Here is a 55,554-nt window from a genome sequence, read left to right as displayed (position 1 = left end):
CGAGCGCGGGGACGCCGGTCGCTGGCGCTGCTCTCGATGATCGCCGTGGCGGTCGCCGGGTTCACCCTGCTGACGGGGGCCGCGGTGACGTCGCGGCTGGAGGCGGTCGGCACGGTACAGGCCAATTTCCGGCCCGCCTACGACGTGCTGGTCCGGCCCGGGAACTCGGTGCTGCCACTGGAGCAACAGCGCAACCTGGTGCAGTCCGGGCAACTGGCCGGGATGCGCGGCGGGATCACCGGCGAGCAGTGGCGACAGATCCGGGACATGCCCGACGTGTCGGTGGCCGCACCGGTCTCGATGATCGGGTACGTGATGCGCACCGTGCCGATCACCGTGGACCTGGCCGATGTGCTCGACCCCGCCGGCGAGCGCCAGCTGCTGCGGATCCAGCCGACCTGGCTGACCGACACGGGGCTGACCCGGATCCCGGACGGTGCGCAGTACCTCTACACCACCCGGAACGTCATCGAGACGCCGCGCACCGACATACCGGGCACCGCCGGATCCGGTCGCGACCTGCGCCCCGAAGAGATCGACCGGAACGGGCGCCGCACCCCGATCTGCCCCGGTGTGCCGAGTCTGGGCCAGAAGGAGCTGCTGGCCCCGACCGACACCCGCAGCCGGTCGTCGCTGACCTGCACCGGAGGCGCCGGGTCCACCGATGCCTCCGGCCGGCCGACGACCAGCAAGATCACGATCCCGTGGCCGATCCCGTTCCTGTTCGCGGCGGTGGACCCGGAGGAGGAGGCGGCACTGGCCGGGCTCGACCGGGCCGTCACCGGGGGCCGCTACTTCCAGCCGGCGGAGCGGGCCGCCCCGCATCGCCTGGAGGAGATGGCGTACCCGTACTCGATGCTCCCGATTCTGCTCGCCGATCGCCCGCAGACCGATGTGACGCTGGAGCTGGACATCCAGCGGATGGACGCGGCGGCGGTGGCCATGGTCCGCCGGACGTCCGACGACGACCGGTCCCTGCGGGAACAGCTCGGCAGACGCCCGGGCCGGCAGGTGCGGCAGAACACGATCAAAATCGATGTGCCGTACGGGAAACTCCTGAGCCACATGCGGAACCCGTCCACCGGTGGCACCACCCTGGACGGGCTGGACGGGTTCGGGCAGACGCTCTGGCTGGACCGGTTCTGGACCGTCGGCGCGGTCAACGCGGTGCCCGACGGCGACGGCACCCGGGCCGAGAAGGTGACCAACGACCTCAGGATCTGGGGCGTGGGCGGTCAGGAGGGACTGTTCAACATGGTCCCGATGGAGTTCGCCGACACCGCGGTGCGCGACGGCATCGGCTCGCACCACAACGATGTCAGCGAACACGGTGAGGGGCCGGGCGTCGGCATGCCGGACATGGCGCTCAACGCCGTCGGCACGTTCGACCCGGCCAGGGTGCAACTGGGCAGCACGCTGTCGGCGGTACCGATGGACACCTACTACCAGCCCGGCGTGCCCGGTGCCGACGAGTCCTCCCGGCGGGCCCTCGGCGGGCGCGAGCTGGAACCCAACGCCAACGTCACCGGGCTGCTCAGCCAGCCGCCGCTGATGCTGACGACGATGGCGGCCGCCGAGGAGATCTTCGGCCCGGCCGGCTTCCGGACCGACCCGCCCTACCCGGAACTCGATCTCAACCGGGCCGCCCCGATCAGCATGATCCGGGTACGGCTGACCGGTGACGTCGGCATCGACGCCACCTCCCGCGAACGGGTCCGCGTCATCGCCGAGCAGATCGCCGGGCGTACCGGGTTGCAGGTCGACATCACCCTCGGCTCCTCACCGACGCCGGTACCGGTCCGCTACCCGGCCGGCGAGTTCGGCCGCCCCGGCCTGCTGCTCGGCGAACCATGGGTGAAGAAGGGCGTCGCCGCCGTCCTCGTCAGTGCCGCCGACCGCAAGAGCGTCCTGCTGTCCACCCTGGTCCTGGCCGTCTGTGCGCTCGCCGTGCTGAACGCCAACCGGGCAGCGGTCCGCTCCCGGCGTACCGAGCTCGGCATCCTCGCCTGCGTCGGCTGGACGCGGCGGCATCTCGTCACGCTCCTGGCCGTCGAGACGGCGGCGGTCGGACTCGCCGCCGGTGTGGCCGGCACGCTCGTGGCCGTACCGCTGGCCTGGGCCTTCGATCTGACCCTCAGCTGGGACCGGCTGCTGCTGACCGTGCCGGTGGCGGTGCTGCTCGCCCTGTTCGCCGGGGCCGGGCCCGCCTGGCGCGCCGCCCGTCCGGACCCCGCCGCGATCGTCCGGCCCGCAGTTTCCGCCCGGGCCGTGCGCATGCGCACCCCGCGCCGGGTGACCGGCCTGGCCCTGGCCAACCTGACGCGCACACCCGGCCGGACCCTGCTCGGCGCGGCCAGCCTGCTGATCGGCGTGGCAGCGCTGACGATGCTGCTCGCGATCACCTTCGCGTTCCGGGGCGCGGTCACCGGGACCCTGCTCGGCGAGGCGATCACACTGCAGGCACGCACGGTCGACCACCTGGCCGTCGCCGTCACCATCGTGCTCGGCATCGCCTCGGTCGCCGACGTGCTGTACCTCAACATCTCCGAACGTGCCGGCCAGCTGGCCCTGTTCACCGCCGTCGGCTGGCCCGACCGGATCCTGCACCGGCTGGTCCTCACCGAGGCCGCCGGTATGGGCGTCCTCGGTGGAGTGCTCGGCTCCGCGGCCGGCCTGGCCGGGGCGTCGATCTTCGCCGGCGGGGTCACCACGCCGCTGCTGTGGTGCGCGGTGGCCGCCTGCCTGACCGGCATCGCGCTGGCGGCCGTCGCCGTGGTCGTGCCGATCCTGATGCTGCGCCGCCTTCCGACCGCCCAGCTCCTCGCCCAGGAATAGGACGGGATCATCGATGACACTCGTGCGGGTCACCGAGGCGAACAAGACGTTCCCGCTGCCCGACGGCGGCAGGCTGGCCGCCGTCGACGGCGTCAGCCTGGACATCGACGCCGGCACGGCGGTGTCGCTGACCGGGCCGAGCGGTTCCGGCAAGTCGACGCTACTGCACCTGATCGGCGCCATCGAACGACTCGACTCCGGCTCCGTCGTGGTCGCCGGGCAGGAGATCGGCACGCTGTCCCGTAACGCGCTGGCCGCCTACCGGCGCACGGTGGGCTTCGTGTTCCAGCGGTTCCACCTGCTGCCGGCGATGACCGCGCTGGACAACGTGCTGGCCCCGGTCTTGCCGTTCCGGACCGGTTTCGACAAACGGCGCCGCGCGCTGGAACTCCTCGAGGTGGTCGGGCTGGCCGATCGCGCGGGCGCCCTGCCGTCCCAGCTGTCCGGTGGTCAGCAGCAGCGGGTGGCCATCGCCCGGGCCCTGATCAACGAACCCGGTCTGTTACTTGCCGACGAGCCGACCGGCAATCTCGACTCCCGCAACGGAACCGCGATCGTCGACCTCCTGCTATCCCTGCGTGACTCGCACGGCACCACCGTCGTCGTCGCCACCCACGACCCGGCCATCGCCGCCCGCTGCGACACCGCCCTGCACCTGCACGACGGCCGCCTCACCCCGCCACGCGGCTAGGCCGTGTTTCGTAGCGCCGTCGATGTTGCGGCGTGGCGGTGATCGATAACTGAAGAGGTCTCCGGTAGTTGGTTCAAGCGACCAAGCCAGAACTTCACACCGGAGACCTCGTGCCGAGCGTAACGGCCCCCCACGTGCCGTCGGCCGGGACGTCCACCTGACCGGCCGACCCGGATGCCCTGACCGCGGCGCCGGAAACGATCGAGGTTCCGGCCAGAGTCATCACCGTGGCGATTCGGCCCCATCGTCGTCCAACAGCCGTCATGGCCGCCTCCGTGTGGTCCACCTACACGCCAGCTCGATACCGTAATATTTCGTATTTGACACGATTGTACGGAAATCCGGGAAGTGCTCGCGAAGGCGGCTGGACGCCTCGGACGCTGCCGTGACCTCGCCGTGACCAGGTGAACTCTTACCGCGGTCCCTCGACCCGGCCGGGGCGGGGTTCTACTGTTGACGGCTGAAGAGAACGCCGGGTTACGGAGGGTTGTCCGATGACCGTCGCAACGGTCGACGTCAATACCACTCCCGACGGCACGCTCGTCATCGAGCTGCACGGCACCCTGGACGCGGAGGCCGCGGTCGGGCTCCGGCACGCCCTGGTCGACGCCGTCCGCCACACCCGGCCGCTGCGCCTGGTCATGGATCTGGCCGAGGTGGAGGATCTCGACCCGATCAGTCTGGCCACGCTCGCCGCCGCCTGCGGGTTCGGCGACGATCATCAGGTCGCCGTCTTCCTCGATCACCCATCGGCGGCGATCGCGGCATCGCTCACCGAGGCCGGCATACCCCGGCACCGGCTTCGCTTCGTGGGTTCCCAGCGGGTCAGCCGGTCCATTTGATGAAGCGCTCGAACGTCTCCACCGCGGGCGTCGGCGGCAGGCCGCGGACCGCCTCCTCGAGTTGCTCCCACATGTAGGTGGCGAGCCGGACCGTGTCCATCTCGGTCATCAGTTCCTCGCGGGCCGGATCGCAGGGCCAGGGCTCCGCGCAGGCGAGGCAGTCCCACGAGGACCGGTGCGGGACGTGTGCGCTCACCGCGGCCGGCTGCGCCATTGCCCGGTCTCGGTCGGCAGCTGTCGCTCGTTGCCCTGGCGGGGGCTGTGGAACGCGGTGGCGCCGTTGCGCCTCGGGTCCGGCCGCCGGACGCGCAGCGACTCGGCTACCGGTGGCGGCGCGATGATTACGGTGTCGGGGCACGGGTACCAGGCGCAGCCGCAGACGCATCGCTGACGCCAGGGTGTGAACCAGATCCGCACCGGATGGTGCCTGCGCATGGCTTGCCTCCCCTGTCACAACGCGGTGGTGACCTGCCCACGGTGGCACCGCGGGCTGAAACCCGCAACATGCGGATTTCACGATCGGGTGAAAGCAATTTGCGAATACGAGTCGTGTTGTCCGCGAGTGACCGGGAACGGAAGGATGCAGCGCGTGACTCAACGTCAGACCCCCACCGTCCGGCGGCGGCGTCTCGCCCTCACGCTGAAGCAACTCCGGGCCCGTGCCGGGCTGTCCGCCGCCGACGCCGCGCGGCGTGTGGACCATGACGCGAGCTGGCTGTCCCGGATCGAGAATGCCGAGGTCCGGCCGCATCCCAACGACGTGCGGGCACTGCTCGGCGTGTACGGCGTGAACGGCGACCAGGCCGAGGCGGTCATCGCGGTGGCCCGGCAGGCCAAGCAGCGCGGCTGGTGGCAGCGATACAGCGACGTCCTGCCCGACTGGTTCTCGACCTACGTCGGCATGGAGTCTGAGGCTTCGGTCATCCGGACGTACGAGTGCCAGATGGTTCCCGGACTACTCCAAACGGAGGAATATGCGCGGGCCGCGTTCGAGGGCGCGCCCGTCCCGATGCGCCGCGACGAGGTGGACCGGCAGGTTTCCCTCCGGCTGGAACGTCAGACGATCTTGCTGTCGGACGAGCCGCCGCTGCTCCGGGTGGTCATCGACGAGGGCGCGGTGCGACGCCTGATCGGCGGACCGGCCGTGATGAAAGCGCAGATCGAGCGCCTTGTCGAGGTCTCCAGGCAGGCCAACATCCAGATCTTGATGCTTCCGTACGCCGCCGGTGTGGGCTTCGACGGGAGCTTCGTGATCCTCGATTTCCCGCCGTTGCCCGAGCCGTATCCCGACGCCGCGGAGGACCGGATGGTCTACGTGGACACGCTGACGGGTGCGCTATACCTGGAGCGGCCGAGCGAGGTGTCCACCTACGCGGCAGCCTACGAGCAGTTGCAAGCACTGTCGCTCGGCCCACCCGAGACACGGGCTACTCTCAGCAAGATCGCCGCCGATCTGGCGATATAGAAGGAGGATGCGGGCACATGAACCCGTCTCATGCGAAGTGGCGTAAAAGTAGCCGGTCGGGCTCGTCCGGGAACTGCGTCGAGGTCGCCGACAATCTGCCCGGAGTCGTGGCGGTCCGCGACTCCAAGGACCCCGGCGGCCCGGCTCTCACCTTCAGCCCGGCCGTCTGGCAGGCCTTCCTCAACGATGCCAAGGCTGGAGAATTCGGTCTCTGACGGCTGAGCGCCGTGGGGTGTGGTGATCGCGGCAACCACACCCCTCCGCGACGCTGTGCCCCGCCGGGGACGGCGAGGACTTCGCCGGCCGTGTCGATCCGCGGAACATCCGTTCGACGTGAGGGTACGAGAGCCGGGAAGCGGCTCTCCGAGCGAGGAGAACGCGATGCCGAAGTACCTGCTGATCATGCGGGGCACCGATGAGTCGAACGCCGCGATGATGGCCGACATCGAGGAGATGATGGCCACGACCCGGCAGTTCATCGAGGAGATGGTCAAGGCCGGTGTGCTCCTCGCCGCGGAGGGGCTGGACGATCCCCGTCAGGGCGTCGTGGTGGACTTCAGCGGCGAGACCCCGGTGGTCACCGACGGGCCGTACGGCGAGACCAAGGAACTGTTCGGGGGCTTCTTCATGCTCGACGTCGCCTCGAAGCAGGAGGCCGTCGAGTGGGCCAAGCGGGTCCCGGCCGCCCGGGGCGCCAAGATCGAGATTCGCCGGGTGCCCGGCATCGACGAGGTCCCGCAGGCCGGCGAGTGATCGCCGCGAACCGGATCTGATGAGCGCGGCCGAGGTCGAGGCGGCGTGGCGGATCGAGTCCGCCCGTATCGTCGCCGCGCTGACCCGGTTCACCGGCGATTTCGGGCTGGCCGAGGACGCGGCCCAGGAGGCGGTCGCCGAGGCGCTGGTGTCGTGGCCGCTCGCCGCCCCGGCGAACCCCGCCGCCTGGCTGATGGCCACGGCCCGGCGGCGGGCGATCGACATGATCCGTCGCCGGGCCGCACTCCAGGACCGATACGCCCTGCTGGCGGCCGGCGAGATGACCGGCCCGTCCGACACGGGCGAGATCGACCCGGACCGGATCGACGACGACGTGCTGGCACTGATGTTCATCAGCTGCCACCCGGTGCTCTCCGCCGAGGCACGGGTGGCGCTCACCCTGCGGGTGGTCGCCGGCCTGTCCAGCGAGGAGATCGCTCGCGCCTTCCTGGTGCCGGTGCCGACCGTGCAGGCCCGGATCACCCGGGGCAAGAAGACGATCGCGGCGGCCGGGGTGCCGTTCGAGTTGCCCGCCCCGGACGAGCGCCGGAGCGGCTGGGTGGCGTGCTCAGCGTCCTTTACGTGATCTTCACCGAGGGGTCGACGGCCACGTCGGGTGATCGGCTGCTGCGCCCCGGGCTGGCCTACGAGGCGATCCGGCTGGCCCGGAAGCTGGCCGCGCTGCAGCCGCACGAGCCCGAGGTGCACGGTCTGCTCGCGCTCTGCGAGCTGACGGCCGCGCGCTTCCCGGCCCGTACCGGCCCGGACGGCTCGCCGGTGCTTCTCGAGGACCAAGACCGGCGGTTGTGGGACGTCGCGGCGATCCGCCGGGGGCTGGCCGCGCTGACCAGGGCGTCGGTCCGGGGTCTCGGACCCTACGGTCTGCAGGCCGCGATCGCCGCCACCCACACGGCGGCGTCCTCGGTCGAGACGACCGACTGGGACCGGATCGTCGTGCTGTACGAGGCGCTCGGCCGGGTCGCCCCGTCACCGGTGATCGAGCTCAACCGGGCGGTCGCCGTAGCCATGGCCTCGGGCCCGGACGAGGGCCTGGTCATCGTGGACGAGCTGATCGCCACCGGCCGGCTGCCCGGCTCGCACCTGGTCCCGACCGTGCGCGGTGAGCTCCTGACCCGTCTCGGCCGGCACCCGGAGGCCCGCGCCGAACTGGAACTGGCCGCCCGGTTGTGCGCCAACCGGCGGGAACGTTCGGTACTGCTGCGAAAGGCGGCCGGGCTGGGCTGACCCCGCCACCCGGCGAACAGGCGCTAGGGGCGGGGTCCGGACATCGCGCCGCAGTCCACGAACGTGGCGTGCAGCGCCGCCGGGTCGACGCCGGGCAGGCGGCCGGCCGCCAGCCAGGCTGCGCCGGCCGCCGGGTCACCGCTCGTCAGCGGCGCCAGTCCGCGTTCCCGCAGGGCCGCGCGGACGCCGTCGCGGATCGGGGTGGCGGCGGTCAGCAGGCTGCCGCCGAGGACGATCGGGCCGTCGGTGGCCACCTCGTCGAGGGTGGCGGTCAGGTGACCGACCGCCTCGGCGACGATCGCCCGGGCCTGCGGATCGCCGCCTCGCGCCGCCTCGCACACGACCGGTGCCAGGGCGGCGATCCGGCCGTGCGGCAACCGCTGGGCCCAGGAGATCAGCCGGTCACGGTCGGTGGCGCCGGTCCGGGTGGCGATCCGGGCGGCGAAGGGCGAGGGCCAGGAGTGTACGGCCGAACGCAGCGCGCGCATGCCGAGCCAGTGGCCGGACCCTTCGTCGCCGAGCAGCCAGCCGAGCCCGTCCGCCGTACGTACGATCGCATGGTCCTTGATCTCCGCGGCGACCGCACCGGTGCCCGCGATGAGGACCGCGCCGGAGGGTTCGCCGGTGCCGGCCGCGAAGGCGGTGACCGCGTCACCGACGACCTCGTAGGGACAGGTCAGACCGGCTGCGGCCCAGCCCTGGTCGAGTGCCGCGGTGATTGCCGGGTCCACGCAGGCGCCGGTGCCGGCGAGGCCGAGCACACCACCGGTGACCGTCGCGGGATCCTGGCCGGCCAGCGCCTGCCGTAACGCGTCGGTGATCGCGCCGGCGGCGGCCGGCCCGGCGGCGAACGGGTTGCCGGGGCCGGCTCGTCCGCGGCCGGTCACCTGCCCGGCCACCGTGGCGACGACCGCGCGGGAGGCGGTTCCGCCGGCGTCGACTCCCACCACCAGATCCATGCCAGGGATCGAAACACAGAAATTCATTGTTGACTAGTTGCGCAGGCGGTCGTAATTTTCATCGTCACAAGCAAGTGATGAAAAGGATGACCACGGATGACGGGTGAGAGCGGCGGGCTGCTGGGGCGGCTGCGCATCGAGGGACCGCAGATGCCGGAGGCGCTGAGCCGGATCGCCGAGACGATCCTGGCCGACCCGGAGACCGCGGCCCACGCCAGCATCGTCGATCTGGCCGAGCGATCCGGCACGTCGACCGCGACCGTCACCCGGTTCAGCCGCACGCTCGGCTTCAAGGGCTACGCGAGCCTGCGGGTCGCCGTCGCCACCGAGACCGGGCGCGCCGAGCAGGCCCGGTGGGAAACCGACATCAGCGGCGACATCACCCCGGAGGACCCGCTCGACCAGGTGCTCAGCGTGGTCGCGGCGGCCGACACCCGAGCCATCCAGAGCACCGCCTCGCTGCTGAAGGTCGACGACGTCGACCGGGTGGCGGCGGCCATCGCCGGGGCGCAGCGGGTCGAGCTGTTCGGGCTCGGAAGCAGCGGCACGGCGGCGCGGGAAATGGCGTTCCGCCTCGAACGGATCCGGGTGCCGGTCTGGCACCGGCAGGACAGCCACACCGCGCTCACCAACGCCGCGCTGCTGCTGCCCGGTGACGTCGCGATCGGCCTGTCGCACTCCGGGCGCACCCGGGAGGTGATCGAGACACTCGCCGAGGCTGCCGACCACGGCGCGCTGACCGTGGCGGTGACCAGCTTCAACCGGTCGCCGCTGGCCGAGGTCGCCGACATCGTGTTCACCACAAGCGTGCTGGAGACGACGTTCCGGCTGGCTGCTCTCTCCGCCCTGCACTCGCAGCTGCTCGTCCTCGACCTGATCTACGTCGCGGTGGCGCAGCGCACCTACGAGCGCACCGCCGAGGCACTGGAGCTGACGGTCCGCGCCGTGGACGCGCACCGGCTGCCGGAGAAGCTGCCGACCCGTAAACGGCGGGTGGAGAAGGGAACGACGTGAGCAGTGACTTCCTGTCCAGGATCGAAGAACTGGTGGCCAAGGTGGGCCGGGGGCAGCGGGAGGCGAAGTCCCGGGCGGCCGGCCTGCTGTCCGCCTCGATAGAAAAGGGCGGCGTGATCCAGGCATTCGGCTGCGGGCACTCCGAGGCCCTGGCCATGGAGATCGCCGGCCGGGCCGGGGGACTGGTCCCGACCAACCGGATCGCGCTGCGTGACATCGTCCTCTACGGCGGTGAACCCCTCGAGGCGCTCGCCGACCCGATGGTCGAACGCGGCACGGAGATCGCCCACAGGATCTACCAGCTGGCGCCGGTCAAGCCGGACGACGCATTCGTCATCGCCTCCAACTCCGGCATCAACGGCGCCGTCGTCGAGATGGCGCTGCTGGTGAAGGAGCACGGCCACCCGCTGATCGCGATCACTTCGGCGGAGCACTCGGCCGGGGTCGGCTCGCGGCACCCCAGCGGCCGCAAGCTCGGCGACATCGCCGACGTGACGCTCGACAACGGCGCGCCGTACGGCGACGCGACAGTGCCGCTGCCCGGCGGCGGCGCGGTCGGCGCCGTCTCCTCGATCACCGCCGCGCTGCTGGCCCAGCAGATCGTCGTCGAGGTGGTCGACCGCCTGCTCGCGGCGGGAATCGTCCCGCCCGTCTACCTGTCGGACAACGTGCCCGGCGGCAAGGAACACAACGCGGAACTAGAGGCGCGGTACGCCGGGCGCATCCGGCGCACCGCATAGAGAAACGAGCCCAGCGATGAACCCAGAATCCCTTCCCCGACCGTACCCGAGAAGAACCCTGCTCCGGACCGCCGGGCTCGCGGCGGTGACCGCCCCGCTGCTCAGCGCCTGCGTCACGTCGGCCGGCAAGGAGGAGAAGCCGGCCCAGGCGGGCGGCGCCAAGACCGTCGAGAACCCGCTCGGCGTCAAGGCCGACGCGCCCCTCGAGGTGGTCGTCTTCAAGGGTGGGTACGGCGACGAGTACGCGATCAAGGCCGAGCAGAAGTACACCGCGAAGTACCCGCATGCCAAGGTCGACCACAAGGGCCTGCAGAAGGTCGGCGAGGCCATGCAGCCCCGCTTCGTGGCCGGCGACCCGCCGGACGTCGTCGACAACACCGGCGCCGGCCGTCTCGACATCGCCACCCTGGTCGGCGCCAAGCAGGTCACCGACCTGGCCGAACTCCTCGCCGCACCGGCCTTCGACCAGCCCGGCAAGACGGTCCGCGACACCCTGCTCCCCGGTGTGATCGAGGACGGCACGTTCGACGGCAGCACGGTGACGCTGAACTTCACCTACACGGTCTGGGGCGTCTGGTACTCGAAGGCACTGTTCGCCGAACGCGGATGGACGTACCCGAAGACGTGGGCCGAGATGCTCTCCCTCTGTGAGACGATCAAGAAGGCCGGCATCGCGCCCTGGACCTACCAGGGCAAATACGCCGAGTACATCAACGACCCGATGCTCACCATGGCCGCCAAGGCCGGCGGACTCGACCTGGTCAAAGCGGTCGACAACCTCGACCCGGCCGCCTGGTCGCAGCCGGGACTGAAGCAGGCCGCCGAGGCGTTCGCCGAACTCGCCGGCAAGGGCTACCTCATGTCCGGCTCGGAGGCGCTGTCGCACACCGAGGCGCAGGCCGCCTGGTGCCAGCGGAAGGCCGCGTTCATACCGTGCGGCTCCTGGCTGGAGAGCGAGCAGAAGGACGTCACCCCGGCCGGTTTCGACATGGTCATGGGCACCGTCCCGTCCGTGTCCGGGAGCGACAAGCTTCCGGTCACCGCGGTGCAGGCGGCAAGCAGCGAGTCCTACCTGGTACCGGCCCAGGCCAAGAACGTCGCCGGCGGCCTGGAATACCTGCGGATCCTGTTCGCCAAGGAGTCCGCGACCGCATTCGCGCAGGCCAGCAGCACCCTGCCGGCGGTCGCCGGAGCCACCGACGGACTCACGCTCTCCAGCGGTCTCGGCTCGGTCCGCGACGCGGTCACCGCCGCCGGTGCGGACGCTTTCAACTACCGATTCCGTACGTGGTACGCGCCGCTCGCCAAGGCCGTCGACGACGCCACCGCCGAACTGGTCAACCGCCGGATCAGCGTGGCCGACTGGTCGACCCGCATCCAGAAGGCCTCGGACTCGCTGGCCAAGGACAGCACCGTCAAGAAGTACCAGCGCTGATGCGGCACGGCCGGTGGCGGTTCCTGCTCGCCGCGCTGGTTCCGGCGCTGGTCCTGCACGTCGTGCTGGTGCTCTCCCCGTACGCCCAGGCCTTCTACCTGTCGCTGACGGACTGGACGGGGGTGGCCGGCGAGGCGAACTTCGTCGGACTGGACAACTTCGTCCGCCTCGGCGAGGACTCGCTCTTCCTCGACGCGGTCCGCAACAACGCGGTGATGCTGATCGTGGTGCCGCTGGCCACGATCGGGCTGGCGCTGTTCCTGGCGAGCATGCTGAACGGGCGACGTCCCCTGCGCGGCGCGTCCGCGTACCAGATCGTCTATTTCTTTCCGCAGATGCTCTCGCTGGTGATCATCGCGGTGCTGTGGGGCTTCGTCTACAACCCGAACACCGGGCTGCTCAACTCAGGGCTCCGCGCCATCGGGCTGGACGGCGCGGCGCGCAGCTGGCTCGCCGAACCGGCACTGGCGCTGCCGTCCGTGATGGCGGTGGTGATCTGGTCGTCGGTGGGGTTCTACGTGGTGCTGTTCAGCGCGGCGATCGGCGCCATCCCGAAGGAGCTGTTCGAGGCGGCGGTGCTCGACGGTGCCGGGCGGTGGGCGACGTTCCGCCGGGTCACGCTGCCGCTGGTCGCCGAGAGCGTGCAGGTCGCGTTCGTCTACCTGGGCATCGCGGCGCTCGACGGGTTCGTGCTGGTGCAGGTCATGTCGGTCGGCCCCGGTGGGCCGGACGGGGCCACCGAGGTGGTGGGGTTGTCGCTGTACCGGACGGCGTTCACGTACGGCAAGTTCGGTTACGCCACGGCCATGGGGGTGGCACTGTTCTTCGCCGCGCTCACGCTGGCGGTGTTCGCTCTGCGCTGGAGGCGTGATGAAGTCACCGCGTAACCCGCTGCCGCAGCTCGCCATGCTCGCCTGGGCGGTGGTGACCGCGTTGCCGCTGCTCTGGGCGGTGGTCAGCTCGCTCAAGACCGACCAGGAGATCCTCAACGAACCGTGGGCGCCGCCGTCGTCGCTCCACTTCGAGAACTGGTCGCGGGCGTGGACCGCCGCCAGCATCGGACGGTACTTCTTCAACAGCCTCATCGTGGTCGGCGGCGCACTGGTGCTGACCATGCTGCTCGGGTCGCTGGTGGCGTACGCCTTGGCGCGCTATCGGTTCCGGGGTAACCGGTTCATCTACTACACGTTCGTCGCGGCCATCTTCTTCCCGGTGTTCCTGGCTCTGGTGCCGTTGTTCTTCGTGGTGCGGCAACTCGGGCTGCTCGGCACCTATCACGGGCTGATCCTGGTTTACGCGGCTTACGCCGTACCGTTCACCGTCTTCTTCCTGCACGCCTTTTTCCGGACGTTGCCGGAGGAGGTCGCGGAGGCTGCGGTGCTCGACGGCTGCTCGCATTCCGCGGTGTTCTTCCGCGTCATGCTGCCGCTGGCCCGCCCCGGTCTGGTCGCGGTCGGCATCTTCAATTTCCTCGGGCTCTGGAACCAGTATCTGATCCCGCTGGTTCTCAATCCCGACCCGGACCGGTACGTCCTGGCGCAGGGTTTGGCCGCCCTGTCGGTCAGTCAGGGCTACCGCAGCGACTGGAGCGGCCTGTTCGCCGGTCTGACCATCGCCATGCTGCCGGTGCTCGTCGCTTACGTCGCGTTCCAGAGGCACATCCGCGCCGGAATGACCGCCGGCGCGGTCCGGTAATCCTCGCTGTTACCCCCTCTTAGGAGTCATCCATGTACATGGGTAGACGAATCCTCGCCGGCCTGGCAGTGACCGCTTTATCCGCTTTCGGGATGGTCGTCGCCAACGCCAGCACCGCCTCCGCCGCCGATTGCGGATACCTGTTCGACGACTTCCACTACAACTCCTCCGCCGACCCGTCGCTGACCGCCAACGGCTGGACGCCTCGCAGCTACCAGGGCGGACCGGGCGTGCCCGGCGCCAACTGGTCGCCGAACGCGATCACCTTCCCCACCTCCGGCGGCCAGAAGGTCATGCAGCTGACCGCCTCCACCGACGGCACCGCCGCCGGAACCAGCCACGCCGAGCTGTACTCCACCCAGAAGCGTTACCTGGAGGGCACCTACGCCAGCCGGGTCCGGTTCACCGACGCACCGGTCAGCGGCAACGACGGCGACCACATCAACCAGACGTTCTTCACCATCAGCCCGCTCAACGGGGACATGGACCCCACCTACTCCGAGCTGGACATCTCCGAGTACCTGCCGAACGGTGGCTGGGGCGAGACCGGGCCGATCAACTACCAGACCACCTGGTACACCTACCGCGCCGACCCCTGGTACGCCGACAACCTGCACTCGGAGCAGCGGACCAGCATCGACGGATGGCACGACCTGGTCGCCCAGGTCGCCAACGGGCAGGTCGTCTACTACATCGACGGCGTGCAGGTCGGCGTGCACGGCGGCAAGTACTTCCCGCGCCAGACGATGACCATCAACTGGAACCTGTGGTTCATCGACACGGCCACCCACACCGGCGGCATGTCGACCTACATCGAGCAGGTCGACTGGGTGCTGTTCGCCAAGAACCAGGTGCTCAGCCCGGCCCAGGTGACCGCGCAGACGTCCTCCTACCGCACATCGAGCACCGCGTTCCACGACTCGGTCGCCACCTCGGGACCGTGCGTCGACCCGACCCCGTCCGACCCGGGCCCGTCCTCCCCGGCGCCGTCGAACCCGGGCCCGTCGAACCCGAACCCCGGCGACTGCACGAGCGCGCCGAACTGGCAGTTCGGCAGTGTCTACACCGGCGGCAACACGGTCAAGCACGAGAGGAGCAGGTACGGCGACCCGTCCGGCCCCAAGTCGGGCGACGGCGTGCACCTGTGGAGGGCCAGGTACTGGACCCAGGGTTCGGAGCCCGGCTGGACACAGCAGTGGCAGGACCTCGGCCGCTGCTGACCTGAGCCGAACTGAACGGGCGGCGGGGCGATGGGCGCCCCGCCGCCCCCTCACGTCACGATCAGCCGGCCCAGCTCCTGCGTGCAGCGGGTCAGGGCGACGTAGAGGCCGTTCCAGCCGCGGGGCTCCGCGGCGATGCCGTCCGGATCGACGAGCAGGGTCGCGTCCCACTCCAGGCCTTTCGACTCCGGCGCGGTGAGCACCGGCAGCCCGGCCAGCTCGGCGATCCGGGCGGCCGGGGCGATGACGCCGACCGTCCCGCCCGGCCAGCGGTCCCGCAGTTCCTCCAGGGTGCGGGCGGCGACGGCCGCCAGTTCGCCGGGCGCCACCCGCCGCTGCCACGGAAGGATCCCGGACGACCGTACCGCCCGCGGCGGCGTGTTCCGGCTGCCGGCCTTCGCCAGGACCGGGCCGGTCAGCTCCATCGCCTCACGCGGCGTCCGGTAGCAGACGGTCAGTTCGGCGGCCGTCCAGCGGTCCCCGAACACCGCCCGCACCGCCTCGGCCCAGCTCGTGTGCCGGTGCGCCGCCTCCGTCTGATCGATGTCACCGACCGCGGTGATACTGCGGCCGGGACAGCGCCGCAGCACCATCAGCCATTGCATCTCGGACAGTTCCTGTGCCTCGTCGACGACGACGTGGCCGTACACCCAGTCACGCCTCGCCCGGGCCCGATCGGCGACGACTTCGCCTTGCGGCGCTGTCGTGCCAGCGTCGGCGGGCGGCCCGGTCTGCTCGCCGAGCAGTTCGGCCAGCGCGTCGAGCAGTGGAATGTCGCTCGACGACCAGCCCGGTGGCTCCGCGCTCATCACTTCGGCCTCCTCGGGCCGCAGCCCCGGGGCGAACCCGGCCAGCCGCGGCCGGTCGCTCAACAACTCCCGGGGGTCCAGGGTAGGCCACCACGCCTCGACGAAGCGCGCGATCGCCGGGTCCTCGGCGATCCGCTCCCGCAGCTCCTCGATCTCGTCCTCCGACAGCAGGCCGTCGACATCGCTGCCGGTGGCCGCCGGCCCGCACGCGGGGACTGCGGTGCGGTCGATGCGGGCCAGGATGTCCTCGAAGCCCTCCTCCATCTCGTTCAGCATCGCCTCGCGCTGCTCAGCGATCGCCTCGGCGAGCAGGTGGTGCAGATGATCGGCAAAGACCGAGCGAGCCCGATGGTACGAACGCCCCGGCACCGCGGTGGCCAGCGCACGCTCGACCGCCGCGGCGGAGATGACGTAGAAGTCGCCCTCCCAGCGCAGCTTCAGATCCTGCGCCCGCGGCAGCAGCGAGGCGACGTACCGTTCGAGGGCCGGCTGCCACAGCGCCCGGCCCTTGATCTCGGCTGTCCGCCGCTCCTCGTTCCGGGTGACCCGGATCCCGGGCAGCAGGGTGTCGCAGGTCGCCGACACCACCGCGGTCTCGCCGAGTGCCGGGAGAACCTGGGCGATGTAGTCGAGGAACCGTGGCGACGGCCCGAGCACCAGGACCGCCTGCTCGGCCAGCCGGCGGTGGGTGAACAGCAGGTAGGCCACCCGGTGCAGCGCCACCACGGTCTTGCCGGTGCCCGGACCGCCCTGCACGATCAGCGGGCCGTTCGCCCCGGCCCGGATGATCTCGTCCTGCTCGCGTTGCAGGGTGGCGATGGCCGTCGACATCCGGCCGGTGCGCCGCTGGTCCAGGGCGGCCAGCAGGGCGCCCTCACCGACCAGCCCGGACCCGGTGGTGCCGTCCAGCGGCTCGTCGTCCACCCCGGTCACGGTCGAGCCGGACGTCCGGATGTGGCGGCGCCGGACCTGACCCTGCGGTTCGACGGCCGTCGCGGTGTAGAACGGCCGGGCGGCCGGCGCCCGCCAGTCCAGCAGCAGCGGCTCGTCGCCCTCGTCCTCGTGCCGCAGACCGATCCGGCCGATGTGACGGATCGTGCCGTCGGCGGCGTCCAGGCGCCCGAAGACGAGACCATCTCCGGCCCGGCGAAACTCCTCGAACTGCTGCCGCAGCATGTCGTGCCGGGCCCGCTCCAGTGGCTCGGCGGCGTCCACCGCGAGCTCGGCGCCCAGCTGTCCGGCCCACTGCTCCCGCCGCGCCGCGGCACCGTCCAAGAACTGCTGCTCCTCCGCGATAATCCGGTCCCGTGCGTCATGACGTTGCATTTCCGACCCCCGATTCGGCTTCGGCGGAAAGGCTAGGTCCGATTCCCCGGAACGGCCAGTCCGATTGGCCGCGAAATGCTGGATCGAGACAGTTGTCTCAATGTCATTGCGCTATGGATCGAGTTGCTATCTGCCATTACCGAATCCCCGATGCAGGCATTTATCGGGCCGCCCGGTACCCGCGTCCGGCGGACCGGTATGCCTCCCGCGGTGCGCTCACCGCCGGCATCCCGGCGCGCGTCCTCGGCCTCTCCCCGGGAACACCAAGATCGTCTCAAGTCCGGTATCCCGACCGCCGAACTGTCCACGACCGAACAGGCCCGGCTGTTGGCGGTCCTGCGTTCGCGCGGCGCGGCGCTCACGAACACGCCGGCCATGTGAGCTGCCTACCGGCGCCGCTATCGGGTGGTGAGCGCCCACCCGCGCGTACCGGTGGGTGATGGTTCATTGTTGATCTGTGCCGGACACCTCGCTCAGCATCGCCGACAAGGTCGCCCTCGGGTCCGGGGCGTCGTTCTGGACGACCCGGGAGATTCCCGCCCTCGGGCTGCCGTCGATCCTGATGACCGACGGGCCGCACGGTCTGCGCGGCCAGGGCGAGGGTGGCGACCACCTGGGGCTCAACGCGAGCAGCACGGCGACCTGCTTCCCGACGGCCAGTGCGCTGGCCTGCTCCTGGGACGTCGGCCTGGCCGCCGAGGTGGGGACCGCGATCGGGCTCGAGGCCGTCGACCAGGGCGTCAACGTGGTCCTCGGGCCGGGCGTCAACATGAAACGCAACCCGCTCTGCGGCCGCAACTTCGAGTATTTCAGCGAGGACCCGTACCTGGCCGGAAAGCTCGCCGCCGCCTGGATCCGCGGCCTTCAAGCGACCGGGACCGGCGCATCGCTGAAGCATTTCGCCCTCAACAACCAAGAGCTGAAACGCATGACCACCGATGTACGGGTGGACGAGCGCGCCCTCCACGAGTACTACCTGCCGGCGTTCGAGATCGCGGTGCGGGAGAGCGACCCGGCGACGGTGATGTGCGCCTACAACCGGGTGGAGGGTGTCTACTGCAGCGACAACTATCGCCTGCTCACCGGCATCCTGCGGGAGAGCTGGGGTTTCCGCGGCGCGGTGATCACCGACTGGGGTGCGATGAATGACCGGGCCGCCGCCTATCGGGCCGGCACGGACTTGGAGATGCCGGGCAACGGCGGAGCCTCCGACGCCGAGGTGCACCGTGCCCTGCTGGCGGGCCGTCTCGACGAGAGAACCGTCGACGAGTCCGTCGACCGCCTCGTCGCGCTGGTCCGGCGGACCACCGGGCGCCGCACCGGCGTACCGGCGGATCTCTACGAGCGGCATCACGATCTCGCCCGGAAGGCCGCCGTCGCGAGTGCGGTACTGCTCAAGAACGACGCCGGCCTGCTCCCGCTGGAACCGGGCGGGCGGGTGGCGCTGATCGGTGCGCTCGCCGGCACCGCCCGCTACCAGGGTTCGGGTTCGTCACGGGTCAATCCCACGCGGGTGGTGAGCCTGCGCGACGGTGTGCGGGAATACGCCGAGGCCGCCTATGCACCCGGCTACCGCCTCACCGAGGAACCGGATCAGGAGCTGATCGACGAGGCGGTGGCACTGGCCGGTACGGCGGACCGGGTGATCGTCTGCGTGGGGCTGACCGAGATCGCCGAGAGCGAGGGCTTCGACCGCGAGCATCTGCGTGTCCCGGCCAACCAGATCGCGCTGCTCGAGGCGCTGGCACCCTGGTCGCGGCGGGTGGCACTGGTCGTGGTGGGCGGCAGCGCCGTCGAGATGCCGTGGGCGGACGGCGCCGCGGGGGTCCTGCACCTGCACCTGGCCGGTCAGGCCGGCGGGGCGGCCGCCGCCGACCTGCTGTTCGGTGCGGCGAACCCGTCGGGCAAGCTCGCCGAGAGCTACCCCGTCTCGTACGACGACGTGGTCAGCGCCGGGTACTACGGCGTGCACCCGGAACAGACGCCCTACCTGGAGAGCATGTACTGCGGCTACCGGTACTTCGACTCGGCGGACCGGCCGGTGCGCCACCCCTTCGGGCACGGGCTGTCGTACACCACCTTCGCCTACTCGGATCTGCGGATCACCCGGCGCGGCGAGCACGAACGCGACGTGGCGTTCACGGTCACGAACACCGGCGACCGGGACGGCGCCGAGATCGCGCAGCTGTACGTCGCGGCCCGTACCGGCGGCGTCCACCGTCCCGCGCAGGAGCTGAGGGCGTTCGCGAAGGTCGTGCTGGCGGCGGGGGAGTCCGCCGAGGTCACGCTCACTGTCGGCCGGCGCGGCTTCGCGGTGTACGACCCGGACCGTACCGACTGGGTCGTTGAGGAGGGTGACCACGAGATCCGGATCGGGGCGAGCTCGCGGGACATCCGGCTGCGCGAGGTCGTCCGGCTGCCCGGTGTCCCGGCTCGCCCGGACGGGGCCGCCAGCTGGTACCACACCCTCGACGGTTTTCCGACATTCGACGACTTCAGGACCGTCCACGAGCCGTTCCCGCAGGTGGAGGCAGCCCGCAAGGGCGCCTTTGACGAGTACAGCTCGCTGCACGACATGCGGCGGTCCGGCCTGATCATGCGCCTCGTCTACCGCGCCGTCGAGCAGGCCGTCGCCAGGCGGGCCGGCCGCAAGGTCGACTACGACGATGTCGCCTTCAAGATGATGATGCTCGGCGCGGCCGGCCTGCCGATGCGGGCGATGGTCCGGATGAGCGAGGGCGCGATCAGCCCTCAGCTGGCGCGGTTCTTCATCGACAGCGCGAACGGGCGACCGCTGCGCGGACTCCGCACCCTGCTGACGGATACGCTGCGTGGCCGGACTCATCGAACTTTCTGAACGGTTCGCGCCGGGTGCCCTCGCCACTTACCCGGCGGACGTACGCGACGCGCCGGCCGTTCGCGACGCCGTCGAATCTGCCGTGGACCGCTTCGGCCGGCTCGACGGCCTGGTCGTCAACGCCGGATCCGGCACCACAGGCACTGCGCTGACCACGCCGTACGACCGGTGTGCCGATCAGTTCGAGATGAAGGTCGGGGCTGCCCTGAACACGGTGAACGCCGCTGTCGCCGCGCTCAGCCGATCCGATGCAGCCCGCATCGTGATCGTCAACGGTCTCACCGCGCGAGCGCCGGAACCGTCGATGGCCGCGGTCGGCGCCAGCTGGGCGGCCCTGCCCAACCTGTCGAGATCCCTCGCGGTGAAGCTGTCTGCCTCCGGCATCCTGGTCAACGCGGTCAACATCGGCGCCATCCGCACCGGACGGCAGGTGGCCCGGCATGCCGCGAGCGCTCCGGAGGAGCCGTACGACCGGTGGTGCGCCGACGAGGCGAGGCGGCGCGGTGTCCTGCTGGGCCGGCTCGGCGAACCGGCCGAGGTGGCGCCGGTGGTGGCGTTGTTGCTGTCCCCACTCGCCTCCTACGTGACCGGCACCTCCATCGACGTGGCCGGCGGGAGCGGCGGCTACCTGTGGCCCGGTTCGGTGCATGCGTCCGCGGTTCGCTGAAGGTATGACCGGCTGACGATCAGCAGAGCGGATCCTGGTCGGCGAGCATCCGGAAGAGCCGTTCGCTGATGTCGGGCGGCAACCGCGGGACGAGGCCGTCCGGTGACACCACGGCACAGCCGCCGTTGAATTCGACGGCCTGCCGGGACCTCTCCCGCAGCCACCAGACCACATCGGACCAGACGCGGTCCCCCGGACGAGCCGGGAACGCTGCCAGTACCGCCTCGACCCGCTGATCGAACCTGTCCAGCAGGGTCTGATCGGGCGCTCCCCGGAAGGTCTGCGCCCGCAGGTCGGCGTGCTGGAAGACGTTGCCTACCAGATCGGCGCCGGTGAAGTCGTTACCGGTGAAGGCGTTGCGGTCCCGGCCCAGCACCGTCCGGTACCCGTCGGTGGTGCCGCCGAAGACGCAGTTCTGGACCCGGCCGCGGAACGTGCAGTCCACGAACTGTGCCGGCCCGCCGAACCGCCATCCACGCTGACCGGCATGGTCGAACACACAGCGTTCGAACCGGGCGTTGCCGAAGTGGGCGGAGGCGGGGATCTTCGTAAGGACGAAGATGCAGTCCCGGTAGACGGTCTCGGGCCAGCTCTTCTCGTCCCATCGGGTGCCGCCGTAGCCGGTGGCGCCGAACAGGACATGGGGGAGCCAGGTCCGGGAGAAATCACAGCCTTCGAACAGCGTGTCGTGAGCCAGGAACCTGGTGAAGCGGATCCGGGAGAAGTCGACGTCGCGCAGCCGGGCCCCGACGATGCTCACGTCCGGATTGTCGTCGGGCACGGTGAACCGGCCTCCGGTCTGCTCGCCCCGGACCAGCCAGTAGCGGCGTGCACCCATCCGCGCCGCCTCGAACGTCAGTGTTGCGCTCACGCCTCGGCACCCCGTACCCGATTCTGCCGCCCTTGATCGAACCTGGCGAGGCCCGCGGGCCGTACTTCTCGCCTCGTCCCGTCGAGGGTTTCGGTCCGCGGGACGGCTGGCGGGCTTGACGGACTCGCAGTCCGTTTCGCCGCGGGGCGGTCACTGTTCCACTGGTCGTGATGATCGGGGACGTCGATGAGCGGTGACCATGTGGGGGTACGGCTGCGGCGCTGGCGGTTGCGTCGTGGGCTCACCCAGCGGGTACTGGCCGAACTCGCCGGGTTCAGTCAGGGCTACATCGCGCAGATCGAGAACGGTTCGGCGCCGCTGGACCGGCGTGCCGCGCGGGAGGCGCTGGCGGGTGCGCTGCAGATCTCGGTCGGTGAACTGACCGGACGGCTCGACGAGGAGCCGGCGCCTGCGCTGGTGAGCGCGGCAGCGATGACCGAGCTGCGGTCGGGGATCATCGCGCTGGCCGTCCCGGCCGTCACCGGTGGCGTCGAGGCCGATGAGCGGGATGCCGGTGTGGACACCGCCGTGCTCGACGGGTTCTTCGTGGGATGCCGGTACGACCTGCTCGTGCCGGCGCTGGCCCGGACACTGACGGCACTCGCCTCGCCGCCGCGGGACCTGACGGCCGACGCGAGGCGGCTGCATCAGCGCCGGATCGTGGAGGTCTGCTCAACCACGGTGGCGACCTGTGTGCAACTCGGGCACCCGGACCTGACGCTGGTGATGGCGGGGGAGGCGATGCGGACCGCGGAGGAGCTGGCCGAGCCGGCACATCTCGGCCTGGCCAACTACGCCCGGATCCGGGCGGTGTACGCGACGACCGGCGCGGCCCGGGTCGCCGATGAGGGCATCGATCGCCTGTCGCCGTACGTCGGGATCGATCCCGCCGCCGCCAGCACATACGGCATGCACCACCTGATCAGTGCCGAGATGGCGGCGCAGGCCGGGCGCGCGCCGGCGGCGACGGCGCATCTGGCGGAGGCCGAGGCGGTAGCCGCGCACACCGGTGAACGGCCGTACGACTGGTTCAGTTTCGGGCCGACGAACGTGATGATGTGGCGTCTCGCGATCCTGGTGGCGCTGGGGGACGGGCAGGCCGCGCGGACCATGACGGCCGGGTTCCGCCCGGAGGCGCTGCCGTCACCGCAACGTCAGGCCACCTATTTCATCGATCTGTCGCGTGCCCTGCTGCAGGGCCGCGGGCAGGAGGAGGAGGCGGCCGCCGCGCTGTATCGCGCGGAGACGATCGCGCCGCAGCAGGTGTCGGCCTCGCCGGGCGCGCGGGAGGCGCTGCGGATACTGCTCTCGCGGCCCCGGTTCGGCCGGGACAGCCGGTTACGGGGGCTCGCCGCACGGGCCGGGATCCGTGATTAGTCGCGGTAATCCTCCGCGCCGCCGGGCCGCTTACCGTCGTGACCATGAAGCAGTTGAAGGAGCAGCCGCACCTCACGGTGGTGCTGGCGCCGGAGCCGGAGGCCACCAGCCTGGCCGGCACCCTCGTCGCGGACGCGTGCTGGGCCTGGCACCTGGTGCGGCTGCTGCACCCGGCCCGCCGGGTGATGTCCGAACTGGTGCTGAACGCGGTCGAGCACGCCCGGACAGGCCTGGTGGTGACGGTGACCCGGCGCGACGACGGCCTGCGGCTGGCGGTGGCCGACGGCGATCCGCGCCTGCCGCGCTTGCGGGTGCCGGGCCCGGTGGACGGTGGCGCGCCGTTCGACGTGCGCGGTCATGGGCTGTGGGCGGTACAGGACGTGGCGGCGGCGTGGGGCGCCGAGCCGACCGCGACCGGCAAGGTGGTCTGGGCAGAACTGGTAATCCTACCTAGCGTGTAGGGTATGCGGCATGAGCCCGACCTACGACGACGTCCCGTTCCGCCGCGCCGGGAAGTCCGGCCTCGACCTGCCCGCTTTCTCCTTCGGGCTGTGGCAGAAGTTCGGCACCGACCACCCGTTCCAGAGCCGGCGTGAGATCGTGCTGCACGCGTTCGACCTGGGCATCGTCCACTTCGACAACGCCGACCGGTACGGGCCTCCGCACCGCGCCGCACAGCAGTTCTTCGGCCGGGTGCTGCAACGGGACCTCGCGCCCTACCGCGACGAGCTGATCCTGTCGACGAAGGCCGGCAACCCGATCGGCCGCAGCCCGTACCAGCGTGGGGGTTCCCGCAAGTCGCTGCTCGCCTCGCTGAACCACAGCCTGCGCGACCTCGGCACCGACTACGTCGACATCTTCTACCACCACCGGCAGGACGACAGCACACCACTCGAGGAGACGGTCGGTGCCCTGGTCAGCGCGGTGCAACAGGGCAAGGCGCTGTACGTCGGCATCTCCAACTACGAGACCGGGCGCGCCCACGAGGCAGCCGAGCTGCTGCGCGGGACCGGGGTGCCGCTGCTCGTCCACCAGCCCCGCTACTCGATCTTCGACCGGAGCCCGGAGCTGACCGGGCTGCTCGCACAGGCCGACGCGGACGGCTTCGGTCTGGTCGTCTACTCGCCGCTGGCCCAGGGGCTGCTGACCGACAAGTACCTGGACGGCATCCCGGCCGGCGCCCGCGCCGTCGACAGTGCCTTCCTCAAGCCGGACGCCATCGACGACGCCTACCGGCAGCGGGCCACCGCGCTCAACAAGATCGCCTCCGAGCGCGGCCAGTCCCTGGCCCAGCTGGCGTTGCAGTGGGTGCTGCGGCGGCCCGAGGTCACCTCGGCGCTGATCGGCGCCAGCTCCACCGAGCAGCTCGACCACAACGTACGGGCGCTCGACTTCCCCGCCCTCACGGCCGAGGAGCTGGCGCTGATCGACGAGATCTGACCTTCAGGCACGAAGGGCCTTCGCCAGTTCACCGGCGGGAAAAGGCGTCCGTTTGCTCGTGCTCCAGAGCTCCTCGACGAACCGGCCCATCACCGCCGAGACCGGCGCGTTCGCGGCGATGACGTCGACGGCCGACGCCGGAAGCCCGGTGCCGGCCAGGTTATCGGCGTGCTCACGGAGGAAGGCGTGCGTCCGCGGCCACGGGACGCCGGCCAGGTTGCTGACCAGCCACTGGCTGAAATGGCCGGCCGTCTGCCCGTGGTCGTAGTCGCGGTGGCCGCGGGCGAAGTCGCGTCCGGCGTCGTCGAGGTCGAAACCGGAGTGCAGCGCCAGGCCGAAGTCGGCGAAGTAGATCCGGCGGCCGTCGGTCAGCAGGTTGCGGAAGTGCGCGTCGAAGTGGGTGAGACCTTGCGAGCGCATGAAATCCACGCCGTCGCGCAGATGGGTCCGCACGAAGCCGAACGCCTCGTCGGCGATCGCGCCACCGGCGGCGACCCGGTCGGTCAGCCACGCGTCGACGGTCTGCGCAACGTGTTCCATGAACACGACGACGGCGGCCGACGCACCGCTGATCGCCTCGAGACGGCCCCGGACCGCCGCGTCGCCGTCCCAGTGCGCCACCCAGCGGTCCATCTCGGCAGGGTCCATCGGCACCGGCCGGTACGGCACCACGCGCCAGTGGTACACCAGCGGGAACGCGTCGTACAGCCCGTCCAGCACCCACCGGGTGGTCATGTCGTGCACGGCGATCTCCCGCCACGCCCCGAAGCCGGCCGACCCGATGCCGTACTGGTAGAACATCGGCAGGCCGAACAGGTTCGCCGTCGACCCGGCGTGCTGCCGTTCCAGGTCGCTCAGCGGCACGAACTTGACGAACATCGGTACGCCGCCGACGGTGGCCGTCGCGACGGCCCCACCGAAGCCGGGCGCGGGTGGCGCGTCAAGCAACGCCGCCAGCCCACCGTCGTCGAGCGCCGCCAGTCGCTGCGACAGGGCGTGATGGCGGTCTCGGCGTCCGGGCAGGTCTGGTTCGTCCACAAGCACCGGACCACCCTGCCAGAAGGACCGGCGGTGCGCGACGATGGCCCGGTGGCTCCCTACAGCCCCGGGCTGACCATCGTCGGTGACGGCTTCGCCGGCGGCGGTGACGATCAGGCCGCCCGCGAGCCCGGGTGGTTGCCGAGAGCCAGCGTGAGGGCTTCCCGTTCGGCGTCGGTGAACGCCAGGAAGTAGATGCCGCGCAGCAGGGTGCCGGGGGTCGCCTCCAGGTGCTCCGCGGCGGCCGCGACCAGTTCGGTGGCGGTCGGCGTCACCTGTGCCCCGGCCACGCCGTTGCCCAGCATCGGGAACAGGATCGTGCGGATCGCGTCGTCCTCGGCGGCGAGGCGTTCCGCGTGGGCCAGGGCGTTGCCGACACAGGCACCGACGCGCCGGATCTGCTGGAAGCCGGCGCCGGGCTCGCCGTGCACGGCGGCGACGTGGATGATCCGCCGGACCGCGTGGCTGGCGGCCAGCGCGCCGGAGCCGGTGACGAACGCGGCGCCGGGCGCGACCGGGCGGCGGGTCCCCACGGCCCGGGCCAGTTCGCCGGCGATGACGTCCTCGACGACGTGGCCGCCCCCGTCACGATGGGCACCGTTGTACCGGATGATGCCGGAGACGGAGAACTCCGTGAACCGGGCCATCTCCATGTCGGTGTTCTCGCTGTTGACCCAGATGTCGATGTCGTGGACCTGGAGGATGCGTCCCGGCCGGATGCCGAGCACGCACGCGGGCCGGTCGGCCATGACGAACGTCGTCGCTCGCCCGGCCGGCCGGGCGGAATCGGGGTGATCGCTCGCCGTCCAGAGCCATGCCTTGCGGGCGAACTCCTTGGTCCGCACGTCGATCGGCCGGAACTCGTCCGGTCGCAGGCCGGTGCGGCGCTCGGCCACCACGTACGAGTACAGCTGGTCGGAGACGAGGACGACCAGGTCGGCGCCGGGACTGCCGGTGAGCGCGTCACGCAACGCCTCGCTGTCCACCATGCGCCCGGCCTCGACGATCGCGTCGCCGGAGAATCCGATCGCCGCGGGCCCCAGCGGCCCGATGACGACGGCCATCCGCAGCCGCATCCGATCACGGTAGCGCCGGTTGTCGTCGGCCACCGTCTCCGACGCCGAGCGCAACAGCCGGGTCAGCGCCCAGGGCACGTCGATCTCGCTGGGCAGGAAGACGACCATGCCGTCGCCGGTGCCGTGGTGGTGTGTCTGCTCGAGCCGCAGGCCGAGGTCGCGCAGCACCTCCTCGACGAAGGTGGTGACCCGCAGTTGCAGGTCGACCTTCTCTCGGGCGGATCGCCGGCTGTAACCGGCGACGTCGATGACGAATCCCATGCGGACTGAGGCGGGGAATGACCCGGGAGACCCCATGGGGTCCAATGTATGTCAGTGTCCGGGACCGTCCACCCCCTGCGGGCGCGGGCCGGTCACCGTTCGGGTCAGGCGCAGGGAGCCGGGGCGGTCAGGGCGTCGACCAGGCTGGTGGCGGCGGGCGTGTGCTTCTCGTACGCCTCCGGGAAGGCCGAGATCTGCACGGCCTGCGCCGCCTCGGTGAGCCGCATCCCCTGCCATCCGTCGACCCTGAGCAGTTTGTCGTAGAACTTGCGCGTCTGGTACGCCGGGTCGGACAGCTGCTTGGGCGTGCCCCAGCCCTGGCTGGGCCGCTGCTGGAACAGGCCGATCGAGTCCCGGTCGCCGCCGCGCAGGTTACGCAGACTGGACTCCTGCAGGGCGGTCGCGACCGCGATCACCACCCCCTCGCCGGGTATCTGCCGTTCGGCGCCGATCGTGACGATGAGCCGCGCGTTGGCGACCTGCTCGTTGCTCCAGCCCTTCAGCACCGGTGCGGAGGTGGCCGGTGCCGGGGACGCGGTGCAGCCCGCGTCGGCGCGGACCAGAGGGCTGATCAGAAAAGCGAAGAGCACAGCGAGGGCTGTCACGAATAGCGCGCGCACGACGAGCGGTACACCTTCCGGCCGGGGATCATGGCGAAGGGTACCGGTCGATCGACGGACACAGTAGACCGGAACGGATCGGGAGTTTCCCGGGCCGGGCCGGAAGCCGGCCCGGCCCGTCGATCACAGTTTGAACGCGGCCACCAGGTCGCGCAGCTCCGAGCTGGTGCGCGACAGTGACTCGGCGTTCGACTGCGCCCGCGTCGCGACCGTGGCAGTGGCACCCACCGCCGTCGCCACCCCGGTGATGTTCGCGGCGATCGCCGCGCTGCTGTCGGCCACCTCGGTCACGTTGCGGCCCATCTCGCTGGTCGTCGCGGTCTGTTCCTCCACGGCCGCGGCGATCAGAGTCTGGAAGTCGCTGATCCGGGCCACCACGCCGCCGATCTCGCTGATCGCGTCGACCGCCTCCGAGGTGTCCGCCTGAATGGTCGTGACGAGCCGGGCGATCTCGTCGGTTGCCCGTGCCGTCTCCTGTGACAACTCCTTGACCTCACCGGCCACCACCGCGAAGCCCTTGCCCAGTTCACCGGCACGTGCCGACTCGATGGTCGCGTTCAGCGCGAGGAGGTTCGTCTGCTCGGCGATCTTGGTGATCAAACTGACCGCGTTGCCGATCGCGGTGGAGGAGTCGCCCAGCTTGCCGATCGTCTGGTTGGTCTGGTCCACCACGCCGACCGCCTCACCCGCCACCCGCGCCGCTTCACCCGCGTTGCGGGCGATCTCGTCGATGGCCTGCGTCATCTCGCTGCTGCCGGCCTGCAGGGTCTGCACGTTGCCGGAGACGTGGCCGGCCGCCGACGCGACCGCGGCCGCCTGCGTGTTCATCTCCGAACTGGCGCCGGCTATCTCGGTGGAGACGGCCGACAGCTGCAGCGAGGCCGCCGACAGGTCACCGGCGTGCCCGGCGATCGCCGACAGGGTCTCCCGCAGCGACTCCGCCGTCCGGTTGACGGCGTCGCCGAGCCGGCCCATCTCGTCGCGCCGGCTGAGCTCCACCCGTACCGTCAAGTCCCGGTCGGCAAGTCGTTTCAGCGCCTGCACGACGGTGTTCAGCGGGCCGATCACCGAACGCGTCACCCAGGTGCTCATCAGTGCCGCCAGGACCACGGCCAGCGCGAGCGCGATCCCGAGCATGGTCAGCGCCGTGTCGTGAACCCGGTGCACCTCCGCTCGCAACGTCTCGGCCCGCTTGTTGACCGACTCGTCCAGCGCGGCGGTGATGTCGAGCACCTTGCCGTACGCCGCCGAGGCCTCACCGCCGTTGATGCTCCTCATCGCCTTGGCCCGCGCCGCTGTCGTGTCCTCGGACAGCCACCGCATCACGGTGGCGTCCCAGGCGAAGAAGTCGTCCCAGGCCGGCCTCAGTTCGGCGAACCGGGCCCGCTCGTCGGAAGTCATGTCCGCGGTGTGCGCGGCCTTGATCCCGGCGTCGACCGCGTCCTTCGCCTTCAGCTCGCCCTGCCTGTTGTAGCCGTCCGGCCCGGTGGCGAAGGCGTAACCGAACGCCCCCGCGTCGGCGACCACCAGCCCCTGCCAGCCGGTCACGTCGGCCGCGTTGTACTTGGCCGCCTGGATGTCGTCGCGAACCCGTTCCAGCGCCGCCATGTCCCGTTCGGCGGCAGCCTGCTGCCGCAGCCCCCACCAGCCGGTGGCCGCCGACGTGACGATCAGGGTCGTCAGCACCAGATAGGAAGCTCCGAGACGCCGGCCCACGCCCATGTCACCGATACTCATGTGTTCCCCCGCTCAGGCCGATACCGATCCTCAGATCGCCGGTAAGGTTTCCTGCCTGAGCCAGTACGGCCGGTTCCGTGCGTGATTCAGGCCACGCCGGCCGGGCAGCGGGGTCTATGTGCCGTCGCCGGAGCGGGGCGGCCGGGTCGTCACCGCCGACATCAGTGCGGCGGTCGTACGGTGACCGCCGGCCTCCGCCCAGTCCAGGGCCGTCCGCCCGTGCCCGCCGTCCTCACGCAGCAGCGGGTCGGCGCCGGCGGCCAGGAGCTCGCGGACCGCGTCGTCGTGACCCCAGCAGGCGGCGCCGCACAGCGGCAGGCCGTCCTCGCCGGTGCCGCTCTCCCGATTCGGGTCGGCCCCGGCCGCCACCAGTGCGCGCACGTTCGCGGACCGGCCCTGGACAGCGGCCCGGTACAGCGGCGTGGTCCCGTCGCGGCCGGGCAGGTCCGGGTCGGCTCCGGCCCGCAGCAACTCGCCGACCCGCCGGGCGGTGCCGAACCCCGCGACGCTCACCAGCAGGCGTTGCAGCTTCTTACGTCGTCGCCGTTTCATCCGGCCGGCTCATCGGCCAGGCGCGGTCCGCCGGTGCCCCCCGACGTGATCTCCATACCGCACCTCCCGCTCGATCGCCGGCCACGCTACCAACCCGGTGGACGGCGTGCGGATCGAATTCCCGTGCCGTCCGGCGTGGGAGGGTCTTGTTCCTTCGACGGCCGATGCGTAGACAGAGATGCGAGGCGCCGGAATTCGGGCAGGGGTCAGGAGGTTCGGTGGCGGGGACGACCCTTCCACGTCCGCTCATCGGGCGGGCACCGGAGCAGGCGATCATCAGCGCCCTGCTGGATCGCGCGAGTGAGGGCGGCGCCGCCCTCGTCATCCGCGGTACGCCAGGGGTCGGCAAATCGGCGTTGCTGGAGTGGGCCTCCGCGACGGCCGGCGACAAGTTCCGGGTACTGCGGGCGGTCGGCTCGGTCACCGAGTTCGGTCTGCCATACGCGGCGTTGCATCAGATGATGCGCCCGATGCTGGGACACCGTAACCGGCTGACACCGAAATACCGCCTGGCCCTGGAGGTCGCGTTCGGACGCGCCACGGGTACGTCCCCCGACCTCTACACGGTGGCCATGGCGGCGCTCGAACTGCTGGCGGAGATGGCCACCGACCGGCCGGTCCTGATGCTGGCCGACGACGCGCAGTGGATGGACCCGGCCAGCCAGCAGGCCCTGGCATTCCTTGCGCGGCGGGTCGCCGCCGACCGGATCGTGCTGCTCGCCACCCACCGGGACACTGAGCCGGGCCTGTTGCTGGACGCGGCCATCGATTCGGTGGAGATCGCCCCGCTGGACGCCGGTCCGGCGGCGGCGCTGCTCGACGGCGTGGCCGGTGGACTGGACCCGGGCCTTCGGTCCCAACTGCTCGCCGCGGCCTGTGGCAACCCGCTGGCCCTGCTGGAGCTGCCGCGCGCGGTGGGCGCCTACTGGGGCGTCAACGGTGACCGGCTGCCGCTGACCGCGCGGCTGGAGAACTCCTTCCTGGCCCGCATGGGCGAGTTCGACGCCTCGAGCACGACGGTGCTCGAGGTGGCGGCGCTCAGTGACGCCGACAACGCAGCGGAGATCGTCGCGGCCGCCGAGCTGCTGTCGCCGCGCGACAGCCGGCCGTCGCTGGATCCGGCTGTGTCCGCCGGGCTGATCGTGGTCGACGGCGGGTCGGTCCGGTTCCGGCACCCGCTCATCCGGTCGGCGATCCTGCAGCGGCTCGGCCCGGACCGCCGGCGTGCCTGTCATGCCGCGCTGGCCCGGGTGATGGTGGACCGGCCGGAACGGTCGGTGTGGCACCGGGCCGGGGCGGCACTGTGGCCGGACGCCGCGCTTGCCGCGGACCTCGAACGGCATGCCGGGCAGATGATCGGGCGCGGGGCGCCGGCGAACGCGGTGCCGGCGCTGGAACGGGCCGCACAGCTGTCGGCCGGGCGCGGCGACAAGGAGGCGCGTACCTGCCGGGGCGCCGCGCTCGCGTACACCGTGGGGCAGTTCGATACCGGCGAACGGCTTCGCCGTCATCATCGGGACCTCGTCGAGTCGGAGCACGACGGACTGCGGCACGAGTGGCTCAACGAGCTCGCCGACGGCGACCGCGGTGGGGAGCAGCGCATCCACACGCTGCTCGGGTTCGCCGAACGGGCCACCGCGATCGGCGACGGCACGCTGGCGACCGACTTCCTGCGGTCGGCGGCTCTGCGCTGCTGGAACCTGTCGCCCGGCCGTCCGGTCGGCAAGCGGGTGATCGCCGTGGCCGACCGCCTGGCCGTCGCGGACCCGGTGACCCGGGCGCAGCTGCTTGCCTACGGTTCGCCGTTCGACAGCGACGAGACGATCCGTGCGCTGATCGCCGGGATTCCGCCGGCCGGCCGGGACGCGGCCACCACCTACCGTCTTGCGCACGCGGCGGCGTGCGCCGGTGCGTCGGACGTGTCGGAGGGTTTGCTCATCGAGGCGGCCGACCGGATCCGCTCCGAGGGACACCTGCACACCCTGGGCCGCACCCTGTCACTGCTCGCCTGGGCGGCGATGCGGCGCGGCTCCTGGTCGCACGCCGTGGCCGCGGCCGAAGAGAGCGCTCGGCTGTGCGCCGAGACCCGGCAGCCGTTCTGGGAGGCGGCGTCGCTGGTCGCCCACGCCATGGTGGCCGCGTTCCGGGGAGACTTCGCACACGCCGAGGATCTGGTGGCCGCCGCCGACCGGTTGAATCCCCGCCGTTTCGCCACGATCGAAGCGGTGGGACTGCTGGCCCGGGCAGCCGTCGCGTCCGGACAGGGCCGCTACGAACTGGCGTTCGCCTCCCTCGCGCAACTGCACGACCCGGCCGGCAGCGCCTACCATCCGGCGCACGCGCTGTGGTCACTGGCGAGCATGGCCGAGGCCGCGGTCGCCTGCGGGGAGGTGGACACCGCCCGCTCACTGATCGGCCAGCTTCCCACCGAGGTACGGGAGACGACCTCACCGACCGGCCGGATGAACCTCGGATTCGCGCGAGCCGTGCTCACCGGGGACGACGACTCCTTCGCCGCCGCGCTGTCAGCGGACATGACGATGTGGCCGTACGAGCGTTATCGGCTGGTCTTCTCCTATGGAGTGTCGCTGCGTCGCCGGCGGCGTGTCCGCGAGTCCCGTGACCTGCTGCGGCAGGCCCGCGACGGGCTGGACGGCCTCGGCGCCCGTCCGCTCGCCGAACGTGCCCGGGCCGAGCTGCGGGCGGCGGGGGAGCGCAGCGACGCCGCGACCACCGACGTGTGGGAGACACTGTCGCCACAGGAGATCCAGATCGCGTCGATGGTGGCGCAGGGCATGACGAATCGCGACATCGCCAAGAGTCTCTTCCTCTCGCACCGCACGGTCGGCAGCCATCTGTACCGGATGTTCCCGAAGCTCGGCATCGCCTCGCGCTCGGATCTGCAGCGACTGGCCGCCGGGCACGGCCTCGGAAACGCAGTCATCTGACTGACGCGAGGAGCGCTCCCGCCGCCGTAGCTTCGGAGTCGTTCCCCACATCGAAAGGAACGGCTCTCATGCCCTTCGTCACCACTGCCGACGGCACCGACATCTTCTACAAGGACTGGGGCAGCGGCCGTCCGGTCGTGCTGTCTCACGGCTGGCCGCTGAACTCCGACAGCTGGGAGGCCCAGCAACTGTTCCTCGCGGACAACGGTTACCGGGCGATCGCCCACGACCGGCGCGGGCACGGCCGGTCGACCCAGTCGTGGACCGGCAACGAGATGGACACGTACGCCGATGACCTGGCCGCGTTGCTCGAGCATCTGGATCTGCGCGAGGTGACGCTGGTGGGGTTCTCCACCGGTGGTGGGGAGATCACCCGCTACATCGGCCGGCACGGTACGTCCCGGGTCGCGCAGGCGGTGCTGGTGTCGGCGGTGCCGCCGTTGATGGTGCGGCGCGACGACAATCCGGACGGGGTGCCGGTCGAGGTGTTCGACGGCATCCGCGCCGGGTCGGCCGCGGACCGGTCGCAGCTGTACAAGGATCTGGCCGACGGCCCGTTCTTCGGCAACAACCGTCCCGGCGCCGACGTGTCGCAGGGCATCCGGGACGCGTTCTGGCTGCAGAGCATGGCCGCCGGGCACCGTAACGCCTACGAGAGCATTGCGGCGTTCTCAGCCACCGACTTCCGTGACGACCTCGCCAGGTTCGACGTTCCGACGCTGGTGATCCACGGTGACGACGACCAGGTCGTGCCGTTCGAGGTCGGCGGCAAGGCCTCGGCCGCGCTGGTCAAGGACGCGCAGCTGATCGTGTACCCGGGAGCGCCGCACGGCATCACCGACACCCACAAGGACCGGCTCGGCAACGACCTGCTCGCCTTCCTGAAGGGATACCACGCATGAGGCCGATCGTTCTGGTCCACGGATTCTGGGTCACCCCGCGCAGCTGGGAGAACTGGATCGCCCACTACGAGGCCAAGGGCCACCGGGTCGTCGCGCCGGGCTATCCCGGTTTCGAGGTCGAGGTCGAGGAGCTGAACGCCAACCCGGACATCATCACCGCAGTGACCGTCCCGGCCATCATCGACAAGCTGGAGGCGGAGATCCGGGCGCTGCCGGAGGCGCCGATCATCATCGGTCACTCCGCCGGCGGCGCGTTCACCCAGATCCTGCTCGACCACGGCTACGGCGCGGCCGGTGTCGCGATGAACTCCGCACCCACCGAAGGTGTCAAGGTCGTACCGCTGTCGCAGGTCAAGTCGACGTTCCCGGTGCTGAGGTCGCCGGGCAACCGGCACAGGTCGGTGGGTCTGACGCTTGAGGAATGGAAGTACGCCTTCACCAACACGTTCACCGACGAGGAGTCCGAGGCGCTCTACAAGCGGTACCACATCCCCGCCAACGGCGGCATCCTGTGGGGCAGCGTGCTCGCCAACTTCCAGCCCGGCCACCAGGACACGTGGGTCGACTACCACAACGACAAGCGGGCACCGCTTCTGTTCGTCTCCGGCAGCGAGGACCACATCATGCCCCCGTCCGTGCAGCGCTCCAACGCCAAGCACTACAAATCGAACACCATCACCGAACACATCGAGTACGACGGATACGCCCACCTGCTGCCCGCCCAGAAGGGCTGGGAGGAGATCGCCGACACCGTTCTCGACTGGGCCCTGCGCCACGCCCGGTGAGCGGCACGCCCACGGTCCGGGTCACCCACATCGGTGGCCCGACCACTCTGATCGAGGTCGGCGGCTGGCGACTGCTGACCGACCCCACCTTCGACCCGCCCGGACGGCGGTACGACTTCGGGTGGGGCACCTCGTCGACCAAGGTGACGGGCCCGTCGGTGACGCCGGCAAACCTCGGTGAGATCGACGCCGTCCTGCTCACCCATGACCACCACGGTGACAACCTCGACGACCTGGGCCGGGCCGTGCTGCCGGGCGCCCGCACGGTACTCACCACCGAGTCCGGTGCCCGCCGGCTCGGCGGCAACGCGCGAGGGCTCGCACCATGGGCCACCACCGTCCTCGGCGCCGAGGGCCGGCCCACGATCGAGGTCACCGCGACGCCGTGCCGGCACGGCCCGCCGTTGAGCGGACCGATCGTCGGCGACGTGATCGGGTTCGCGCTGCGGTGGGACGGCCAGCACCACGGCCAACTGTGGATCTCCGGCGACACGGTCCTGTACCCGGGAATGCACGAGGTGGCAGCCCGCCTTCGCATCGGCACGGCGGTGCTGCACCTCGGTGGCGTGCGGTTCCCGGTCACTGGACCGCTGCGGTACACCATGACGGCCCGTGACGCCGTCGAACTGTGCCAGGCGATCCGGCCGCACACGGTCATCCCGGTGCACTACGAGGGGTGGCGGCACTTCCGGCAGAACCGGGCCGCGGCCGAACGCGAGTTCGCCACCGCTGCCGACGACCACCGCCGCAGCGTCCGGTGGCTGGAACCCGGCGTCAGTACCGAGATTCCGGCCTGACCGTGAGGACGGGCCCGCCGGGACAGCCGGTTCCGGCGGGCGCCGTTCCGGCCCGCCGCAGCGTGCTCTCGGCGTAGCGGACCAAGCGCTCGCGCTCTTCCACGCCGGTCGCGGCGCCGGCCTGCGGCAGCTGTCAGGCGCGTACGCCGGCCTGGCGGTCGCCTCCAGTCAGGCATCGATGCCGTGATCGAGTCCCTCAATCCTCCGGCCGGCGCGGAGGATCAGGGTGGAGCCATGCCGGACACTGCCTGCACGCGGTACGGCTCGGGCGCGGCGGCCGTACGCCGGGCGTCGTATCCGGGTTCCAGGGTCCGGAACAGCCGGTCCCACACGGTGGTGTAGAAGCCCAGGTTGTACCGCGGGTCGACGTGATGCCCGACGTGCATGGCGGGCGTGGCGACCCATCGGAAGACCACGTTGCGGCGTACGGCCGGCGGCAGCGGTTCCACGCCGAGGTGGCCCAGGATGCCGAAGACGAGGTTGAGCACCGCATAGGCGCCCAGCGACCAGATCGTGAACGGGTGGACTGCCAGCACCACGAGCCACATCGCCCCGAAGCCGATCGCCTCCAGCGGGTGCAGGGCGAACAGGGTGAGCGGGCGGGCGTCGGCGAAGACGTGGTGCAGCCGGTGCACCCACGGGAACAGCAGCCGCAGATGCACCGTCGCGTGCCCGGCGTACATCAGGATGTCCATCTCCATGATCAGAACGGCGAGTTCGGCCAGGGCGCCGAACCCGAAGTCGACGCGCAGCGTGATGATCCCGGCCTTCCACAGCCACCACCCGGCGACGGTGACGACGGTGTTGAGCAGCGTCGTGCTGACGACCAGGGCCAGTTCCGTGCGGCTCACCGGTCCCGGATCCGGAGTGAGCCGCCGCGCGCCGGGCAGCCGCAGCGCCGCGTGGCCGAGGAGAGCACCCAGACCGACCAGCGCGATGTTCTCCACCAGCGCGAGAAACGCGAACCACCCCGGAGGCAGCGCCCGCAGCGTCTCCAGCATCCCGGTCATCATCGAAGAACCTTAGATCGACGGGGCCACCGTACGGACGGCGTCCACTGTTGACGTTCGGCACATTGATCCACGTCAACCGCGGACGATACGGTGACCGGGTCTGCGTCCCCGCAGGCCCGGGGGCCACGGTGGTTCACCGGGAGCGGGGCCGTGGGCGGCGATGCGACCGGTGAATCCATACGGGGGGTGGACCGGTGCTATCAGCACCTGATGTGGCGTGCGCGGACAGCGTCGCCGGTTTCGTGGCATGCCTGCGTGAACTCAAGCTGCATGCCGGCAATCCGTCGTTCGAGGAGCTGCGGCGCCGTTGCGGCGTGCCGAGCAGCACCCTGGCGGACGCGCTCCAGCCGGGCCGGGACCGGCCGCCCCGGCTGGACGTCGTGCAGCGGTTCGTCGCCGCGTGCGGCGTCGCGCCGGACGGGTGGCCGGCCTGGGAGGCGGCGTGGCGGGCGGTCAGTGTGCCGGTCGCGGCCCGGCCGGCGTCGGTCCCGCACCAGCTGCCCGGCTGGCCGGACCGTCTGGCCGGCCGTCACGGTGAGCTGCGGCAACTCGATGATCTGCGCCGGCTGGCCCGGCGGCGGGCCCGGCGCGGGATGCTGGCGCTGCTCGTCGGCCCGGCCGGGGTCGGCAAGACCGCGCTGGCGTTGAACTGGGCACATGCCCGCAGCGGGGACCATCCGGACGGGCAGCTGTACCTCGACCTGCTCGGGTCGGCGGCACGCCCGCCGGTCGCGCCGACCGACGCGCTGCGGCAGCTGCTCGTCGCTCTCGGCACCCGTCCCGGCGAGGTGCCCGAGAGCCTCAGTGCGCGGGCCGCGCTGTACCGCTCGCAGACCTACCGGCGCCGGTTGCTCGTGGTGCTCGACAATGCCCGCGACGCGCAGCAGGTCCGCCTGTTGCTGCCCGGTGGCCCCGGCTGCACGACCCTCGTCACCAGCCGCAACCGGCTGTCCGCGCTGGTCGCGGTGGAGGGCGGCACCCGGCTGAGCCTGGCGCCGCTGCCCGCCGATGACGCGGCCGCCCTCGTCGCCATGGTGCTGGCGCCGGGGCGGGCCGACGCCGAACCGGACGCGGTGCGCGAACTGGTCCGGCTGTGCGGGGCTCTGCCGCTGGCGCTGCGGATCGCCTCGGCGAACCTTGCCGACCGTCCGCAGTGGTCGATCGCCGGGTATGTCGGGCGCCTTGCCGCCGGCAACCGGCTGGCGCAGCTGGCGCTGGCCGGCGACGAGGCGACGGCGGTCGCGTCCGCGTTCCGCCTGTCGTACGCGGCCCTGTCCGGGCCGGCCCGGCGCGTGTTCCGCGGTCTGGCCACGATGCCGCAGCCGGACTTCACCGTCGAGGATCTGGTCGCGGCCACCGGCCGGCCGGTGGCGGAGACGGAACGTCAGGTGGAGGTTCTCGCCGCCGCGCATCTCGTCGAGCCGATCGGACCCGGGCGGTACACCGTGCACGACCTGCTGCGTCTGTACGCGGCCAGTCTCAGCCGGGCGGCGCCCCGCCGGGTGGCCTGAACGGCACCTGCCCGGGGCGCCGGATGCGGCCCCGGGCAGGTGGATCGTCAGATCAGCCGATGCAGGGGTCGAAGCACTTGTAACCGGTGAGCTTGCCGGCGGCGAGCGTGCCTGCCTTCGTTCCCGCCGTCAGACCGTCGCCGGAGTCGAAGCGGAAGTGCACGCCCAGCCAGACGCGGCTGTCCGCGTTCTCCTGCGCGGCCTGGCTGATGCTGGTGAACGTACGGTTCCGCACCGGGGAGCTCGGGTCGTCGGTGTCACCGGTGAACGTGATGGCGTCGCCGAACTGCTTCTTGATCACCTCGGCCCAGGCGCCGGCCAGCGTCGCGTGCCCCGAGGTCCACGCCGGGAAACACGGCGTGGCGCCGAGCGGCTGCCAGCCCGCGTCGGGTTCGGTCGCCGTGTTGTTGTCCTCGCCGGCCCGCCGGATCGCGCTGATCGGGCGCCACAGGTCCACCGGGGTGTCGTACTTGTGGTTCCACGCGGAGATGGTGGCGTCGGCGACGGCGAACGACACCCGGGTGAACAGCTGCGACAGCTGCAGCGGGCTGGTGATTCTCGGCTGCGCGATCGCCCAGGTGTGCGACAGCAGCTGACCCGGCGGCTTGTAGGTGCCGTTGGCGTCGTTGGCCCAGTAGAACGCGGCGACCGTCTGGTCGGGGGTCCGGGTGGTCGAGTCCGACTTGCCCAGCGACTTCACATCGTTGAAGTTCTGCGTGTACACCGAACTGCTCAGCAGTGTGGAGTAGTTGGTGGCGCCGCCCGGCAGCGGGTTGCGGTTCTGGCTGCCCGACGTCATGACGAACGGGCGGACCCGGCCCCAGTGCGGGTCGACCGCCCTGGTGCAGGCGCCTTCGTTGAGCTGCCAGGCCCCGGCCTCGGTGCCGACCGTGTAGGCCTGCGAGGCGCTCGCACCGTCATTGACCCGGTTGGCGCGTACCGCCGCTACCACCTGACCGGCGAGAGCCGTCGCGTCGGCCTGTGCGGTGGTGCCGTGCCGGCCGGCGTAACGCTGGTTGATGTAGGCGCTCTGGGCCGGGAAGGCGTCGATGAGCACGTCCCGGGCGGCGATTCCGGCCGCCAGGTCGTCGTTGACCGTGGTGCTCGTGTCGGCCATCACGAACGCGTGGCGGAAGCCGGTACCGACATAGCTCTTGCGGCCCCAGTCGGCGGAGTTCAGCACGTCGAAGATCGCCCCGTGCATCATCGCGGCGCCCCGGGACAGCGGACCCGGTCCGCCACCCTGCTGCCGGAACACTTGGAGCGCGGTCTCGTTCCAGTACTGGACCGTCGCGCTGGACGCCGTCGTCGCCGCGGCCGCCGGCTGCTGCAGTGCCGTCACGGCGCCCGTGGTCGTCACCGCCATCGCCACCAGGGTGCCGGTAAGGCGCCCGATCATTCGACTCATCTACCCCCGCCTATCGCTTGGTGTGCGGGGTGAGCATCGCCCACCGATCGACGTCCGGCGATCGGCTCGGCTGGATCCGGCTGGACCCGGCCGGCGGTCCGGGTTTCAAGCGGGCGGCATCGTCACCGACACCCCGAGCCCGGGCGGTCCTACCAGTGCGTCAGGAGCAGATGGTTGACCGTCAGGGCGACCGCGGCCTGCGCCGCCAGCCACGTGCGGCGGTCGGCGGACGGGATCAGCGCGGCCCCGGACAGCAGCCACACGGTGAAGGGCAGCCAGATCCGTTCCACCTCCGCCTTGCTGTAGCCGGACAGGTCGGCGGCCAGGATCGCCGTCGCGACAGCCGCCACGAGCAGCCAGGTGGCGTTGGCGTTGCCGGCGAGCGACCGCGGGACGGCCGCGGCCCGCCGGGCGGCCGGCACCGCACGGCGGAGGATCACGGCCGCCGCGGGGCCGGCGGCGACGGCCACCAGTGCGAGGTCGGCCCAGACCCAGTAGCCGTACGCGCGGTCGGCGGCGATGCCCTGGTAATAGCGCTCGATGACCAGGCGGTAGCCGGTGAGCCAGAAGAAGCCGGCGGCCGTGAACGCGGCCACGACCGGTGCGGCACCGGCGAACGCCCAGCCCGCTGTCCGCCGGTGCCGGCCGGCCAGCACGACGACCATCACAGCGATCGGAGCCATCAGCACCAGCCCGTACGACAGGTAGCAGCCGAACGCGAGCAGCGCACCTCCGGCAGCCGCGCCGGCCGGGCGCCCCCTCACGACGCCGCAGGCGAGCAGAGCCGTCCCGGAGGCCGTCACACCGGCGAACAACCCGTCGGCTGACACCCCGGACCAGACCGCTCCGGGGAACAGCACCACGAACGGCAGCACGGCGCGGGCCGCGTCGTCGGTGCCGAGCAGCCTCACCGTCTGCGGCACGGCCACGGCCACGAGCGCCGCGGCGAGAACGCACAGCATCCCGGCCCAGCCGCCGCCGCCGAGACCGATTCGGTCCAGCCAGACGAACACCAGCACGGCGCCCGGCGGATGACCGGACACGTGGGTGGTCCACGAGTCCGGCTGGAAGTCCAGGATCCGTTCGGTGAAGCCGCTCAGCATCGCGGGGATGTCGGTGATGCCGGGAACCTCGTGCAGGTACTCGTGTGCGGTGGTCAGCCGGCTGGCCACGCCGCGTTGCCAGCCGTCGATCAGGGCCAGCGACAGCGTCCACGCCACGGCGCAGAGGTAGGACAGCGCGAGCAACGGGCGCCAGGCCAGCCGGCCCGCCAGGTCCGGGCCCCGCCACCAGACGAGGACCGCGGTCAGCAGCGCCAGCGGTGTGCCGGGGCCGACGTGCGGCAGCCAGTGGGCGAACAGCGGGGCCGTACTCGCGTGCACCGGGCGTCCCAGCAGGTGAAGCACGCCGCCGATGACGGCGGCCACCGCGAACAGGCCGGCCGCGGCTCCGGCGGCGATCAGGTCGGCTCGCGTGAGGCGGTGCCGCGACCGGACGCTCATCCGCGCAGCGGTGCGTAGGCGAACTCGGCGATTCCGTCGGCGAGATCCACGGTGGCCCGGAATCCGAGTTCGGTCCCGGCGCGCGACGGGGAGGCCACCACGTGGCGTACGTCGCCGAGCCGGAACTCGCCGGTGACGACCGGGGCCGGGCCGCCGGCGGCCCGCGCCAGCTCGGCGGCCATCTGCCCGACGGTGGCCGGGCGGCCGGAGGCGATGTTGTAGGCACGCCACCCGGTGTTCGTGCCGGTGGCGTCCAGTGCGGCGAGATTGGCCGCCGCGACGTCCCGCACGTGCACGAAGTCACGCCGCTGCCCACCGTCCTCGAAGACCCGTGGCGCCCGGCCGGCCTCGAGCGCCGACCGGAAGATCGCCGCGACCCCGCTGTACGGGGTGTCGCGTGGCATACCGGGGCCGTACACGTTGTGGTAGCGCAGCGCCACCACGCAACCGCCGGTCTGCCGGGCCCAGGCGGCGGTGAGGTGTTCCTGGGCGACCTTGGTGGCGGCGTACACGCTGCGCGGATCGAGCGGGGCGTCCTCGGCGATCAGCCCCGGGCGGACCTCGGTGCCGCAGACCGGGCAGGCCGGCTCGAACCGGCCGGCGGCCAGGTCGGCGACGATCCGCGGCGCCGCGCTCACCGCACCGTGCTCCGGGCAGGTGTAGGCACCCTCGCCGTAGACGACCATGGAGCTGGCGAGGACGAGCCGGTGAACGCCCGCGCGCGCCATCCCGGCGAGCAGCACCGCCGTACCGAGATCGTTGCAGCCGACATACTCCGGAAGGTCGTCCAGGTCGACGCCGAGCCCGACCATCGCCGCCTGATGGACCACCGCGTCCACATCGGCCAGCACATCGGCGACCGCGGGCCGGTCACGCAGGTCCAGCCGGATCACCGGGGCGCCCGCCACGGTGTCCGGCAACGGCCCGCGGTGGGCGCCGGGATGACCGGCGTCGACCACGGTGACGCGGTGACCGGCCTCCCGCAGGGTGGCCACGACATGGGTTCCGATGAAACCGGCACCGCCGGTGACGAGTACGTGAGTCACGGCGCCGACGCTAGAGCCGGAAACGGCCGGCGGACCCGGTCCGCGGCGTACCGTCAGAGGTTCGTAAGACTTCGTCATCGGCACGTAAGACCTTGCCCGCCGATCCTGACCTAGCGTCCGCCGCATGACCGATGTGGTTCTTCCCTGCCGTGACGAGGCCCCGGCCCTGCCCGGCCTGCTGGCCCGGATGCCGGCCGGCTACCGGCCGATCGTGGTGGACAACGGCTCGACCGACGGATCCGCCGAGGTGGCCCGCGCCTGCGGGGCCGAGGTGATCACCGTGCGCGAACCCGGCTACGGCGCCGCCGTGCACGCCGGTGTCCTGGCCGCCGACCCGGCCGACGGGCTGGTGTGCGTGATGGACGCCGACGGCTCGTTCGACCCGCGGCAGCTGCCGCGACTGGCCGATCCGGTGCGGGCCGGGCAGGCACACCTGGGCACCGGCCGCCGCCGTCCCGCCGCCCGGGGCGTGTGGCCGCTGCACGCACGGGCCGCCAACGCCGTTCTCGCTCATCGGCTGCGCCGCACCACCGGGCTCGACCTCCACGACATCGGGCCGATCCGGGCGGTACGCCGCGACGATCTGCTGGCCCTGGACCTGCGGGACCGCCGTTTCGGCTACCCGCTGGAGCTGCTGATCGCGGCCGGCCGGGCCGGTTGGCGCGTGATCGAGGTCGACGTCGACTACCACCCGCGGGCGGCCGGTACCCGGTCGAAGGTGACCGGCACCCTGCTCGGCACCGCGCGGGCCGTCCGCGACATGGGCGCGGTGCTGGCCCGATGAGACCACGGATCCTCGTCCTGGCCAAGGCGCCGGTCCCCGGGCGGGTCAAGACACGCCTGTGTCCACCGTGCACACCGGCACAGGCGGCCGGGATCGCCGCCGCCGCGCTGGCCGACACCCTCGACACCGTCACCGCGGGTACGGCCGGTTCCCGCGTCCTCGTCCTCGACGGCGAACATCCGGCCCCACCCGGCTGGGCGACGGTCAGCCAGCGCGGCGGCCCGCTCGGCGAACGCATCGCCAACGCGTTCCGGAACACCCGTGCCCCGGGCACCCGCGGTGCTGATCGGCATGGACACCCCGCAACTCGCCGTCGCACATCTCGACGCGGCGGCGCGGATGCTCGGCACGCACGACGCCGTGCTCGGACTGTCCGCGGACGGCGGCTGGTGGGCCCTGGGCCTGCGCGAACCCGGCGATGCCACGGTCGTGCGAACCATCGCGACCTCCACCGCGACCACCGGCCGGGAGACCCTGGCCGCATTGCACCGCCGTGGTCTGCGGGTGTGGCTGCTGGACCGGCTGCGCGACGTCGACACCGCCGCCGACGCCCGCGCCGTGGCCGCGCTGTGCCCGCCCGGCAGCCGGTTCGCCCGTGCCGTCGCGGCCGCGGTGCCGTCACCCGGGACGGTCGCCCGGTGAACGCCGTCGCGGTCTTCGACACCGCCATCAGCCGGGCCGAAGCCGGCGTCGCCGCCACGTTCACGGCCCGTCATCCGAGCGGCGCCGTACTCCGGTTCGCCCCGGCCGCCTGGTGCCGGGACGCGATCGCCGGCGACACCGCACTGCTCGAGCGCTGCACCGGGCCCACCCTCGACGTCGGCTGCGGTCCGGGCCGGCTCACCGGTGCGCTGACCGGTGCGGGACAGCCGGCCCTCGGCATCGACATCAGCGCCTCGGCGGTCCGCCTGGCCCGGCGCCGCGGCGCGGCCGCCCTGCAGCGGGACGTCTTCGACCCGCTGCCCGGCACCGGCCGGTGGCGGCACCTGTTGCTGGCCGACGGCAACATCGGCATCGGCGGCGACCCGCGCCGGCTGCTGCACCGCTGCCGGCAGCTGCTGGCCCCCGCCGGCCGGATCCACGCCGAACTGGCGGCGCCCGGCACCCCGGCCTGGGCCGGTGTCGCCACGGTGCAGGGGCCGGCTGGCGGCCCGCTGCGCTGGGCCTGCGTGCCCCTCGACCAACTCTCCGCGGTGGCGGCGAGCGCCGCGATGCGCCTGCTCGAGACCTGGACGGAGGCGGATCGATGGTTCGCCACCCTGACACCCCGATGACCGGCGGCCCGGCGGTCTTCCGGTCACGGCTGCGGTCGGTCCGGCTGACCGCACTGCTCGGCATCGCGCTCGGCGTCACCTTCGGCATCTGCTTCCTGACCGGCCTCGTCAGCCATCTCGTGCAACATCCGCCGGGCTGGTTCCGATGGCCGTCACGCCCGGTGGGGCTCTACCGGTTCACCCAGGGCCTGCACGTCGTGACGGGTCTCGCCACGGTGCCGCTGCTCGGCGCCAAGTTGTGGTCGGTCTACCCGCGCCTGTTCACCTGGCCGCCGATCCGGTCGATCGCGCACGCCGCCGAACGGGTGAGCGTGGCGGTTCTGGTGGCGGCGGCACTGTTCCAGGTGGTCGGCGGCGTCCTGAACATCGCGCGGTGGTACGCGCCGATGCCGTTCTTCTTCACCGCCGGCCACTACTGGGTGGCCTGGCTGGCGGCCGGCGCTCTGCTGGTGCACATCGGCGTACAGCTGCCGGTCGTCCGTGCCGCTCTGGCGGGTCCCGCCCCCGAGCCGGAGCCGGACGCGATGAGCCGGCGACGGCTGCTCGGTGGTGTCGCCGCCGCGGCCGGGCTGATCACCCTGACCACCGCGGGCCAGACGGTCCGGCCACTGTCCGGCCTGGCGGTGCTCGCGCCGCGCCGTCCGGACATCGGCCCCCAGGGGGTGCCGGTCAACAAGACCGCGGACCATGCCGGTGTACGCACACTCGCGCTGAGCCCTTCGTACCGCTTGGTGGTCACCGGACCCACCGGTCGCACCACCCTGGACCTCGCCGCCCTCCAGAACCTTGCGCAGTACACCGCGGAACTGCCGATCGCCTGTGTCGAGGGCTGGAGCGCCACCGGAAGGTGGAGCGGGGTCCGGCTGCGCGACCTGGTGGCTCTGGTGGGCGGTGACCCGGAGCGGGCGAGCGTCGAGGTGGAGTCGCTCGAGCCGGCCGGCCGGTACCGCGCCTCGGCCGTGGCGCCGCCGCACGTCCGCGACCCGCTGACACTGGTCGCCCTGCGGCTGAACGGGGAACCACTGCACCTCGACCACGGCTATCCGGCGCGGCTGATCGCCCCGAACCGGCCCGGCGTGCTGCAGACCAAATGGCTGACCCGGATCGCTGTGGGGGAGCCGGGATGAGGACCCGCATCGCCCTCATCGCCGCCGGTGTCCTGCTGATGGGGTACGCCGTCGCCGGAGCCCTCACCGACCCGGGCCTGGCGCCGGCCGGGGTGCTGATCTTCCTGGCGGGCGTGGTGGCCGGTCACGACATCGTCTGGATGGCCGTGATGCTGACGGCCGGAGCCGCGATCGGCCGGTTCGTCCCGGACCGGTACCGGCCGGCGGTGCGGGGCGCCGCCATCAGTGCCGCCGCGATCAGCCTCGTGGCCGCGCCGCTCGTGCTCGGCTTCGGCCGGTCCGCGGACGATCCCTCGGTGCTGCCGCTGCCGTACGGCCGGAATCTGATCGTCGTCCTGCTGTTGATCACCGGCACGGCCCTGCTGATGTGCCTGCCGCGCCGGTCCGGTGGCTGCCGTGGACGAACCGGTCGCGGCCGCGGCCCGGCCGTAAGGAATCCGAAAGGCCCGGCGGGGACGGTTCGCCGGAACGCGGTCGGTAGCGTGGCGGGAATGGGACCTCGGGTGCTGGTGGTCGACGACGACCCCACGGTCAGTGACGTCGTCCGGCGTTACCTGCTGCAGGACGGCTGCGACGTCGAGCTGGCCGCCGACGGCGCCGACGGACTTGCGGCGATCGCCACCCAGCGGCCCGACCTCGTCGTGCTCGACCTCATGATGCCCGGCATCGACGGCCTCGAGGTCTGCCGCCGGATCCGGCGGCAGCTGCCCGACCTGCCGGTCATCATGCTGACCGCACTCGGCGAGGAGGCCGACCGGGTCCTGGGGCTCGAGGTCGGCGCCGACGACTACGTGACCAAGCCGTTCTCGCCCCGGGAACTGGTGCTCCGGATCCGCTCGGTGCTGCGCCGCAGCGCCGGGAACACCCCGGATCCGGCCGGCGCCGTGAAGCTCGTCGACGCGGAACTGGCCGTCGACATCGCCCGGCGCGTCGCCCAGCTGAACGGGGCACCGCTGGCGCTGACCGTCCGCGAGTTCGAGCTGCTGGTGCACCTCATGCGGCACCCGGGACGCGCGTGGTCCCGTACCGAACTGCTGGAAAAGGTGTGGGGGTGGCAGTTCGGCGACCAGTCCACGGTGACCGTCCACGTCCGCCGGCTGCGCGAGAAGATCGAACAGAATCCCGCCGAGCCGCGCCGCATCCGGACCATCTGGGGCGTCGGCTATCGCTACGACCCGCTCGACGAGGAAGCCCCCCGGTGAACGACACACTGCTCATCGGCCTGTACGCCCTCGCGGCCGGCGGCGTCGTCGGCCTGTCCGGTGCCGCGATGCTGCGCCTGCTGCGTGGCCGGTCGATCTTCGTGCACGTGATGGTGATGCTCGCCGTCACCGTGCTCGCCGTGGTCGCCGGCGTCGCCACCGTGGCCCAGGCGATGTTCCTGTCCCCGCACGACCTGTGGGTCGTCCTCGTCACAGTGACCGCGTCGGCGCTGATCAGCCTCGGCGTCGGGGCGGTCTTCGGCAGGCGGCTGGCCGCCTCCGCGGTCTGGGCGCAGGCCGCCCGGGACCGCGAGCGGCGGCTCGAGGCGGGACGGCGGGAACTCGTCGCCTGGGTGTCACACGACCTGCGTACCCCGCTGGCCGGGCTCCGGGCGATGGCCGAGGCCCTCGAGGACCGCATCATCAGCGACCCGGCCACCGTCGACGAATACCACCGGCGGATCCGGGTGGAGACCGACCGCATGACCCAGCTCGTAGACGACCTGTTCGAACTGTCCCGGATCAACGCCGGCGCGCTGCGGCTGGCACCCACCACCGTGCCGCTGCGGGAGATCGTCTCCGACGCTCTCGCCGGCGTCGCCCCGCTCGCCGCGAGCCGCCGCATCCAGCTGGTGGCCGCCGACAGCGGCTGGCCGGTGGTGCGGGCCGGCGAGCGCGAGCTGGCCCGCGTCGTCAGCAATCTGCTGATCAACTCGGTCCGGTACACACCCGAGGACGGCACCGTGCACATCACCGCCGGCCACGAGCACGACGATGTGTGGCTGGCCGTCTCCGACACCTGTGGTGGCATCCCCGAGAACGACCTGGACCGTGTCTTCGACGTCGCGTTCCGCGGCGAACGCGCCCGCACACCCGGAGCGAACGGCTCCGCGGGCGGCGGTCTGGGCCTGGCGATCGTCCGAGGCCTCGTCGAAGCACACGGCGGCCGGGTCGGCGTCCGCAACACCGGCCGCGGCTGCCAGTTCGAGGTCCGCCTGCCCGCGGCGTGACCTCGGCGGATCCCGCTCCGCGACCGATGGCGTGGTAGGTGCTGCCGCGGTATCCGCGCTCGCGGAGTTCCGCCTGGACAGGCTGAGTTCGCCGGCGATGGCCCGAATGGTGGCACCTTTACGCGAGCGGTTCCTTGACCGGCCGGCAGAGACATCTGTTCCGAGCCTGCGCCCGTCACCGCCGGCTCGGCGGGTACGGCCAACAGGCGGCGCGGCGTATCACGTCCGGCGTCAGCCGCCTCGACGGCGGCACACGACTGGAGGACGCAACCGAATCCGGCCACCGTAGTTATCCACAAGGGACTGAATGGCTGCCATCCGATCGTTCGGGCGGTTTACTGTGTTCACCCCTGATTAAGCATCGCCCGTGAGGCTCATCGAGCATCGTTGATCACCAACGGGGGTACTCAGATGTCACGATCGTTCGAGGTTTCCGCCATGCAGCGGACAGCCATTCTGACGGCGCTGCTCGCCCTGGCCGTCAGTGTCCTTACCTTCATCGATCCATCACCGGCCAAGGCCGACATCATCCGCACCATCACCAACGTCGGCACCGGCTGGGAACTCAGCACCAACGACGCCGACAAACCGCAGAGGCCGGTCTACACCGCTCATCCGAGCGACTCGGAATACCACGAGTGGTACATCCAGGACGGTGTCGGCACCATCCACAACAACGAGAGCCGCTGGTGCCTGAGCAGCAACTGGGGTACCGGCAGTTCAGGGAAGGTCTTCACCACCGCCTGCACCGGCTCCCCATACCACAAATGGCGGCGTGTCACGGGCACCGTCCCCGGCGGCTACTTCCAGATCATCAGCAACGAGACCGGCTGGTGCCTGAGCAGTAACCGCGGCAACGGATCACTGGGCGACGTCTACACCGTTCCGTGCAGCGGCTCGGTGTACCACAACTGGCGTCTTTCCTGATCCACCCGCACGCGCCTGCGCCGGGCCGGTGCTCACCGGCCCGGCACAACGTGCTGGGCGGGGCATCGTCTGCTGGTGCAGAGCGAGGAGCTGTGGCCGGGGCTGGTCGACACGGGTGCCCGAGGTGTTCTCAACCGCCCTGGCCGACCGGATCGCCGCCGAGACGGGCGCCGCGGTCGTCTTCGGAGGCGGCGGCGCATCCTGTCCGGGGTGCGGTCCGGCCGCCGCGTAGCAGCGGCCCGGGCCGAGGCGCTGAAGTGGCGTCTCCGGGGTTCGTCAGCAGTCGAGGAACTCCAACAGAACCTGTACCGACGCGTCGTGTTGCTCCAGGTGTACGTCATGGCCGGCATCCGGAATGACGACATGCCGAACGTCGGGGCGTAACGCCAGCATCTGCCGGACCTCGGCCGCCGGCAGGGTGCCGTTCCCGCCGCGGACGAGCATGGTGGGAGCCTCGACTGCTTGCCACTCCTCCCACCGCGATCGTTCCGCCACGGCGGTGATCGCTGCTTGCATGACGTCTGGTTCGAAGCGCGGCCACAGCCCGTCGGGGCGATCTTCCAAGTCACGGACCCAGGATCGGGCGATCGGGGCTGAGCCGAGGAACTCGGCTGCCGCCGCGGCATTCGCGAACGGAACCGGCCACGACCTGAACCAGTCACCGAGTTCGGCCGGGTAGCTCGCGGCGTCGTCACCACCGCCGACACCCGCTTCCAGCATCACCAGCCGGCGCACCAGGGCGGGATGCCGAGCCGCCACCAGCATCGCCGTGTGCCCGCCCATCGACTGGCCCACCAGCGACACCGGACCGCCGGCGGCGAGTTCCTCGACCACGGCCACCACGTCGCGGACGTACGCCTCGCGTGACAGGTCTCGCGGGCGGCGAGTGGAGAAGCCATGACCACGCTGATCCACCGCGATGAAGCGACAGCCGCGCTGGAGGAGAGATTCCGCGATAGGCAGCATTTCTTGTGCGCTCCCGGCCAGGCCATGGAGCAGGACCACCGGGTGACCCGATCCGCTGTCGACGCAGGACAGGGTGATGTCGGCACAACGAACCTCCACGCGACTCACGTGACCATTGAATCAGCCGCGCCGACGCCCTCGACTGCTGCCGAGAAGTCGCGCCTTCAGCGAGGCCGTCATGTCCGGTGGCTTGACGGTCGGCCGTGCCCGGCGCTCTGTCACGCGAACACCTGCTGGCGGTGACGTCAGAGTGCGGACCTCTACACTCCGGCGATGGATGTCGTCTGGTCCGCGACGGAGCTGAGGTCGCGCCGATTCCGCCCGGCACCGGTACGTTCCGGCCCGGCGGAGCTGGACCATCACTTCCGCCAGCTGCGCCGCCGCCGCATCCGTGGCTACATCGAAGTCAAGCATGGGAACGTCGAGTCGCCGCAGTTGACTATCGGTTTCCGCGGGGAGTACGCGGTTGTTCATATGCTCGTCGTTGACCCGTACGCCCAGTCCTTTCTGCTCGCCGGGGACGGCACCGTGCCGCACGAGGCATACGTCCAGGTGCCGGTGATAGACGAACTGGCACGGTTCACCGGCGACGTCGTCATGGATGTCCACCGCGCATGGGCCCTGGTGCAGGCCTATCTCCGTACTGGACGGGCCGGCGAGCTCGGCGAGTGGCATCCGCTCCAGGCATAGGTGCGGTAGGTATGAGATCGGCTACCCGTTCGCGGCCGGAAGTGGCGGTGACCGATGTCTAGGATCGCGGGCGTGCACACCACACTGCCCGGACCTGTCAACGTGCCGCGGGAGTTTCCTTCCCGAGCTGCCGTTCCCGGACGGCATGGATGTGCTGCAGGTGCTGTGGCGCCCGTTCGATCATGAACCGTTCGCCGCGCCGCGGCCGCAGGTGCGGTGGCGTCGGCCCGCCCGCCTCGGTGCGAGCCGGCCTGATGCTCGGCGATGCCGGCGGGATCTACCTGTTCGTCTGCACCAAGTGCCCGACTCGACCATTCGACTATCAATTCGACTGCGGATAAGACATCACCCGCACGCAGCCCGCTCCCCTGGGTGGCAGGGGAGCGGGTCCGGTGTCACAGCCGTGTGCCGTTGACCGTCAACGCCACGTCGATGTTGCCGCGGGTGGCATTGGAGTACGGGCAGACCTGCTCGGCCGCCCGGGTCAGAGCCACTGCCTGCTCATCGGTGACGGACGGCAACCCGATGTCCAACTCGACCTCGAGCCGCAAACGGCCGCCGTCGCCGGGGATCAACGAGACGGACGCGTCGATTTCCGCGTCGTCCGCTCGGAGATGGCCGCTCTGACCGACCAGAGCGAGCGTCGCGCCGAAGCACGCGGCGTAGCCGACCGCGAAGAGCTGCTCGGGGTTGACGCCCGTACCGTCGCCGCCCAACTCCTTGGGGTGCCGCAAATCCAGGGTCAACTGTCCGTCCGCGGTGCGCCCGCGCCCGTTCCTGCCTCCGGCGACGTGCGCCCGGGCCGTGTACAGCGGTGTAGTCATCCTCAACTCTTGTTCGTAATTACCGATATCTGAACCTCGCACTTCAAAATCCAGAAGTCAACGGCTAGGCTCAGCGGTGATGACGGGAGAGGCGATGGCGAAGCAAGGAGAGATCCGGATGACCACCTTCGTCCTGGTCCACGGCGCCTGGCACGGTCCGTGGGCGTGGAGCCACGTCGAAAAGGTGCTGCAGGCCGCCGGAGCTCGCACCCTCACTCCCGATCTCCGTGCCGCCGGCGATCAGGGGCTCCACGATCACGCCCGAACGGTCATCGCCGTTCTCGACAGCGTCGCGGAGGGCGACGTCGTGCTGGTGGGCCACAGTTACGCGGGCCTGGTCGTCCGTGAGGCGGCCGACGCGCGACCCGGCGCCGTCGGCCACATCGTCCTCGTGGACGGATGGGCGGGTCCCGACGGCTCCAGCATGTTCAGCCTGGCCCCCGAGTCCTTCGTCGACGCGGTCCGCACCGCCGCCGAGACATTCGGCGGCGGCCATCGGATACCGGCCCCACCGCCGGCCGCGTTCGGCATCCACGACCCGGACACCGCAGCTCTGCTGACCGAGCGCATGGTCTCGCAGCCGCTGCGCACGTTCACCGAGCCGACTCGTCTGACCGGAGCCGTCGACCGGATCACCGGAACCGCCATCCACTGCCGGCCGCAGTCCTATCCGTTCGACCGATTCGGCGCGGACCTGGGCTATCGAACGCTCGCGCTGGACGGACCGCACGACGTGATGCTCACCCATCCGGACCACCTGGCCCGGATGCTCCTCCGAGCTCACCGCTCCGGAAACGAGAAGCGCGAAGTCTAAAGTAATGAAGTGGAGCAGCGAACATACAACCAGTACTGCGCGACCGCGCGCACCCTCGATCTCGTCGGCGAACGCTGGACCCTGCTGCTGATCCGCGAGCTGCTGACCGGCCCCAAACGGTTCGGCGATCTACAGGCCAGCCTGCGCGGTCTCGGCACCGGACTGCTCGCCGCCCGGCTCAAACACCTGGAACACGAGGGGCTCGCACGCCGGGTCACCCTGCCGCCACCGGCTCGCACACCGGCGTACGCCCTCACCGAAGCCGGCGAGGAACTCAGCCCGGCAATCCTGTCGCTAGCCCGGTGGGGCCTGAAATGGGCGATGGGGGAGCGGCGCGAGACCGAGACGTTCCACCCCGGCTGGGCGTTACTGGGCCTGCGGGCCTGCTTCGACGCCGAGGCCGCCGCCGGGCTCCGCGCGGTGTACGAGTTCCGCGTCGGCGACGAACCCTTCCATGCGCGCGTCGACGACCGAACGATCGAGACGGTGCACGGACCCGCCCAGCGCCCGGACGCAACCATCACGATCAGCAACGACGCGTTCCTCCGCATCACCGGCCACGAACTCACCCTCGCTCAGGCGATCGAGAACGGCGCTGCTTCCGCGACCGGCGACAGCGAAGCCCTCCGCAGACTGAGCACCCTCTTTCCCCTGCCGCGACCGCAAAGCCGTGAAGCGCGCTCCCTCTGACCGATGCGGGACCTTGCCGATGGCCCGAGGCGGCAGCATTGCGTTGGACAGCGCCGCCCGCTATCCGAGCCGGTCGATGATCATGTCGCGGCCCTCGCCCTCCAGGTGCTCGATGTATGCGCGCCGACCGGCCATCGTCATCACCAGTGCCAGGGTCGTTCCGGAAACTGTTGCGCCCTCTCCCGCCGTGAACGGGCCGTCTGTTGCTGTCAGTCGCAGCCCTGACGCGAGAGTCTTGCTGGGGACGGCGAAGTCGCGCCGGGCGTAGAAGTCGGCCACTGCGGTGAGCGCCCGGACGTCCGGTTCCGTGCCGATGCCCAAGGGGTGCCGGATGTCCTGGCTGTGGACGAGTACCTCGCCCAGGTATGCGGCCGTGTCCCCGGAGGGGGCGACCGTCGCGTCGACGATGGCCTCGAATCGGCGGAGTGTCTCTGCGGGAGTGGACCCGAGATGCTCGCGCAGGCGGCGTTCGTTGTGCACGGCGGGCCTGAAACCGGCGAGCAGGATACTGCGGATCCATCGCCACCGGCCGATCGTGGCGGCGGCGGTCAGGTGGGCGACGACGTGTTCCACGTCCCAGCCGGTGCACAAGGTCGGTTGGTGCCATCCCGCGGGGTCGAGGCCGGACAGGTCGTCTGCCAGGGATCGGCGCGCGGCGCGGATGAAGTCCCAGAGCCCGGTGCCGGTCGCGTGGGTCATGGCACGCATCCTTTCGGTTGCGGGTCGCCGGTCGGCAGCGATCACCGGGACCGTGCTACCAGATCAATAGTGGGCGCTACTTTAACAGTAGTACCATGGGCGGATGGTGTCCCGGCGGAGCTATGGCTCTTACAACGACGGCTGCGCGGCTGCGCACGCACTGGACCTCATCGGCGAGCGGTGGACGATGATCGTGGTGCGCGAGCTGCTGCTAGGACCGAAGCGCTTCGCCGACCTGCAGCGCGACGTACTCGGGATCGGGCCGGCCATTCTCACCCGAAGGCTCCAGGAGCTGACCACGTACGGGATCGCCGTGCAACGTCGTCTACCCGGACCGGGCCGGGTCGACGTCTACGAACTCACCGACTGGGGCCGTCAACTCGAGGCCGTCAACTCGACCCTGTCGGCATGGGCCGTGCAATCACCTTCGATGCCCTTCGACGCCGACATGAGCCCGGACACGCTGGTCCTAGCCATGCGCACCCATGCCCGCCCTGCCCACCACCATCCCGGCCCCCGGACGGTGTCGCTGGCGCTGACGGACTCCCGCCAGGAAAGCCTCTCGCCCGTGCACTACCACGCCGTCATGACGGCTGACGCCACCACGATCGACCGGGTGGACGAACCGGGCATCACCGACGCGGCCGTTGCTGCTTCCACCCGGGACTGGAAAGCCTGCATCATCGGCGGCACCCCCCTCGCGCGGTTGCCCGCGATCTCGGTCGTCGGCGACAGGGACGCCGCGGAACTTCTGATAACCGCGACCTCGCTGCGCAGCGAGGCCGGCGCTTGACCCCGCCACCGGTCGTCTCATCTGCTGCCTTCCAACCAACCGAGATACCAGGTCCGGAAATCCGCCAGCGGTGCAAGTCCGTTGTCCGCGCCGCGATCATCCATCCACACCTCGCCCCGGGCCGCGCCGGTGACAACCAGGATCACTTCGCAGCGCCGAACTCGGCGAATCCGGGATCAGCCGCGGCCTTGCGGGCGAGCCCGCGCTGGACCTCCATCACCTTCCACATGCCGCCCCAGCTCCGTTACGCCGAGCAGGAATACCGGCCACAGGTCGCGTGCCGGTCTCGCATTCTGACCGATTGGGGTAAGCGAGGGCGACCGGGTTGACGGCACCGGCCGAAGGCTTGCCCGAGCGCGCATCGGCGACTCGTCCGGCCGCCGGGGCCGCTTTCTGTCGTACCCTCCTGGCATCCTCGACGCCATGTCCGAGACAAGGCCCCCGCTGTCGGCAACGCTGACCGGCGCTGAATTGCGCCGGTGGTATTGGACCCTGCAGGAACTGACGGCTCTCGCTCGTGAACTCGCCGTTCCGCGCGGCGGCGGCAAGCAGGCTTTGACCGATCGTCTTGCTGCCATCCTCGACGGAGCGCCGGCTCCCTCGCCGCCAGGCCCACGCATCTCAGGCCGGCAATTGAGCGCCCCGGTCACGAACCAGACCGTCATCCCAGCAGGGCAACGCTGTAGTCAGGTACTTCGCGACCACTTTCAGCGGGAGATCGGCCCCGCATTCACGTTCGACGCCTTCATGCGCGCATTCATCGCCAGCGGCAACGGCCGGACCCTTGGTGAAGCAGTGGCACACTGGCACGCCACCCGCGGTGCGGCGGGCCAACCCCAACCGATCGGCGCACAATTCGAACTCAACGCCTTTCTCCGCACCTGGCGACACGACCATCCGGACGGCACCCGCGAGGAGGCTCTGACCGCGTGGCGCCACCATCGAGCACTACCAGTCGAAGCGCGCACAACCGCCGCCAAGGGTCAGTAGCGACTACGGATCTGCCGTGACCAGCGCGCTGACATCCGTCGCCCTGGTCCTCCTCGCATGGCATCCGAGGCGCGCTGAAGGTCGATGAACGAGCACCGCTCGCCGGTATAGCGTTGGCGGGTGACGGAGCATTGCTACAGCGCGGCGAACATCACGGTCCTGACGATGGCTGACTCCGTCCGCAAGCGGCCTGGCATGTATTTCGGCGTCGGCCGGGGCGATCCGCGTCTGGCAACCGAGGTGCTGCGCGCGGTCGTCGGCCACGCATTCCATCCGGCAGCCAAGGTGGCCGCCAGCCACACTCCGCACGTCGTCGCGGACATCAACGCGGACCTCGCCTTCGCGGTGACCGACGACCAGGCGGACACCCTTACCGAGCCCGGCCTGCCCCGGCTGGGTTACGAGGGGTCGTTGCTGACCGCTGAACGCTGGTCGAGCGCTGCCGCGGCAGCGGTGAGTTCGCGAGCTGTGGTGGAGGTGTGGCGAGCCGGCCGGGGTTTCCGCCAGACTCTTGCCGGGTTGCGTCCGGTCGAGCCGCCCACAGAGTTCGACGCTCCCTCGGGCGCCGGCACCCGGGTGGCCTTCACGCTTGATGCCGCCTTCTTCGGCTCATCCGTCATCACGACTGACATCGCGGCTCTTGACGTGCACAGCCCTTGCTGTGCGGAGGCGGCCGGGGCCGGTGAGGTCATGGTCCGGGATCACCGAAGTGGAAGTGGCTCAACAGAACGCCGAATCGCTTGAACCGAACATCCGGAGCTGCCGCAGTTCGCGTGTTCGGCGCCTCAGGCACGTGACCGGCCTACCGGGATCGACGGCTCTCCAGCGCTCGATCGCTGGAACTCCTCAGCCCGTACTCGGCCATGAAATCGAGGAAGTCTGCTGCGACGGGTTCATGGCCGCCGGCGTCGTGAAAATGGAACCAGACCTGCTCACTGCAGCGGCCGTCGGTCACCGGGAAGCCCCAGTGGTCGCCGGTGCCGACCGGGGCCACAGCGACGAAGCGACGGTCGGCGAACTCTCGGACATTGACGGTACGCAGGTCGTCACTCGTTGAGGGCACAGGTATGAGCGGAAGCAATTCGACGAAGCCGAAGACACCTCCGCCGTAGCGCATCATGAACGCCTTGTACTTGTCCGGGAGAACTACCGCCAACTCCCGATCGACGCTCGCAGCCTCCTCTTGAGGTCCCGTCCCCCTCATTACATTCACTGAAGCTGATATCGTCGCGCGGGCCTCGGTACCCGATCCCGGTGTGTCCGAGGCAGCAACGCCAACGGGGAAAGGAACCACCAGTTATGCGCCGCACTCTGTCCGCGCGTCTGT

General features: G+C 70.9%; 55 protein-coding genes and 1 pseudogene (2 of these 56 only partly in view). 38 read left to right on the top strand and 18 right to left on the bottom strand.

The genetic code is table 11. The features are described from left to right. The 3 genes from AB0G04_RS25925 to AB0G04_RS25915 form a co-directional block, all read left to right on the top strand. Positions 1–2,835 carry the 3' portion of an ABC transporter permease gene (locus tag AB0G04_RS25925; protein ID WP_360987557.1) on the top strand. 27 nt of this gene lie to the left of the window's left edge, so the window shows 2,835 of its 2,862 coding nt (coding positions 28–2,862); the start codon falls outside the window, past its left edge; the stop codon is at positions 2,833–2,835. Between the two features lie 13 nt (positions 2,836–2,848). Continuing rightward, a complete protein-coding gene (locus AB0G04_RS25920) occupies positions 2,849–3,526 on the top strand; it encodes an ABC transporter ATP-binding protein (protein WP_360987555.1) in 678 nt (225 codons plus the stop codon). A gap of 494 nt (positions 3,527–4,020) precedes the next feature. Next, positions 4,021–4,368: an STAS domain-containing protein gene (locus AB0G04_RS25915; RefSeq protein ID WP_360987553.1), complete on the top strand. Its 348-nt coding sequence runs from the start codon at positions 4,021–4,023 to the stop codon at positions 4,366–4,368. Here the strand turns inward: AB0G04_RS25915 and AB0G04_RS25910 are convergent. Together AB0G04_RS25910 and AB0G04_RS25905 are read right to left on the bottom strand one after the other, a co-directional pair. Beyond that, entirely contained in the window at positions 4,352–4,564 is a 213-nt protein-coding gene (locus AB0G04_RS25910; protein WP_360987551.1) for a hypothetical protein, read from the bottom strand. The two genes, AB0G04_RS25915 and AB0G04_RS25910, sit on opposite strands and share 17 nt — an antisense overlap. Further along, the gene (locus AB0G04_RS25905) at positions 4,561–4,803 is read right to left on the bottom strand and encodes a hypothetical protein (RefSeq protein WP_360987549.1); all 243 of its coding nucleotides are present in this window, start codon (positions 4,801–4,803) and stop codon (positions 4,561–4,563) included. The genes AB0G04_RS25910 and AB0G04_RS25905 overlap by 4 nt, the downstream gene beginning before the upstream one ends. 154 nt (positions 4,804–4,957) lie before the next feature. Here AB0G04_RS25905 and AB0G04_RS25900 point away from each other — a divergent pair, with 154 nt between their 5' ends. The 5 genes from AB0G04_RS25900 to AB0G04_RS25880 all read left to right on the top strand — a co-directional run bounded on the left by AB0G04_RS25900 (position 4,958) and on the right by AB0G04_RS25880 (position 7,831). Beyond that, a complete protein-coding gene (locus tag AB0G04_RS25900; protein ID WP_360987547.1) occupies positions 4,958–5,833 on the top strand; it encodes a helix-turn-helix transcriptional regulator in 876 nt (291 codons plus the stop codon). Between the two features lie 17 nt (positions 5,834–5,850). After that, positions 5,851–6,048 carry a DUF397 domain-containing protein gene (locus AB0G04_RS25895; RefSeq protein ID WP_360987545.1) on the top strand — a complete coding sequence of 66 codons (198 nt, stop codon included), beginning with the start codon at positions 5,851–5,853 and terminating at the stop codon, positions 6,046–6,048. A 166-nt stretch (positions 6,049–6,214) separates the two neighbouring features. Continuing rightward, on the top strand, positions 6,215–6,586 hold the full coding sequence (locus AB0G04_RS25890) for a YciI family protein (RefSeq protein WP_360987543.1): 372 nt from the start codon (positions 6,215–6,217) through the stop codon (positions 6,584–6,586). 19 nt (positions 6,587–6,605) lie between these two features. Further along, on the top strand, positions 6,606–7,172 hold the full coding sequence (locus AB0G04_RS25885) for a sigma factor-like helix-turn-helix DNA-binding protein (RefSeq protein WP_360987541.1): 567 nt from the start codon (positions 6,606–6,608) through the stop codon (positions 7,170–7,172). Continuing rightward, positions 7,169–7,831 (top strand): DUF6596 domain-containing protein, encoded by a 663-nt coding sequence (locus AB0G04_RS25880; RefSeq protein WP_360987539.1) that lies wholly within the window; start codon positions 7,169–7,171, stop codon positions 7,829–7,831. Before AB0G04_RS25885 ends, AB0G04_RS25880 begins: the two co-directional genes overlap by 4 nt. A 23-nt stretch (positions 7,832–7,854) precedes the next feature. On the opposite strand, the gene AB0G04_RS25875 is transcribed toward AB0G04_RS25880, so the two are convergent. Beyond that, entirely contained in the window at positions 7,855–8,790 is a 936-nt protein-coding gene (locus AB0G04_RS25875; RefSeq protein ID WP_360987537.1) for a BadF/BadG/BcrA/BcrD ATPase family protein, read from the bottom strand. Between the two features lie 96 nt (positions 8,791–8,886). Between AB0G04_RS25875 and AB0G04_RS25870 the strand changes: the two genes are divergently transcribed. Genes AB0G04_RS25870 through AB0G04_RS25845 form a run of 6 tightly spaced genes read left to right on the top strand, consistent with a single transcriptional unit; the run spans position 8,887 to position 14,894 of the window. Further along, positions 8,887–9,804, top strand: a complete 918-nt coding sequence (locus AB0G04_RS25870; protein ID WP_360987535.1) for a MurR/RpiR family transcriptional regulator — start codon at positions 8,887–8,889, stop codon at positions 9,802–9,804. Positions 9,805–9,815: 11 nt separating this feature from the next. After that, the gene (locus AB0G04_RS25865; protein ID WP_360987688.1) at positions 9,816–10,544 is read left to right on the top strand and encodes an SIS domain-containing protein; all 729 of its coding nucleotides are present in this window, start codon (positions 9,816–9,818) and stop codon (positions 10,542–10,544) included. Positions 10,545–10,560: 16 nt separating this feature from the next. Then, a complete protein-coding gene (gene ngcE / locus AB0G04_RS25860) occupies positions 10,561–11,979 on the top strand; it encodes an N-acetylglucosamine/diacetylchitobiose ABC transporter substrate-binding protein (protein WP_360987533.1) in 1,419 nt (472 codons plus the stop codon). Next, complete coding sequence (locus AB0G04_RS25855) at positions 11,979–12,866, top strand: sugar ABC transporter permease (protein WP_360987531.1); 888 nt, start codon at positions 11,979–11,981, stop codon at positions 12,864–12,866. Before ngcE ends, AB0G04_RS25855 begins: the two co-directional genes overlap by 1 nt. Further along, positions 12,850–13,674 (top strand): carbohydrate ABC transporter permease, encoded by an 825-nt coding sequence (locus AB0G04_RS25850; RefSeq protein WP_360987529.1) that lies wholly within the window; start codon positions 12,850–12,852, stop codon positions 13,672–13,674. Before AB0G04_RS25855 ends, AB0G04_RS25850 begins: the two co-directional genes overlap by 17 nt. Before the next feature lie 38 nt (positions 13,675–13,712). After that, positions 13,713–14,894, top strand: a complete 1,182-nt coding sequence (locus AB0G04_RS25845) for a glycosyl hydrolase (RefSeq protein ID WP_360987527.1) — start codon at positions 13,713–13,715, stop codon at positions 14,892–14,894. 50 nt (positions 14,895–14,944) lie between these two features. Here the strand turns inward: AB0G04_RS25845 and AB0G04_RS25840 are convergent, their stop codons facing one another. Continuing rightward, on the bottom strand, positions 14,945–17,029 hold the full coding sequence (locus AB0G04_RS25840) for a UvrD-helicase domain-containing protein (RefSeq protein WP_360987525.1): 2,085 nt from the start codon (positions 17,027–17,029) through the stop codon (positions 14,945–14,947). A 457-nt stretch (positions 17,030–17,486) separates the two neighbouring features. On the opposite strand from AB0G04_RS25840, the gene AB0G04_RS25835 reads away from it, so the two are divergent. Together AB0G04_RS25835 and AB0G04_RS25830 are read left to right on the top strand one after the other, a co-directional pair. Then, positions 17,487–19,886, top strand: a complete 2,400-nt coding sequence (locus tag AB0G04_RS25835) for a glycoside hydrolase family 3 C-terminal domain-containing protein (RefSeq protein WP_360987523.1) — start codon at positions 17,487–17,489, stop codon at positions 19,884–19,886. Continuing rightward, positions 19,861–20,553 (top strand): SDR family oxidoreductase, encoded by a 693-nt coding sequence (locus AB0G04_RS25830; RefSeq protein WP_360987522.1) that lies wholly within the window; start codon positions 19,861–19,863, stop codon positions 20,551–20,553. The genes AB0G04_RS25835 and AB0G04_RS25830 overlap by 26 nt, the downstream gene beginning before the upstream one ends. A 19-nt stretch (positions 20,554–20,572) precedes the next feature. Here AB0G04_RS25830 and AB0G04_RS25825 read toward each other — a convergent pair whose 3' ends face one another. After that, a complete protein-coding gene (locus AB0G04_RS25825; RefSeq protein WP_360987520.1) occupies positions 20,573–21,424 on the bottom strand; it encodes a hypothetical protein in 852 nt (283 codons plus the stop codon). Between the two features lie 186 nt (positions 21,425–21,610). Between AB0G04_RS25825 and AB0G04_RS25820 the strand changes: the two genes are divergently transcribed. From AB0G04_RS25820 to AB0G04_RS25810, 3 genes are read left to right on the top strand one after another with little or no spacing between them, the layout of a single operon-like run. Next, on the top strand, positions 21,611–22,801 hold the full coding sequence (locus AB0G04_RS25820) for a helix-turn-helix transcriptional regulator (RefSeq protein WP_360987518.1): 1,191 nt from the start codon (positions 21,611–21,613) through the stop codon (positions 22,799–22,801). Positions 22,802–22,845: 44 nt separating this feature from the next. Continuing rightward, positions 22,846–23,262, top strand: a complete 417-nt coding sequence (locus AB0G04_RS25815) for an ATP-binding protein (protein ID WP_360987516.1) — start codon at positions 22,846–22,848, stop codon at positions 23,260–23,262. A gap of 10 nt (positions 23,263–23,272) precedes the next feature. Further along, positions 23,273–24,241: an aldo/keto reductase gene (locus AB0G04_RS25810; RefSeq protein WP_360987514.1), complete on the top strand. Its 969-nt coding sequence runs from the start codon at positions 23,273–23,275 to the stop codon at positions 24,239–24,241. Between the two features lie 3 nt (positions 24,242–24,244). On the opposite strand, the gene AB0G04_RS25805 is transcribed toward AB0G04_RS25810, so the two are convergent. The 5 genes from AB0G04_RS25805 to AB0G04_RS25785 form a co-directional block, all read right to left on the bottom strand. After that, positions 24,245–25,285 (bottom strand): serine/threonine protein phosphatase, encoded by a 1,041-nt coding sequence (locus AB0G04_RS25805; protein WP_360987512.1) that lies wholly within the window; start codon positions 25,283–25,285, stop codon positions 24,245–24,247. Positions 25,286–25,392: 107 nt separating this feature from the next. Continuing rightward, the gene (locus AB0G04_RS25800) at positions 25,393–26,616 is read right to left on the bottom strand and encodes a macro domain-containing protein (protein WP_360987510.1); all 1,224 of its coding nucleotides are present in this window, start codon (positions 26,614–26,616) and stop codon (positions 25,393–25,395) included. Positions 26,617–26,720: 104 nt separating this feature from the next. Next, complete coding sequence (locus AB0G04_RS25795; protein WP_360987508.1) at positions 26,721–27,236, bottom strand: peptidase M23; 516 nt, start codon at positions 27,234–27,236, stop codon at positions 26,721–26,723. Between the two features lie 123 nt (positions 27,237–27,359). Further along, positions 27,360–28,973: a methyl-accepting chemotaxis protein gene (locus AB0G04_RS25790; RefSeq protein ID WP_360987506.1), complete on the bottom strand. Its 1,614-nt coding sequence runs from the start codon at positions 28,971–28,973 to the stop codon at positions 27,360–27,362. 114 nt (positions 28,974–29,087) lie between these two features. Next, positions 29,088–29,525: an ankyrin repeat domain-containing protein gene (locus tag AB0G04_RS25785; RefSeq protein WP_360987504.1), complete on the bottom strand. Its 438-nt coding sequence runs from the start codon at positions 29,523–29,525 to the stop codon at positions 29,088–29,090. Positions 29,526–29,743: 218 nt separating this feature from the next. Between AB0G04_RS25785 and AB0G04_RS25780 the strand changes: the two genes are divergently transcribed. The 4 genes from AB0G04_RS25780 to AB0G04_RS25765 all read left to right on the top strand — a co-directional run bounded on the left by AB0G04_RS25780 (position 29,744) and on the right by AB0G04_RS25765 (position 34,957). After that, a complete protein-coding gene (locus AB0G04_RS25780) occupies positions 29,744–32,473 on the top strand; it encodes an AAA family ATPase (RefSeq protein WP_360987502.1) in 2,730 nt (909 codons plus the stop codon). A 68-nt stretch (positions 32,474–32,541) separates the two neighbouring features. After that, the gene (locus tag AB0G04_RS25775) at positions 32,542–33,375 is read left to right on the top strand and encodes an alpha/beta hydrolase (RefSeq protein WP_360987501.1); all 834 of its coding nucleotides are present in this window, start codon (positions 32,542–32,544) and stop codon (positions 33,373–33,375) included. Then, entirely contained in the window at positions 33,372–34,160 is a 789-nt protein-coding gene (locus tag AB0G04_RS25770; RefSeq protein ID WP_360987499.1) for an alpha/beta hydrolase, read from the top strand. The genes AB0G04_RS25775 and AB0G04_RS25770 overlap by 4 nt, the downstream gene beginning before the upstream one ends. Then, positions 34,157–34,957: an MBL fold metallo-hydrolase gene (locus tag AB0G04_RS25765; RefSeq protein WP_360987497.1), complete on the top strand. Its 801-nt coding sequence runs from the start codon at positions 34,157–34,159 to the stop codon at positions 34,955–34,957. Before AB0G04_RS25770 ends, AB0G04_RS25765 begins: the two co-directional genes overlap by 4 nt. A gap of 221 nt (positions 34,958–35,178) precedes the next feature. Here AB0G04_RS25765 and AB0G04_RS25760 read toward each other — a convergent pair whose 3' ends face one another. Then, the gene (locus tag AB0G04_RS25760) at positions 35,179–35,970 is read right to left on the bottom strand and encodes a sterol desaturase family protein (protein ID WP_360987495.1); all 792 of its coding nucleotides are present in this window, start codon (positions 35,968–35,970) and stop codon (positions 35,179–35,181) included. Between the two features lie 194 nt (positions 35,971–36,164). Here AB0G04_RS25760 and AB0G04_RS25755 point away from each other — a divergent pair, with 194 nt between their 5' ends. Then, on the top strand, positions 36,165–37,481 hold the full coding sequence (locus AB0G04_RS25755; RefSeq protein WP_360987493.1) for an ATP-binding protein: 1,317 nt from the start codon (positions 36,165–36,167) through the stop codon (positions 37,479–37,481). Between the two features lie 52 nt (positions 37,482–37,533). Here AB0G04_RS25755 and AB0G04_RS25750 read toward each other — a convergent pair whose 3' ends face one another. The 3 genes from AB0G04_RS25750 to AB0G04_RS25740 all read right to left on the bottom strand — a co-directional run bounded on the left by AB0G04_RS25750 (position 37,534) and on the right by AB0G04_RS25740 (position 41,437). Continuing rightward, positions 37,534–38,880 carry a vanadium-dependent haloperoxidase gene (locus tag AB0G04_RS25750; protein ID WP_360987491.1) on the bottom strand — a complete coding sequence of 449 codons (1,347 nt, stop codon included), beginning with the start codon at positions 38,878–38,880 and terminating at the stop codon, positions 37,534–37,536. Positions 38,881–39,038: 158 nt separating this feature from the next. After that, the gene (locus AB0G04_RS25745) at positions 39,039–40,391 is read right to left on the bottom strand and encodes a hypothetical protein (protein ID WP_360987489.1); all 1,353 of its coding nucleotides are present in this window, start codon (positions 40,389–40,391) and stop codon (positions 39,039–39,041) included. Next, entirely contained in the window at positions 40,388–41,437 is a 1,050-nt protein-coding gene (locus tag AB0G04_RS25740; protein ID WP_360987487.1) for an NAD-dependent epimerase/dehydratase family protein, read from the bottom strand. The genes AB0G04_RS25745 and AB0G04_RS25740 overlap by 4 nt, the downstream gene beginning before the upstream one ends. 124 nt (positions 41,438–41,561) lie before the next feature. Here AB0G04_RS25740 and AB0G04_RS25735 point away from each other — a divergent pair, with 124 nt between their 5' ends. From AB0G04_RS25735 to AB0G04_RS25705, 7 genes and pseudogenes are all read left to right on the top strand, one after another. Next, positions 41,562–42,221 carry a glycosyltransferase family 2 protein gene (locus tag AB0G04_RS25735; RefSeq protein WP_360987485.1) on the top strand — a complete coding sequence of 220 codons (660 nt, stop codon included), beginning with the start codon at positions 41,562–41,564 and terminating at the stop codon, positions 42,219–42,221. Further along, positions 42,218–42,863 (top strand): annotated as a pseudogene (locus tag AB0G04_RS25730) (TIGR04282 family arsenosugar biosynthesis glycosyltransferase). The gene AB0G04_RS25735 and the pseudogene AB0G04_RS25730 overlap by 4 nt, the downstream one beginning before the upstream one ends. Next, on the top strand, positions 42,860–43,495 hold the full coding sequence (locus AB0G04_RS25725) for a class I SAM-dependent methyltransferase (RefSeq protein WP_360987483.1): 636 nt from the start codon (positions 42,860–42,862) through the stop codon (positions 43,493–43,495). Before AB0G04_RS25730 ends, AB0G04_RS25725 begins: the two are co-directional and overlap by 4 nt. After that, positions 43,468–44,622, top strand: a complete 1,155-nt coding sequence (locus tag AB0G04_RS25720; protein WP_360987481.1) for a molybdopterin-dependent oxidoreductase — start codon at positions 43,468–43,470, stop codon at positions 44,620–44,622. The genes AB0G04_RS25725 and AB0G04_RS25720 overlap by 28 nt, the downstream gene beginning before the upstream one ends. A gap of 491 nt (positions 44,623–45,113) precedes the next feature. Continuing rightward, the gene (locus tag AB0G04_RS25715; RefSeq protein WP_360987686.1) at positions 45,114–45,824 is read left to right on the top strand and encodes a response regulator transcription factor; all 711 of its coding nucleotides are present in this window, start codon (positions 45,114–45,116) and stop codon (positions 45,822–45,824) included. A 68-nt stretch (positions 45,825–45,892) separates the two neighbouring features. Further along, positions 45,893–46,834 carry a HAMP domain-containing sensor histidine kinase gene (locus tag AB0G04_RS25710; protein ID WP_360987684.1) on the top strand — a complete coding sequence of 314 codons (942 nt, stop codon included), beginning with the start codon at positions 45,893–45,895 and terminating at the stop codon, positions 46,832–46,834. A gap of 438 nt (positions 46,835–47,272) precedes the next feature. Then, complete coding sequence (locus AB0G04_RS25705) at positions 47,273–47,761, top strand: ricin-type beta-trefoil lectin domain protein (RefSeq protein WP_360987479.1); 489 nt, start codon at positions 47,273–47,275, stop codon at positions 47,759–47,761. 276 nt (positions 47,762–48,037) lie between these two features. Here AB0G04_RS25705 and AB0G04_RS25700 read toward each other — a convergent pair whose 3' ends face one another. Further along, positions 48,038–48,835: an alpha/beta hydrolase gene (locus tag AB0G04_RS25700; RefSeq protein ID WP_360987477.1), complete on the bottom strand. Its 798-nt coding sequence runs from the start codon at positions 48,833–48,835 to the stop codon at positions 48,038–48,040. Between the two features lie 165 nt (positions 48,836–49,000). Between AB0G04_RS25700 and AB0G04_RS25695 the strand changes: the two genes are divergently transcribed. Beyond that, the gene (locus tag AB0G04_RS25695; RefSeq protein ID WP_360987476.1) at positions 49,001–49,417 is read left to right on the top strand and encodes a hypothetical protein; all 417 of its coding nucleotides are present in this window, start codon (positions 49,001–49,003) and stop codon (positions 49,415–49,417) included. A 395-nt stretch (positions 49,418–49,812) separates the two neighbouring features. On the opposite strand, the gene AB0G04_RS25690 is transcribed toward AB0G04_RS25695, so the two are convergent. Then, positions 49,813–50,241, bottom strand: coding sequence for an organic hydroperoxide resistance protein (locus AB0G04_RS25690; protein ID WP_360987474.1), 429 nt, complete (start codon positions 50,239–50,241; stop codon positions 49,813–49,815). 94 nt (positions 50,242–50,335) lie between these two features. Between AB0G04_RS25690 and AB0G04_RS25685 the strand changes: the two genes are divergently transcribed. Both AB0G04_RS25685 and AB0G04_RS25680 read left to right on the top strand, forming a co-directional pair. Beyond that, positions 50,336–51,055 carry an alpha/beta hydrolase gene (locus AB0G04_RS25685; protein ID WP_360987472.1) on the top strand — a complete coding sequence of 240 codons (720 nt, stop codon included), beginning with the start codon at positions 50,336–50,338 and terminating at the stop codon, positions 51,053–51,055. Positions 51,056–51,064: 9 nt separating this feature from the next. Next, on the top strand, positions 51,065–51,745 hold the full coding sequence (locus AB0G04_RS25680) for a winged helix-turn-helix transcriptional regulator (RefSeq protein ID WP_360987470.1): 681 nt from the start codon (positions 51,065–51,067) through the stop codon (positions 51,743–51,745). A gap of 60 nt (positions 51,746–51,805) precedes the next feature. Here the strand turns inward: AB0G04_RS25680 and AB0G04_RS25675 are convergent, their stop codons facing one another. Continuing rightward, the gene (locus AB0G04_RS25675) at positions 51,806–52,444 is read right to left on the bottom strand and encodes a maleylpyruvate isomerase family mycothiol-dependent enzyme (protein WP_360987468.1); all 639 of its coding nucleotides are present in this window, start codon (positions 52,442–52,444) and stop codon (positions 51,806–51,808) included. A gap of 103 nt (positions 52,445–52,547) precedes the next feature. Between AB0G04_RS25675 and AB0G04_RS25670 the strand changes: the two genes are divergently transcribed. From AB0G04_RS25670 to AB0G04_RS25660, 3 genes are all read left to right on the top strand, one after another. After that, positions 52,548–53,237, top strand: a complete 690-nt coding sequence (locus AB0G04_RS25670) for a helix-turn-helix domain-containing protein (protein WP_360987466.1) — start codon at positions 52,548–52,550, stop codon at positions 53,235–53,237. A gap of 423 nt (positions 53,238–53,660) precedes the next feature. Continuing rightward, positions 53,661–54,227: a DUF6434 domain-containing protein gene (locus tag AB0G04_RS25665; RefSeq protein ID WP_360987464.1), complete on the top strand. Its 567-nt coding sequence runs from the start codon at positions 53,661–53,663 to the stop codon at positions 54,225–54,227. Positions 54,228–54,392: 165 nt separating this feature from the next. Next, positions 54,393–54,971, top strand: coding sequence for a hypothetical protein (locus AB0G04_RS25660; protein ID WP_360987462.1), 579 nt, complete (start codon positions 54,393–54,395; stop codon positions 54,969–54,971). A gap of 58 nt (positions 54,972–55,029) precedes the next feature. On the opposite strand, the gene AB0G04_RS25655 is transcribed toward AB0G04_RS25660, so the two are convergent. Continuing rightward, positions 55,030–55,431, bottom strand: a complete 402-nt coding sequence (locus tag AB0G04_RS25655; protein ID WP_360987460.1) for an SMI1/KNR4 family protein — start codon at positions 55,429–55,431, stop codon at positions 55,030–55,032. A 95-nt stretch (positions 55,432–55,526) separates the two neighbouring features. On the opposite strand from AB0G04_RS25655, the gene AB0G04_RS25650 reads away from it, so the two are divergent. Then, positions 55,527–55,554, top strand: the 5' end (the start) of a protein-coding gene (locus tag AB0G04_RS25650) for a hypothetical protein (protein ID WP_360987458.1). Its footprint extends 1,250 nt past the window's final position; the window shows 28 of its 1,278 coding nt (coding positions 1–28); the start codon lies at positions 55,527–55,529; its stop codon lies off the right edge, out of view.

It is taken from the genome of Actinoplanes sp. NPDC023801, assembly GCF_040639655.1.
GTDB lineage: Bacteria > Actinomycetota > Actinomycetes > Mycobacteriales > Micromonosporaceae > Actinoplanes.
This window is presented reverse-complemented; position numbering and strand designations above follow the sequence as displayed.

Excerpts from the sequence above, each read along its gene's own strand:
- AB0G04_RS25920 (WP_360987555.1), top strand. The coding sequence starts at position 2,849 with ATGACACTCGTGCGGGTCACCGAGGCGAACAAGACGTTCCCGCTGCCC.
- AB0G04_RS25915 (WP_360987553.1), top strand. The coding sequence starts at position 4,021 with ATGACCGTCGCAACGGTCGACGTCAATACCACTCCCGACGGCACGCTC.
- AB0G04_RS25905 (WP_360987549.1), bottom strand. The coding sequence starts at position 4,803 with ATGCGCAGGCACCATCCGGTGCGGATCTGGTTCACACCCTGGCGTCAG.
- AB0G04_RS25895 (WP_360987545.1), top strand. The coding sequence starts at position 5,851 with ATGAACCCGTCTCATGCGAAGTGGCGTAAAAGTAGCCGGTCGGGCTCG.
- AB0G04_RS25890 (WP_360987543.1), top strand. The coding sequence starts at position 6,215 with ATGCCGAAGTACCTGCTGATCATGCGGGGCACCGATGAGTCGAACGCC.
- AB0G04_RS25885 (WP_360987541.1), top strand. The coding sequence starts at position 6,606 with ATGAGCGCGGCCGAGGTCGAGGCGGCGTGGCGGATCGAGTCCGCCCGT.
- AB0G04_RS25875 (WP_360987537.1), bottom strand. The coding sequence starts at position 8,790 with ATGGATCTGGTGGTGGGAGTCGACGCCGGCGGAACCGCCTCCCGCGCG.
- AB0G04_RS25870 (WP_360987535.1), top strand. The coding sequence starts at position 8,887 with ATGACGGGTGAGAGCGGCGGGCTGCTGGGGCGGCTGCGCATCGAGGGA.
- ngcE (WP_360987533.1), top strand. The coding sequence starts at position 10,561 with ATGAACCCAGAATCCCTTCCCCGACCGTACCCGAGAAGAACCCTGCTC.
- AB0G04_RS25855 (WP_360987531.1), top strand. The coding sequence starts at position 11,979 with ATGCGGCACGGCCGGTGGCGGTTCCTGCTCGCCGCGCTGGTTCCGGCG.
- AB0G04_RS25850 (WP_360987529.1), top strand. The coding sequence starts at position 12,850 with ATGAAGTCACCGCGTAACCCGCTGCCGCAGCTCGCCATGCTCGCCTGG.
- AB0G04_RS25845 (WP_360987527.1), top strand. The coding sequence starts at position 13,713 with ATGGGTAGACGAATCCTCGCCGGCCTGGCAGTGACCGCTTTATCCGCT.
- AB0G04_RS25840 (WP_360987525.1), bottom strand. The coding sequence starts at position 17,029 with ATGCAACGTCATGACGCACGGGACCGGATTATCGCGGAGGAGCAGCAG.
- AB0G04_RS25820 (WP_360987518.1), top strand. The coding sequence starts at position 21,611 with ATGAGCGGTGACCATGTGGGGGTACGGCTGCGGCGCTGGCGGTTGCGT.
- AB0G04_RS25815 (WP_360987516.1), top strand. The coding sequence starts at position 22,846 with ATGAAGCAGTTGAAGGAGCAGCCGCACCTCACGGTGGTGCTGGCGCCG.
- AB0G04_RS25810 (WP_360987514.1), top strand. The coding sequence starts at position 23,273 with ATGAGCCCGACCTACGACGACGTCCCGTTCCGCCGCGCCGGGAAGTCC.
- AB0G04_RS25800 (WP_360987510.1), bottom strand. The coding sequence starts at position 26,616 with ATGGGATTCGTCATCGACGTCGCCGGTTACAGCCGGCGATCCGCCCGA.
- AB0G04_RS25790 (WP_360987506.1), bottom strand. The coding sequence starts at position 28,973 with ATGAGTATCGGTGACATGGGCGTGGGCCGGCGTCTCGGAGCTTCCTAT.
- AB0G04_RS25785 (WP_360987504.1), bottom strand. The coding sequence starts at position 29,525 with ATGAAACGGCGACGACGTAAGAAGCTGCAACGCCTGCTGGTGAGCGTC.
- AB0G04_RS25775 (WP_360987501.1), top strand. The coding sequence starts at position 32,542 with ATGCCCTTCGTCACCACTGCCGACGGCACCGACATCTTCTACAAGGAC.
- AB0G04_RS25770 (WP_360987499.1), top strand. The coding sequence starts at position 33,372 with ATGAGGCCGATCGTTCTGGTCCACGGATTCTGGGTCACCCCGCGCAGC.
- AB0G04_RS25760 (WP_360987495.1), bottom strand. The coding sequence starts at position 35,970 with ATGATGACCGGGATGCTGGAGACGCTGCGGGCGCTGCCTCCGGGGTGG.
- AB0G04_RS25750 (WP_360987491.1), bottom strand. The coding sequence starts at position 38,880 with ATGATCGGGCGCCTTACCGGCACCCTGGTGGCGATGGCGGTGACGACC.
- AB0G04_RS25745 (WP_360987489.1), bottom strand. The coding sequence starts at position 40,391 with ATGAGCGTCCGGTCGCGGCACCGCCTCACGCGAGCCGACCTGATCGCC.
- AB0G04_RS25735 (WP_360987485.1), top strand. The coding sequence starts at position 41,562 with ATGACCGATGTGGTTCTTCCCTGCCGTGACGAGGCCCCGGCCCTGCCC.
- AB0G04_RS25720 (WP_360987481.1), top strand. The coding sequence starts at position 43,468 with ATGGTTCGCCACCCTGACACCCCGATGACCGGCGGCCCGGCGGTCTTC.
- AB0G04_RS25715 (WP_360987686.1), top strand. The coding sequence starts at position 45,114 with ATGGGACCTCGGGTGCTGGTGGTCGACGACGACCCCACGGTCAGTGAC.
- AB0G04_RS25710 (WP_360987684.1), top strand. The coding sequence starts at position 45,893 with ATGCTGCGCCTGCTGCGTGGCCGGTCGATCTTCGTGCACGTGATGGTG.
- AB0G04_RS25705 (WP_360987479.1), top strand. The coding sequence starts at position 47,273 with ATGCAGCGGACAGCCATTCTGACGGCGCTGCTCGCCCTGGCCGTCAGT.
- AB0G04_RS25695 (WP_360987476.1), top strand. The coding sequence starts at position 49,001 with ATGGATGTCGTCTGGTCCGCGACGGAGCTGAGGTCGCGCCGATTCCGC.
- AB0G04_RS25690 (WP_360987474.1), bottom strand. The coding sequence starts at position 50,241 with ATGACTACACCGCTGTACACGGCCCGGGCGCACGTCGCCGGAGGCAGG.
- AB0G04_RS25685 (WP_360987472.1), top strand. The coding sequence starts at position 50,336 with ATGGCGAAGCAAGGAGAGATCCGGATGACCACCTTCGTCCTGGTCCAC.
- AB0G04_RS25675 (WP_360987468.1), bottom strand. The coding sequence starts at position 52,444 with ATGACCCACGCGACCGGCACCGGGCTCTGGGACTTCATCCGCGCCGCG.
- AB0G04_RS25670 (WP_360987466.1), top strand. The coding sequence starts at position 52,548 with ATGGTGTCCCGGCGGAGCTATGGCTCTTACAACGACGGCTGCGCGGCT.
- AB0G04_RS25665 (WP_360987464.1), top strand. The coding sequence starts at position 53,661 with ATGTCCGAGACAAGGCCCCCGCTGTCGGCAACGCTGACCGGCGCTGAA.
- AB0G04_RS25660 (WP_360987462.1), top strand. The coding sequence starts at position 54,393 with ATGGCTGACTCCGTCCGCAAGCGGCCTGGCATGTATTTCGGCGTCGGC.
- AB0G04_RS25655 (WP_360987460.1), bottom strand. The coding sequence starts at position 55,431 with ATGAGGGGGACGGGACCTCAAGAGGAGGCTGCGAGCGTCGATCGGGAG.